Source organism: Psychrobacter sp. SC65A.3 (assembly GCF_025642195.1).
Taxonomy (GTDB): Bacteria; Pseudomonadota; Gammaproteobacteria; order Pseudomonadales; family Moraxellaceae; genus Psychrobacter; species Psychrobacter cryohalolentis.
This window is the reverse complement of sequence record NZ_CP106752.1, coordinates 2,998,914-3,046,103: the sequence shown is the minus strand read 5'-3', so window position 1 is coordinate 3,046,103 and position 47,190 is coordinate 2,998,914. Positions and strand designations below refer to the sequence as shown.

General features: G+C 42.4%; 38 protein-coding genes and 1 tRNA gene (1 of these 39 cut by a window edge). 15 read left to right on the top strand and 24 right to left on the bottom strand.

From position 1 onward, the window contains the following. Positions 1-168 precede the first annotated feature (168 nt). From OEG80_RS12910 to OEG80_RS12890, 5 genes are all read left to right on the top strand, one after another. Positions 169-1,488 (top strand): MFS transporter, encoded by a 1,320-nt coding sequence (locus OEG80_RS12910; RefSeq protein ID WP_442792438.1) that lies wholly within the window; start codon positions 169-171, stop codon positions 1,486-1,488. Between the two features lie 90 nt (positions 1,489-1,578). After that, the gene (locus OEG80_RS12905; RefSeq protein ID WP_263241181.1) at positions 1,579-2,391 is read left to right on the top strand and encodes an arylesterase; all 813 of its coding nucleotides are present in this window, start codon (positions 1,579-1,581) and stop codon (positions 2,389-2,391) included. Next, positions 2,388-3,077 carry an ABC transporter ATP-binding protein gene (locus OEG80_RS12900; RefSeq protein ID WP_263241179.1) on the top strand — a complete coding sequence of 230 codons (690 nt, stop codon included), beginning with the start codon at positions 2,388-2,390 and terminating at the stop codon, positions 3,075-3,077. Before OEG80_RS12905 ends, OEG80_RS12900 begins: the two co-directional genes overlap by 4 nt. Further along, positions 3,077-5,740, top strand: a complete 2,664-nt coding sequence (locus OEG80_RS12895) for an ABC transporter permease (protein ID WP_263241178.1) — start codon at positions 3,077-3,079, stop codon at positions 5,738-5,740. Before OEG80_RS12900 ends, OEG80_RS12895 begins: the two co-directional genes overlap by 1 nt. A gap of 126 nt (positions 5,741-5,866) precedes the next feature. Then, on the top strand, positions 5,867-7,216 hold the full coding sequence (locus OEG80_RS12890; RefSeq protein WP_263241176.1) for a valine--pyruvate transaminase: 1,350 nt from the start codon (positions 5,867-5,869) through the stop codon (positions 7,214-7,216). 39 nt (positions 7,217-7,255) lie between these two features. Here the strand turns inward: OEG80_RS12890 and OEG80_RS12885 are convergent, their stop codons facing one another. The 4 genes from OEG80_RS12885 to OEG80_RS12870 all read right to left on the bottom strand — a co-directional run bounded on the left by OEG80_RS12885 (position 7,256) and on the right by OEG80_RS12870 (position 9,480). After that, positions 7,256-7,648, bottom strand: a complete 393-nt coding sequence (locus OEG80_RS12885; RefSeq protein ID WP_011514739.1) for a hypothetical protein — start codon at positions 7,646-7,648, stop codon at positions 7,256-7,258. A gap of 174 nt (positions 7,649-7,822) precedes the next feature. Further along, positions 7,823-8,467: an imidazole glycerol phosphate synthase subunit HisH gene (gene hisH, locus OEG80_RS12880; RefSeq protein WP_201551607.1), complete on the bottom strand. Its 645-nt coding sequence runs from the start codon at positions 8,465-8,467 to the stop codon at positions 7,823-7,825. Next, entirely contained in the window at positions 8,468-9,142 is a 675-nt protein-coding gene (gene hisB, locus OEG80_RS12875) for an imidazoleglycerol-phosphate dehydratase HisB (protein ID WP_263241173.1), read from the bottom strand. It lies immediately after the preceding gene. A gap of 197 nt (positions 9,143-9,339) precedes the next feature. Then, positions 9,340-9,480: a hypothetical protein gene (locus OEG80_RS12870; protein WP_263241172.1), complete on the bottom strand. Its 141-nt coding sequence runs from the start codon at positions 9,478-9,480 to the stop codon at positions 9,340-9,342. On the opposite strand from OEG80_RS12870, the gene OEG80_RS12865 reads away from it, so the two are divergent. From OEG80_RS12865 to OEG80_RS12850, 4 genes are all read left to right on the top strand, one after another. After that, positions 9,479-9,901 (top strand): hypothetical protein, encoded by a 423-nt coding sequence (locus OEG80_RS12865; protein ID WP_263241171.1) that lies wholly within the window; start codon positions 9,479-9,481, stop codon positions 9,899-9,901. The two genes, OEG80_RS12870 and OEG80_RS12865, sit on opposite strands and share 2 nt — an antisense overlap. Positions 9,902-10,023: 122 nt before the next feature. Beyond that, positions 10,024-10,099, top strand: a tRNA-Phe gene (locus OEG80_RS12860). Between the two features lie 179 nt (positions 10,100-10,278). Further along, positions 10,279-10,779, top strand: a complete 501-nt coding sequence (locus OEG80_RS12855; protein WP_263241170.1) for a DUF4385 domain-containing protein — start codon at positions 10,279-10,281, stop codon at positions 10,777-10,779. 96 nt (positions 10,780-10,875) lie between these two features. Then, positions 10,876-11,553: a phosphoglycolate phosphatase gene (locus OEG80_RS12850; protein WP_263241169.1), complete on the top strand. Its 678-nt coding sequence runs from the start codon at positions 10,876-10,878 to the stop codon at positions 11,551-11,553. 27 nt (positions 11,554-11,580) lie between these two features. On the opposite strand, the gene OEG80_RS12845 is transcribed toward OEG80_RS12850, so the two are convergent. Further along, a complete protein-coding gene (locus tag OEG80_RS12845; protein ID WP_263241167.1) occupies positions 11,581-13,131 on the bottom strand; it encodes a YifB family Mg chelatase-like AAA ATPase in 1,551 nt (516 codons plus the stop codon). A gap of 346 nt (positions 13,132-13,477) precedes the next feature. Between OEG80_RS12845 and OEG80_RS12840 the strand changes: the two genes are divergently transcribed. Next, complete coding sequence (locus OEG80_RS12840; RefSeq protein ID WP_263241165.1) at positions 13,478-15,937, top strand: penicillin acylase family protein; 2,460 nt, start codon at positions 13,478-13,480, stop codon at positions 15,935-15,937. Between the two features lie 354 nt (positions 15,938-16,291). After that, on the top strand, positions 16,292-17,755 hold the full coding sequence (gene hemN / locus OEG80_RS12835; protein ID WP_442792470.1) for an oxygen-independent coproporphyrinogen III oxidase: 1,464 nt from the start codon (positions 16,292-16,294) through the stop codon (positions 17,753-17,755). A gap of 97 nt (positions 17,756-17,852) precedes the next feature. On the opposite strand, the gene OEG80_RS12830 is transcribed toward hemN, so the two are convergent. The 4 genes from OEG80_RS12830 to OEG80_RS12815 form a co-directional block, all read right to left on the bottom strand. Beyond that, the gene (locus tag OEG80_RS12830) at positions 17,853-19,238 is read right to left on the bottom strand and encodes an esterase-like activity of phytase family protein (RefSeq protein WP_263241162.1); all 1,386 of its coding nucleotides are present in this window, start codon (positions 19,236-19,238) and stop codon (positions 17,853-17,855) included. 155 nt (positions 19,239-19,393) lie between these two features. After that, on the bottom strand, positions 19,394-20,254 hold the full coding sequence (locus OEG80_RS12825; protein WP_011514749.1) for an SPFH domain-containing protein: 861 nt from the start codon (positions 20,252-20,254) through the stop codon (positions 19,394-19,396). Between the two features lie 15 nt (positions 20,255-20,269). Further along, on the bottom strand, positions 20,270-20,767 hold the full coding sequence (locus tag OEG80_RS12820; protein ID WP_263241161.1) for an NfeD family protein: 498 nt from the start codon (positions 20,765-20,767) through the stop codon (positions 20,270-20,272). 259 nt (positions 20,768-21,026) lie between these two features. After that, positions 21,027-21,566: a porin family protein gene (locus OEG80_RS12815; RefSeq protein WP_011514751.1), complete on the bottom strand. Its 540-nt coding sequence runs from the start codon at positions 21,564-21,566 to the stop codon at positions 21,027-21,029. A gap of 320 nt (positions 21,567-21,886) precedes the next feature. On the opposite strand from OEG80_RS12815, the gene OEG80_RS12810 reads away from it, so the two are divergent. Together OEG80_RS12810 and OEG80_RS12805 are read left to right on the top strand one after the other, a co-directional pair. Further along, complete coding sequence (locus OEG80_RS12810; RefSeq protein WP_263241160.1) at positions 21,887-23,119, top strand: 8-amino-7-oxononanoate synthase; 1,233 nt, start codon at positions 21,887-21,889, stop codon at positions 23,117-23,119. 66 nt (positions 23,120-23,185) lie between these two features. Beyond that, positions 23,186-24,019 (top strand): methyltransferase domain-containing protein, encoded by an 834-nt coding sequence (locus OEG80_RS12805; RefSeq protein WP_263241159.1) that lies wholly within the window; start codon positions 23,186-23,188, stop codon positions 24,017-24,019. 85 nt (positions 24,020-24,104) lie between these two features. Here the strand turns inward: OEG80_RS12805 and dnaK are convergent, their stop codons facing one another. After that, positions 24,105-26,048, bottom strand: a complete 1,944-nt coding sequence (gene dnaK / locus OEG80_RS12800) for a molecular chaperone DnaK (protein ID WP_011514754.1) — start codon at positions 26,046-26,048, stop codon at positions 24,105-24,107. Between the two features lie 294 nt (positions 26,049-26,342). Further along, complete coding sequence (gene grpE / locus OEG80_RS12795; protein ID WP_011514755.1) at positions 26,343-26,957, bottom strand: nucleotide exchange factor GrpE; 615 nt, start codon at positions 26,955-26,957, stop codon at positions 26,343-26,345. A gap of 602 nt (positions 26,958-27,559) precedes the next feature. Between grpE and OEG80_RS12790 the strand changes: the two genes are divergently transcribed. Next, positions 27,560-29,011: an alpha/beta hydrolase gene (locus tag OEG80_RS12790; RefSeq protein ID WP_263241157.1), complete on the top strand. Its 1,452-nt coding sequence runs from the start codon at positions 27,560-27,562 to the stop codon at positions 29,009-29,011. A 32-nt stretch (positions 29,012-29,043) separates the two neighbouring features. On the opposite strand, the gene OEG80_RS12785 is transcribed toward OEG80_RS12790, so the two are convergent. The 9 genes from OEG80_RS12785 to fmt form a co-directional block, all read right to left on the bottom strand. Further along, positions 29,044-30,192: a metallophosphoesterase gene (locus OEG80_RS12785; RefSeq protein WP_263241156.1), complete on the bottom strand. Its 1,149-nt coding sequence runs from the start codon at positions 30,190-30,192 to the stop codon at positions 29,044-29,046. Positions 30,193-30,272: 80 nt separating this feature from the next. Further along, complete coding sequence (locus OEG80_RS12780; RefSeq protein ID WP_263241155.1) at positions 30,273-31,226, bottom strand: metallophosphoesterase; 954 nt, start codon at positions 31,224-31,226, stop codon at positions 30,273-30,275. A 335-nt stretch (positions 31,227-31,561) separates the two neighbouring features. Further along, positions 31,562-32,524: a TIGR01777 family oxidoreductase gene (locus tag OEG80_RS12775; protein ID WP_263241153.1), complete on the bottom strand. Its 963-nt coding sequence runs from the start codon at positions 32,522-32,524 to the stop codon at positions 31,562-31,564. A gap of 143 nt (positions 32,525-32,667) precedes the next feature. Beyond that, the gene (locus OEG80_RS12770; protein WP_263241151.1) at positions 32,668-33,312 is read right to left on the bottom strand and encodes an L-threonylcarbamoyladenylate synthase; all 645 of its coding nucleotides are present in this window, start codon (positions 33,310-33,312) and stop codon (positions 32,668-32,670) included. An 80-nt stretch (positions 33,313-33,392) separates the two neighbouring features. Beyond that, entirely contained in the window at positions 33,393-34,616 is a 1,224-nt protein-coding gene (dprA, locus tag OEG80_RS12765; protein ID WP_263241150.1) for a DNA-processing protein DprA, read from the bottom strand. Between the two features lie 54 nt (positions 34,617-34,670). Next, positions 34,671-35,768 carry a LysM peptidoglycan-binding domain-containing protein gene (locus tag OEG80_RS12760; protein ID WP_226939318.1) on the bottom strand — a complete coding sequence of 366 codons (1,098 nt, stop codon included), beginning with the start codon at positions 35,766-35,768 and terminating at the stop codon, positions 34,671-34,673. A 336-nt stretch (positions 35,769-36,104) separates the two neighbouring features. Further along, on the bottom strand, positions 36,105-37,526 hold the full coding sequence (gene thrC, locus OEG80_RS12755) for a threonine synthase (protein WP_263241149.1): 1,422 nt from the start codon (positions 37,524-37,526) through the stop codon (positions 36,105-36,107). Positions 37,527-37,567: 41 nt separating this feature from the next. Next, positions 37,568-39,142 carry a transcription antitermination factor NusB gene (locus OEG80_RS12750; RefSeq protein WP_263241148.1) on the bottom strand — a complete coding sequence of 525 codons (1,575 nt, stop codon included), beginning with the start codon at positions 39,140-39,142 and terminating at the stop codon, positions 37,568-37,570. Between the two features lie 70 nt (positions 39,143-39,212). Then, the gene (gene fmt / locus OEG80_RS12745) at positions 39,213-40,304 is read right to left on the bottom strand and encodes a methionyl-tRNA formyltransferase (RefSeq protein ID WP_263241146.1); all 1,092 of its coding nucleotides are present in this window, start codon (positions 40,302-40,304) and stop codon (positions 39,213-39,215) included. A gap of 279 nt (positions 40,305-40,583) precedes the next feature. Here fmt and OEG80_RS12740 point away from each other — a divergent pair, with 279 nt between their 5' ends. Continuing rightward, positions 40,584-43,505 carry a response regulator gene (locus OEG80_RS12740; protein ID WP_263241144.1) on the top strand — a complete coding sequence of 974 codons (2,922 nt, stop codon included), beginning with the start codon at positions 40,584-40,586 and terminating at the stop codon, positions 43,503-43,505. 137 nt (positions 43,506-43,642) lie between these two features. Here the strand turns inward: OEG80_RS12740 and OEG80_RS12735 are convergent, their stop codons facing one another. From OEG80_RS12735 to mnmE, 4 genes are all read right to left on the bottom strand, one after another. Next, positions 43,643-44,314, bottom strand: coding sequence for a riboflavin synthase (locus OEG80_RS12735; protein WP_263241143.1), 672 nt, complete (start codon positions 44,312-44,314; stop codon positions 43,643-43,645). A 370-nt stretch (positions 44,315-44,684) separates the two neighbouring features. Further along, complete coding sequence (gene ribD, locus OEG80_RS12730) at positions 44,685-45,740, bottom strand: bifunctional diaminohydroxyphosphoribosylaminopyrimidine deaminase/5-amino-6-(5-phosphoribosylamino)uracil reductase RibD (RefSeq protein ID WP_263241142.1); 1,056 nt, start codon at positions 45,738-45,740, stop codon at positions 44,685-44,687. 99 nt (positions 45,741-45,839) lie between these two features. Then, positions 45,840-46,298: a transcriptional regulator NrdR gene (gene nrdR / locus OEG80_RS12725; RefSeq protein ID WP_020444555.1), complete on the bottom strand. Its 459-nt coding sequence runs from the start codon at positions 46,296-46,298 to the stop codon at positions 45,840-45,842. A 93-nt stretch (positions 46,299-46,391) separates the two neighbouring features. Next, a protein-coding gene (gene mnmE / locus OEG80_RS12720; RefSeq protein WP_263242525.1) for a tRNA uridine-5-carboxymethylaminomethyl(34) synthesis GTPase MnmE crosses the window boundary here: on the bottom strand, positions 46,392-47,190 show its 3' portion. 638 nt of this gene lie beyond the right edge of the window; the window shows 799 of its 1,437 coding nt (coding positions 639-1,437); the start codon falls outside the window, past its right edge — the gene reads right to left on this strand; its stop codon occupies positions 46,392-46,394.

The window sequence follows — 47,190 nt, the reverse complement described above, 5'->3', positions numbered from 1 at the left end:
CCACATCATTACTTATAGATATTCATATTGCCTTACCCGTTAAGGTAGCAAGTTCATATGAATTGCTTTCTGCCAATATTTCGACATTCTATTTTTTAGTCTCACTCATCTTCTTTGTGAGATTTTTTCGGTGTTATTTTGCAAGCGACGACTCTTCGGCGCTGTTTAATGACGTGTCCTTTTTCTTATTCTAATAATAGTCGTGCTGCCATGTCTACCTCTCCTAATGTGCAAAATGATTTGCCTTTACAGTCTCAGACGGATAATCCTTCACCGTTTCAGCTGCCCTCTTCGCGCTTTACGTTTTGGCTGGTACTATGTGCCATGATTCTATTGGCGACCAATATGCGCTCGCCGATTGTGGCACTAGGTTCTATAGCACCGGTGGTTCAAGGAGCGCTCAATATCTCCGAAACCCAAATTGGCTGGCTTGGCGCGGTGCCGATGCTGACTTTTGCACTTGGGGCTTTTATTTCGCCAGCGATTGGTAAGCGGTTTGGGCTTGAAAACACTTTAATTGCGATGATTAGCCTCCTAACAATAGGTATGATTATTCGCAGCCTTATTCCCACTTGGATTGGTTTTTTAGGGGGCACATTACTGCTGACGTTGGCAATTGGTTTTGCCAATACCCTTGCTGCGCCTGTTATCAAACAACGTACACCCAATCATATTCCTTTAGTTACTGGATTATTCAGTCTCACTATGACCGTATCGGCAGGGATTGTCGCGGGCGTGGTCTTGCCATTATCTGAGCAAGTAGGCTGGCAATGGGCGCTTGGTGGTTGGTCAATTTTGGGCGTCTTTGCCTTAATAATATGGGTGCTGCTACGACTGCGTTTGGGTTCTTCAAACCATCAGCCCGTAGTACCGCTTGCTGAAGGCGTTCAAGCCCCATCGCCCATCTCTATGTGGCGCACACCCTTTGCTTGGCAAATTGCCATATTCATGGGTTTACAATCGCTGATTTTTTATACAGCTGCCAGTTTTTTACCGTCGATTTGGCTCAGTAAAGGCTTGTCAGCAGTAAGTGCGGGACAAATGAACTCGGTATTCCAGTTTATGGCGCCTGTGGCAATTTTAAGCTTAACGTGGCTGGTCAATCGTGGACGACCTATTCAGGCACTGGCGGTACTTGCAGCGGTTTTAAATGTGATTGGTATCTTAGGTGTCAGCTATTTATCTGCTGATTTGGCGTGGTTGTGGTCGGCGCTGATGGGCATTGGTTGTTCAGCGATTTTTACCTTAAGTATGATGCTGTTTTCGATGCGTACTTATACCGCCAATCAATCAAGTGAGCTGTCGGGTATGGCGCAAGCGGTCGGTTATTTGATTGCATTTTTTGGTCCATTGGGGACTGGTTGGTTACATGAAGCAACGGATAGCTGGGATTTACCCTTACTTATTATGCTGATATTGATGGTGGTCAACGTAGGATTTGCGTGGCTGGTCAGCCGTCCGGTGATGGTCGATGGGAAGAAGATTTAGTTTTTATCATTAATCGATTAACTTTTGCACCATATTGCTGTTTATCTGATTCTGCTAGACTGGCTCTATTGCCTATAGGACAGCAGAATTATGATAAACCGACCTTTCCGCTTACCGCAGCGCTTGCTCACGGTTGTAGCATTGACGATAGCAATCGCAATCAGTGGTTGCCAAAAAACGCCTGATGCTAATGAAGCTCAGACAGATACTGGCACTCAAAACAGCAATAAAAATACCAGTCAAACCTCCGATACCCAACTGTCTCAAACCACATCTACAACTAACCTTGCTGAACAACAAGCGCCTTTGACCATATTGGCATTAGGTGACTCGTTAACAGAAGGGCTTGGGGTGGATAATAATGCCAACTACCCCGCCCAGCTACAAACACGCTTGCAGGAACTGGGTTATAAAGACATTAAAGTAATTAATTCAGGATTGAGTGGCGAGACCAGTACGGGCTTGGTCAATCGATTAGATTGGGTATTACAGACCAAACCTGATGTTACTATTTTGACCATTGGTGCCAATGATGCTATTCGTGGTATTGATGTCGCGACGGTTGAAGCCAATATTCGTACTGCCGTAAAGCGCTTACAGGACAATGATAGCGTGGTCATCCTAGGTGGTATGCAGATCTATGATAACCTTGGCTCTGATTATGTAAAATCTTTTGCAGCGATATATCCAAGAGTGGCGAAAGACCTGAACGTGACGCTTATTCCGTTCTTTTTAGACGGTGTTGGCGGCGACCCTAAGCTTAATCAAGCCGATGCCATTCATCCGACCAAAGAAGGTTATACGCTGATCGTTAATAACAATATCTTGCCGATATTACAGCCTGAGCTTAAAAAAATAAATCCGTCGAATGTGACCAATATGCCTACTGAGACAGCACAATGACATCAGCATTACCTACCTCGCAAGCAGCGCTGCTCACTGCCACTAAGCTAAATAAAACCGTACACGTTGGTGACCAGTCTTTATCTATTATTAAAGACGTCAACATTCATGTTAATGCTGGCGAGTTTGTGGTGATCATGGGTAAATCTGGCTCTGGCAAATCCACCTTGTTGGGTTTATTAGCGGCATTAGATTATCCTAATAGCGGCGACGTTGAGTTGGCAGGTCAAACCTTAAGCCGATTAAATGAAGATGCCTTGGCGGTTATTCGTCAGCGCGATATGGGTTTTGTCTTTCAGTCTTTTCATCTGCTACCAACGTTAACCGTTGCTGAAAATATCGCTTTTCCATTGGACATCGCCCGTCGTCCAGATGCGGCGCGTGTCGATGAGTTGATTGAGGCGGTTGATTTGGGTCATAGGCGTCATAGCTTGCCAAACCAATTATCCGGTGGCGAGCAGCAGCGTACAGCAGTTGCACGCGCATTGGTATCACACCCAAAGATTGTATTTGCTGATGAGCCTACCGGTAACTTAGATGAACAAAATGCCAATCAAGTGATGCAGCTATTACTGGATTTGCGTCAGAAAACTGGCTCAGCGTTGGTGGTGGTCACCCATGATTCAGCACTAGCTGACATGGCAGATCGCGTTATCACCATGCATGATGGGCGGATTGTATCGTAATGGATAATAAGAATATAGAAGACACCTCATCGACTGATAATACCGATAGCATGGCTAAAGAGTCAGACGCTAATGGCGGTATCGTACGCCAGCTATTGACGACTACCCTTGGTTTACAAAAACTAGGCTTACAAGGATTGGGCGCGCAAGCACTCAGCCGCAGCTGGTGGCAGCGCTGGATATATCCAGTATTATTTTTACTGACTTTGACGCTGTCACTTGCGACCTACCTCACACTTGACTCTATCCAGCAGTCAGTTGACACCTATATCAATGACAATCAGCGTGCTTTGGTCGGTGGCGATTTAATCTTAAACAGTAAGCAAGATTGGCCAAGCGAAGTATTAACGCAGATTGATACCATTGCCGACACACAAACGGTTTTTGACTATCAGTTTAGTGCGATGGTCGTCACTGATGAGCAGACTTTGCTTGCCAGCATAAAAGCAGTTTCCCAATCCTACCCATTATATGGTGACGTCGAGCTGGCATCAGGACAGCCCTTATGGCAGCAGCTCGCAGCCAATAATGTAGTGGTTGCCCCCGAAGTACTCAAAAGCTTAAACGCTGATATTGGTGACCAAATCACTATTGGTGATGCGCAATTTACCATTAGTGATGTGCTGACAAAAGAGCCTGATCGTCCGCTGAGCGCCTTTGGCTTTGGTGGGCGTATCTTGATGCCACAGCAGGCGTTAGATGCGACCAATCTATTGGGACAGCGTAGCCGTATCAATTACCGTATTGAGCTGGCAGGTAATGCAGAGTTGATGGCGACCCAGCGTGATAAACTGACGCAAATACTGACCAACTATCCTGATATCGAGCTTTCTGATGCAGAATCTGCGGATACCTCGGTGTCGCGTATCTCTGATAATGTATTGATGTTTTTGAAGCTTTTGGTCATTGCCGTATTGTTATTGTCCGCAGTGGCTATGTATGGCGTCATCACAGCATTTGTGACCAAGCAGCAGTCGAGCAATGCGATACGTTTGGCACTGGGTGAGCCGCTTAGCTCCCTTAAACGCAGCTACTATCAACTCCTTATTATTACCGCCATCATCGCTTGTATCGCAGCGATTTTAGTCAGCTTTGGCTTACTCAAAGTCGGCCAGCCTTATCTTGTGGCTATCTTACCAGCTGACGTCAGCTTGGCTATTAACCCTATCAGCGCCATTAAAACCACCGTCATAGCCTTGGTGCTCACGCTACTCATCGCCCAACGCGGCTTGAGCACATTGAATACCACCAAACCTGCTACCTTGCTCAATCAAGGTGCAAGCTCAGCTGTGCAACATCTGCCTTGGTATAAACGCTTGCCGTTACTTTGGTATGGGTTAATGCTGGCTGGTCTATATGTGTTTTTTGTTTATGAAGTAGGCGGATGGTTATTTGGCGCGCAGTTATTAATCGGTTTAATTGGCTTTGTGAGCATATTTTGGCTATTGGCACGCGGTTGGCTGTGGTTACTAGCACGTATTGCAAGTAACGCTAAAATCGGCTGGATGCAGCGTATTGCTATTCATAACCTTGCGCGTAAAGGTAACCAATCAGCGCTGTTCTTTGTCACATTATCACTATCGGTCGCTGTGCTGACTCTCATTACAACACTTAATCACAGTATCAACGCCCAGTTTATTAACGCTTATCCTGAAGATGCGCCCAATCTGTTTTTGTTAGACATTCAGAGCGATCAGCATGCTGAGATTGATAGCATTATTGGCGCACCAGTGAGCTACTACCCAGTCATCCGTGCTCGAGTAGTGACTGCCAATAATATACCGGTGCAGGATATCGAGCCTGCTGATGGCTTTGATGACCCTGCACGTGTCTTTAATCTCAGCTATGCAGATACAGTAATGGACACTGAATTCATTACGGATGCTGTAGCAGACAATCAGCTGTATGCACCCATTAACACTGAAAATAAAGACACAGCGTCAACCGTTGCGCCCTTATCTATTTTGGATACTGCTGCCAGCTTGCTGAATGTCGGTATGGGTGATGAAGTGCGTTTTAATATCCAAGGGATTGAAATCGTCGGGCAGATTACCAGTATCCGCTCACGTTATGAGCAAGGTCCCAGTCCTTATTTCTACTTCTTGTTTGAGCCAGCTGTTCTCTCTGCTGCCCCGCAGATTCAATTTGCCACCGCTCATGTAAACGCTGATGATATTCCAGACTTGCAAGGAAAAATGGTACGACAATTCCCTGCAGTGACGACGATAGACGGGACAGCTATCGCTCAGCAAATCCAAGAGTTGGTGGTGCAAATGAGCCGTTTGGTCTACGTCTTTACGCTACTCGCCTTACTGACTGGTGTTATGGTACTGATTAGCTCGTTATTATCTACTTCACAAGACCGTCTGCAAGAAAGCGCCTCATTTAGGCTGCTAGGGATGCAAAAACGCGACTTGTATATGCTAAACATACTAGAGCTTGGAGTGTTGGGTATTAGTGCGGCGACCTTTGCCGTTGTCATCTCAAGCGTTGGCGCATGGGCTGCCCTCACCCAATGGTTTAATCTACGCTTTAGCGTGCCGTGGGCAAGCCTGAGTATCGGTAGTATGGCGTTAGTCTTATTGCTTTTTGCCATCGCCATTATTTATGTAAGATTGGTGATTGGACGCGGAATTATGGCTAGGGTAAGGGCGATGATTTAATATCATCTTATTGTGCGATTCCAACTCGTTTAGAACTGACGATTTGCTATACTAACGCCCATATTATCAGTAGGGGTATGCATTTCTATACCCCATTAATAACCCTCTATAATACGCGGTAACCTTATGAAATTCTCAAAATTCGGTCAAAAATTTACCCAGCCCACTGGTATCTCGCAATTGATGGATGATTTGGGCGATGCGCTAAAAAGCGATCAGCCAGTCAACATGCTGGGCGGTGGTAATCCTGCCAAAATTGATGCCGTTAATGAGTTGTTTTTGGAGACGTATAAAACGCTTGGCACTGACAACGATACAGGTGAGGCCAATAGTAGCGCGATTATTAGCATGGCAAATTACTCCAATCCGCAAGGTGATGCCGCCTTTATCGATGCATTAGTCGGCTTCTTTAACCGTCATTATGATTGGAACCTCACCTCAGAAAACATCGCCCTGACCAATGGCTCACAGAATGCATTTTTCTATCTGTTTAATTTATTTGGCGGCGCTTTCGTTGATGAAAACAGCCAAGATAAAGAAAGCCAGTCTGTAGATAAATCGATTCTTCTGCCATTGACCCCTGAGTATATCGGCTATAGCGACGTGCATGTCGAAGGACAGCATTTCGCAGCGGTATTGCCACATATTGATGAAGTGACTCATGATGGTGAGGAAGGCTTCTTTAAATATCGTGTCGATTTTGACGCGTTAGAGAACTTGCCAGCGCTGATCGAGGGCCGTATCGGCGCGATTTGTTGCTCGCGCCCGACCAACCCGACTGGCAACGTGCTGACCGATGACGAAATGGCGCATTTGGCCGAGATTGCCAAACGTTATGACATACCGCTGATTATCGATAACGCCTACGGTATGCCCTTCCCTAATATCATCTATTCAGACGCGCATTTGACATGGGATGACAATACGATTCTGTGCTTTAGCCTGTCTAAAATTGGCCTGCCCGGTATGCGTACGGGTATTATCGTTGCCGATGCGAAAGTGATTGAGGCTGTCAGCGCAATGAATGCAGTAGTGAATCTAGCTCCGACACGCTTTGGTGCAGCGATTGCCACGCCATTAGTGGAAAATGACCGTATCAAGCAGTTAGCCGATAATGAGATTAAACCGTTTTATCAAAAGCAGGCCACCCTTGCTGTGAAGCTATTAAAAGAAGCATTGGGCGATTACCCATTGATGATTCATAAGCCTGAAGGCGCGATTTTCTTATGGTTGTGGTTTAAAGACTTGCCGATTAGTACCCTTGAGCTGTACGAGCGCCTCAAAGAAAAAGGCACACTTATTGTACCAAGTGAGTACTTCTTCCCCGGTGTCGATGTCAGCGATTATCAGCATGCGCACGAGTGCATTCGTATGAGTATCGCGGCTGATGAGCAAACACTTACTGACGGTATTCGAGTAATTGGTGAAGTGGTACGCGAGCTGTATGATGAAGCTAAAAATAACAAAGCATCATAACTTCAATGATAAAAATAGTTAAATAGTAAAAAAACGGACTTATGAATAGTCCGTTTTTTTCTGTCTTTTGATCATAGGTTTGACTGTACTGATTGACTGAAAAATCTTCGTCCACATGGTAAGTCCATAAAGCACATACGACAGCATACAAGTATTGATAATATCATGGATACTTGCCATCAGCTCTGCGCTTTCTATCCCTGCGAGACCTAGCTCAGTAATGGTCTGACGGTTATCCAAATACTCGCCTAATAAAGCAATACAGGTCACCATAATTAAAGCGATAAACGCTCTGATACTGTATTTTTTGAAAATTGGACGCAGCAAAATAACGCTTAATAGATAAACACTGATGCCCACATAGATATGTAGAGCATCTTTTTCTAATCCTGTGGCACTCACGACGCCGTTTTTAAAGAGATAAAAGTCCACTATTTATTCCACATATAAGAGAGTAGGAAGTCATTAAGCTTAAAATAAGAATAAAAAAGAGTTTGCGACCATGCAAACTCTTTTGCGCGAGAGCAAAGCAGTACTGTGCTCCTTCCTCGCTCAGATTGTGCCTTTGCCAACCTGACTGCGCAACCAAATATGTCATACTTATTTTTAAATATCCCAGTCTACAAAATTCTTTAATAACTGCAAACCTGCGGTATGGCTTTTTTCTGGATGGAACTGGGTAGCAAATAAATTATCTTGCAAGATACTGGCACAAAACGGCTGACCATAATCACAAATAGCAGCCACTTGCGAGCTATCTGCAGGCTCACAGTAATAGCTATGTACAAAATAAAAGTGCGCCTTGTCTTCGATACCACTCCATAATGGATGAGTAAAATCCATACCACTAATAGTATTCCAGCCCATATGCGGTACTTTTATTTGTACCCCTTTTTCATCTTTCCATGCCGGATCAAAAGCGGGTACTGTGCCATCTAAGATACTCAGACAGGGCGTGCCACCATTTTCAGCAGACTGCTCAAACAACGCCTGCATGCCAACACAGATAGCCATAACAGGCTTATTAAATATCGCCTGACGTATGACCTCGTCAATACCTGCCGCATGCATGCCAGCGATACAATCACGCATAGCACCGACGCCCGGGAAGAAAATCTTATCTGCTGCCGCCACGACTTTTGGGTCATTGGTGATAGAAACTTCTGCCCCGACCGCTGACAATGCTTTGCTGGCTGAGTGCAAATTACCCATACCATAATCTAATAGTGCAATTTTTGTGGCACGACTCATCTAAAACGCCTCTTTGGTCGATGGCAAGGTATTTAGCGCACGTTCATCGTATTCACACGCCATACGCAGGGCACGAGCAAAGGCTTTAAAGGTAGATTCGATTTGATGATGGCTATTTTTGCCTTTTAGATTGTCTAAATGCACGGTCATCCACGAATGATTCACAAAACCGTAGAAAAATTCGCTAAATAAATCGACATCAAAAGTACCCACATGCGAGCGCGTAAAGGGAATATCCATATGTAAACCTGGACGACCGGATAAATCAACCACTGCTCGCGTCAATGCTTCGTCTAGTGGCGCATAAAAATGCCCATAACGACGGATGCCTTTTTTATCACCTAATGCTTTGTTAAATGCTTGACCAAGCGTAATGCCTGTATCTTCAACACTGTGGTGATCATCAATAAAGGTATCGCCCGTACATTTGATGTCTAAGTCAAACAAACCATGACGCTTGATTTGGTCAATCATATGATCCAAAAACGGGACGCCAGTGTCCACAGTGCCTTGCCCTATACCATCAAGATTGACCGTACAGGTCACTTGGGTCTCAGCAGTAATACGCTCAACAGTCACGATACGTTCAGGGCGACCATGTAAATTTAGTTTTTGCGTAGGATCTTGCTCAGCTGTATTGGGTATCTTGGCTGTCGTCATTAAATTGGCGGTCATGGCTACTCTCTATAAATGAAAAGCTGTCAATAAAATAGGGCGAAAAACGCCCAATATATTCTTACTAGTGTCTAAAATAGATAATAAAACAATCAGGCTAAAAATAAGTTCAAAGCTTATTCAAAAAGCCTGTTCAACAAGCCAAAATATGAGGCTTGATGCACACAGAACCTTGTCTATCTTCATCATAGCAAACCCTACCATTTACTGCCATGACCAAGCAGTAAACCATGCACAAAATTCTCGTATTCTGCTAAAATAATAGCTTCAGTTTTATCAATCGTCACCTTTGCTGATTCTATTATGCCTTGCTGTATTAAATTATAGGAATTAAACATGCCTTTAGAAGCCATTGCCATCAATAGTTTGGATGCGCCACTCATCAAAAAGCCTACTCGTGAAAACGAATTAGCCGAGCGCTTAGAGGCGCTCTATGACACCGATGATAGCCAGCCTGATGGTGCTGACGTATTGGCTATTATTGAGCAAGGTTTTAAACGTGGTCAAACGCTGTATGTCGGTATGTTTAATGACAAGCCTATCGCCGCAGTTGGCTGCTTTGATGATGGGCAAACCGATGCCAAACGCTTGCAGTATCTCACCGTACATCTGCAAAATCGCGGTCGTGCTATCGATGCTAAGTTTATCAAACTGGTCTATGATGCTGAAGTCAAAAAAGGCGTGCGTGCATTTGTTCCGGTTGATGCCGAGATTCATCGTATTATGACTGAATACGAGCTACTACGCGTCAAGGATTAATTTTAGCCTAAATAGGCTTATTTCGATGACTCGTTCATTATTTTTGCCCTTTTATTACATATAATGCAAAAACCTCTTGACAGTAAGCGCTATATTTAGTTTAATAGCGCCTCAACGAAGACGGCTCGATAGCTCAGTCGGTAGAGCAACGGATTGAAAATCCGTGTGTCGGCAGTTCGAACCTGCCTCGAGCCACCATTCGTTTAAAGTATTCTAAAAAGCCTCAAACATCACTGTTTGAGGCTTTTTTTATGCCTGCAATCATGACTCACTTCTATTAATACTCACTTTCACCGATCTATAACATATCTATGCTACATTTAAATCGTGTAGTCTCTTTATACTAAGGCATCTATGGATAGCCGATAGGTAAGATAATGAGAGAATTTGATTATGACTTGGATTATAAAAATTTAGATTTGCGCGCGCAGCCTGAGCTATACCGTATCGGTCGTGGCGAGCAAGGCGTATTATTGGTAGAGCCTTATAAGTCTGAGATACTGCCGCACTGGCGTTTTGCCACCCCTGAGATTGCGCTTGAGAGTAGCGATACTATTTATCAGATGTTTTTAGATTATCTGGCAGCCAATGATTTTGTCGGCGCTGATATGGCACGCAAATTTATTCAAATGGGTTTTACCCGTGCCCGCCGCTATGCCAATCATAAAGGTGGCAAAAAATATAAAGGGGCTGTCCCTGATGATAAAAAAGGTCAAAGCGGCGCGCATGGTCGCGAAGAGTTACCACGACAAATTGAAGACCCTATCAAAGCAGAGTCGGCACGTATCTTTAAAGAAAAATGGGATTTATGCCGTGAAAATAAAGATTATTTAGCGATGAAAGCTGAACACCGTGAGCGCTATAAAGATATTGAATAGGATAGCAACATTAAGGCTTACTGTTTTCTTATGCTATGGTAATCACCACCGAACAAGTATGAATAAAAAATGCAGCACTTTTAACAGGTAGAAATAATGGATAAGCAACTTTTAATTTTTGATTTTGATGGTACCCTTATTGATAGCGTGCCAGATTTGGCAGATGCGACCAATGCGATGCTGAATACCCTTGGCAAAACGCCCTATCCTCTCAATAGCATTCGTAACTGGGTCGGTAATGGCTCAAGAATGCTTGTTGAGCGCGCTTTGGTAGGTAAGATAGAGGTGTTAGAGGGTGAATTAGCCAAAGAAGCCGTCGACCATGCTGAGCAAGTGTTTTTTGATGCTTATAAAAATATCAGTGGCAGCAAAACTGTCGCTTACCCCGATGTTGATAGTGGGCTCAGAAAGCTACAAGCAGCAGGATATAAGCTGGCATTGGTCACCAATAAGCCGATTCGTTTTGTGCCAAAAATACTGCAAGCCTTTGGCTGGCAAGACATCTTTAACGAAGTGCTTGGCGGTGATAGCTTGTCTAGCAAAAAACCAGACCCCGCGCCGTTATTACATGTCTGTGAGACGTTGAATGTTACTCCAAAACAAGCGGTCATGATTGGTGATTCAAGAAATGATATCTTAGCGGGACAAAATGCCAATATGGACACGCTCGCATTGTCTTATGGTTATAACTATGGGCAAGATATTCGTGAGCTCAACCCTACCAAAGCCTTTGATGATTTTAGCGCTTTGGTGGACTATTTATTAAAGAGTTAGCCTGCAAATAATTAGACCCCAAAACTATCATTTACTACGATAACTGAGCGCTTCTGATACATGGGCGCTCGTGATATCCGCACTGTCCGCCAAATCAGCAATCGTTCGTGCGACGCGTAGTACCCGATGATAGCCACGAGCAGATAAATTAAGGCGCTGCTGAGCAAGCTGTAATAGCTGCTGCTCGCCTGCACCTAGCTGAATATATTTATCAATCTCACTAGGACTCAGCTCATTGTTGACCTTGTTCTGTCGTATTAATTGGCGATTATGTGCTGCCGATACTCGAGTACGTACTTGCTCAGAGGTTTCTCCCGCTTGAGCGTTTTGCAGATCCACAATCGGTAATGCCGGTACGGTGATATGCAAATCAATACGATCAAGTAGCGGACCTGATAGCTTATCTTGATAGCGCTTAATCTGCTCAGCTCTGCAACGACAACGCCCTGAGCCATCACCATCATAGCCACACGGGCACGGGTTCATCGCTGCCACCAGTTGAAAATTTGCTGGAAAGGTCATCTGTGAGTTGGCACGGCTAATAGTGATTTGTTTTGCCTCTAGTGGTTGGCGCAGTACCTCTAACACCGTACGATCAAACTCGGGTAATTCATCAAGGAATAATACGCCCTTATTGGCAAGGGTAATCTCACCCGGTTTGGGACGTGAACCGCCACCGACCAATGCCACTGCTGATATGGTGTGATGAACTTGTCTAAAAGGTCGTGTGCCATAATCATAATCACTATCGGCAACCGAATATGTACTGGCAACCTCTAGCGCATCTTCTGCACTCAAATCCGGCAAAATAGTTGGCAGGCGTGACGCCATCAAGGTTTTGCCTGAACCCGGTGGTCCTGTAAGTAACAATGAATGACCACCTGCTGCGGCAATCTCTAAGGCACGCCGTGCATGATGCTGTCCTTTTACGTCTGCCAAATCTACTTGATAGCCTATATGCTTCTGGATTTGATTCGGTTCTACTTCGGTTAAGCGTTCATCCAAAAAACTGCTGTCGGTAAGTGACTGCAAGTGATTGCATACAGCCTTTAAATTTGGCGCTGCCAATACGGTTATTCCTTCCACACGGCTAGCTTCTGCCCCATTGATGGTTGGGACAATGAGTTGCCGTGTTGACGACATCATCTTCTCATCACCTTTTAACAGTTGCATCGCCAATACCTCAGCTTTCATTGCTCGTGCAACCGCCAAACTACCGCTTATTTGCCGCAGCTCACCATTGAGCGCCAACTCCCCAATAAACTCAAACCCTGACAATACCGTTGGATCCAACTGATCACTGGCTGCCAAAATACCGATAGCAATCGGTAAATCAAGGCGAGCACCATCCTTTGGTAAATCGGCGGGTGCTAAATTAATCGTCAAACGTCTATTAGGAAACTGAAATCCAGAATTGAGTATCGCTGAGCGCACTCTATCCTTGCTCTCACGTACCGCCGCTTCAGGCAAACCCACAATAGTCAATGCTGGCAGTCCTTGCGACAGATGTACTTCAATGATGACCTCAGGTGCGTGCAGCCCGACGACCGAGCGGGTATAGACTTGAGCAAACGACATAAGCCTTTCCTATAGAGAGATTTATCGATCATAGAGGATTATTAATAAGTGCGCAAATGTTGCGTATTTATTTGCTTGGTTTATTCACTAGCGTAGACGTTTGAAATTGTTATATGATTGAGAAATGCTTTTTGTTTACTTTATTCATCAAATTTCTATAGGTTTTAAGTACATTTTGATGTTTTAACTGACATCACGATTAACCACTGAAAAGCCTGACGATTAATAAACCTAAACAATAAGAAAGCATGAGCAATAAAAGGAATTTATTGATCGTTTAAAGCATGTTGAATGATTTTCTGCTACAGCTTTAAATAATACCAATTAACCATGGATGGGTAAGCTTATGAGCATCAAAATGCTTAATCGGCGTGTGTACACACTTACGCTATTAACGGCGGCAGTCTCGTTGGGATTGTCTGGTTGTTCGGATAGTGACAATCTTAGTAGCAATGGAAATACTAATGACACCTATGCAGTGGATATCCAGCGCACTGAGTTTGGTATCCCGCATATCACCGCTAAAGACTATAAAGGCTTGGGCTACGGTGTAGGTTATGCCTTTGCCGAAGATAATTTTTGTTCGCTAGCGCGTGAAGTTGTCGTTGCTAGAGGTGAGAGCTTGCTTTATTTAGGGGCTCAAGGTAACGAAGGAAGCGACGTTTTTTACACCTGGTATAACACTCCCGCTAGGCGTGCTGAATTTTTAGCAGCGCAAGACCTTGAAACTATCGATGCAGTCACAGGCTATGCTGCAGGCTTTAGCCGTTATCTACGTGATACAGGTGTGGCTAACATTGATCCTGCTTGTGCCAATGCCGAATGGGTACGTGAAATCACGCTAGATGATTTGTTGACGGTTTATGGCAAAGCCAACTTACGTGGTGGACTCTCTAACTTCGTCAGACAAATCGTAGACACAGTTCCTCCAGTGTCAGGTATCGTCATGGGTAGCTCTAGAATGAGTAGCCCTGAACCTATAGCAGATCCGGTTGAAGAATTCGATATGACGACTATCAATGTATTAGATGGCGGTAGTAATGCCTATGCTTTTGGTAGTGAAGTAACAGGTACTGATAGTGGCGTGATGTATGGCAATCCGCATGAACCATGGGAAGGCGTACAGCGTTTTTATGAGTTTCATACCACAATACCAGGTGAGCTTGACGTGATGGGTTCGGCTCAGCAAGGGCAACCTTTTATCAATATCGGCTTTAATAAAAACGTGGCTTGGAGCCATACGGTATCGACTGCTAAGCGCTTTACGCTTTATCAGCTTAGTCTAGTCAAGGGTAATCCTTTTAAATACAACTATGTCAACAGCGCAGGCATGGTTGAACAACGTGACATTGAAACGGTTCCAGTCACTATTAAGATGCCAAACAATCAAACAATGACTCGAAACATATATGTTTCACAATATGGACCAATATTAAACGCTAAACTACTTAATCCTAGTTTACCAGCATGGGGTGATGCTAATAACGTCGTTTATACTATCCGTGACGCGGCTTCTGAAAATCCAAGAGCACTTAATCAGTGGCGTAGTATGAATATGGCCACTAGCGTTGAGGATCTCGTCGATAGAATGCAAAACATTCTAGGCCTAGGGTTTGTCAATACCATTGCTACTGATCGTAACGGTAAAGCGCTTTATGCTGATATTTCAACCGTACCTAATGTCACTAGAGAAAAACTAGCAGCCTGTAGTGCTAACGCTGGAGCTGCTCTTCCTCTGCTGATTGCCTCAGACTTACCTGCACTTAATGGTAGTACTGCTGCCTGTGAATGGGGTAATGATGCTGACTCTCCGCAAGCGGGGATTTTTGGTGGTTCAAACTTACCATTCATAATACGTGATGATTATGCCCTTAATTCTAACGACAGTTATTGGCTCAGTAATGCAACACAACCATTAACTGGATTCTCACCACTACTACAACGTAATTTAGTGTCTTTCGCTGGAGTATCAACTCCTGAAGCCACTCCATTGTCATTGCGGACTCGCATGGCGTTTACGCAAATCTTGGATCGATTAGATAATAAAGATGGTTTAGGTGGTACTACTTTTAACATAAAAAATATGGAAGAAGTTGTCTATGGTAATCGTAGTTATGCGGCTGAACTGGTACTCAATGATGTAATAGCTAATTGTAAGCAACTTCCTATATTACCTCTGACTGGCGGTAGTACTATCGATGCTACTCAAGCATGTAATGTCTTAGCTACTTGGGATCGTCGTAATAATCTTGATAGCAAAGGCGCTCATATCTTTAGAAAATTTTGGACCAACCTTCGTGTTAGTGGACTTACTAATGCAGGATTCAGAACTCCTTTTAACGAAGCCGATCCAGTGAATACACCACGTGATCTAATCATTAATGAGAACACGCGTAGAGCATTAGGTGACTCAATTGCTTACTTTAACAGTAAAAATATCGCGCTTGATGCCCCATTAGGCAGCTTGCAATTCGTTATTGATGCAAGCAAAAACGGTGAGAAAATTCCTATGCATGGTGGCTTTGGTCCTGAAGGCGTCTTCAACGTCGCAAGCTCAAGTCAAAACAGCGATGGCACTTATGGTCCAGTGACCAATGGTCCAACTTATATGCAATCAGTAACGTTTGATAGTAAAGGCCCTGTCGTTGAAGCGCTGTTAGCCTTCTCGCAAGCTGGTGATACGACTCGTCCTTTCCATCGTGATCAGACCCGTCGTTATTCTGCTAAAGACTGGATTCGTCTGCCTTTTAGCGCTGGTGAAATATCTAAGCAAGCCATTGGCAATAAGATTCAATTAAGAGAATAAAATTAGCGTAATATTTGATAGTAATAGAAAAGACTTTAGGACAATCCTAGAGTCTTTTTTTTATCACCTAACTATACAACTTTATAGCTATATGATTAGCGTCGCTGTATAACTAACCTCGCTGTCCATGCCACTATAAGCTGTGATTTGTTATACTAGTCATTACTTATTTCAATCGTTTTTTATTAGCTTTCGTAAGAAATACAGCTATTAGCAAAGCCATAAATGTCTTATTCAAAATAGCGATCGATACAGTCAAACGAGGAATCTCGCATGTCAGAACAACTTGATATCAATAGCACACCTGAACACGCCATCAATGCGAGCGAGCAGCCCACTACAGTGCGTCCTGTTATGCAACCGGACAATCCATATGCCAGTACTCGTGGCAGCATCACCAGCAAACAGCTGCCAGCATTCGATCAAGATATCATTAATAAGTATAATCGTTCGGGACCACGCTATACCTCTTATCCAACTGCTTTAGAGTTTTCATCGATACCAGAAGGGCTTGAGACAAAAATTCTGCAAGCGCGCGAAGTCCATGCGCCGTTATCGCTTTATTTCCATATCCCGTTTTGTCGCCATCTTTGCTATTACTGTGCTTGCAATAAAATCATCACCAAAAAGAATAGCGATACAGGCGATTATTTAGAGTATCTAATTACTGAAATTAAACACAAACGTAGCTTATTAACGCCACCAGAAGACGGTAAAAAACCACTGGTTAAACAGCTACATTTCGGTGGTGGTACACCAACGTTTTTACAAGACAATGAGTTGATACAACTGTGGCAATTTTTGCAGACTCAGTTTGAGTTTTTACCAGAAGATCAAGGTGATTACTCTATCGAAATTGACCCGCGCGAGCTCAGTAGCGAGACATTAAAAGTATTGCGTACTCTTGGTTTTAATCGCGTCAGCTTAGGCGTACAGGATTTAGACGAGACCGTACAAATTGCCGTTAATCGTGTGCATTCAGCAGAGCTTATTGAAAATGTATTAAATGAGGCGCGCGAATTAGGCTTTCATTCTATCAATGTCGATTTGATTTATGGCTTACCACATCAAACGCCTGAAACCTTTGATAAAACCATACGCCGTATTATCGAGATGTCACCAGATCGCTTGTCGGTATTTAATTATGCTCATTTGCCTGAACGCTTTAAGGCGCAGCGTCAAATCAAAGAGGACGATTTACCTACTCCATCTGATAAGCTCACAATGCTCGGTAATACCATCAATACCTTAACTGAAGCCGGTTATCAATATATTGGTATTGACCATTTTGCCAAACCTGATGATGAGCTGGCCATCGCCCAGCGTGAGGGCAAGTTGCATCGTAATTTTCAAGGCTATACCATCATGGGCGATTGTGATTTATTGGGCTTTGGCGTGTCTTCAATCAGTCAAATTGCCAATGCCAACAGCAGTTATATCCTACAAAATCACACCGATTTGCAGGTATATAAAGACACTATCGATGCAGCACGTAATAATCCTACCATCATGCCGGCGGTCAACGTGATTAAAACCTCTATCAAAGATCGCTTACGCGAATACGTGATTATGAATTTACTGTGTCATGATTATATGGACTTTAGAGACATCAATCAGAAATTTGGCATCGATGCTATTACCTACTTTATCAATGAGATTCAACAGCTTGGTGAAATGCAAGAAGACCGCTTGATTGATATGGATGCTGCTGGCATTCGCGTGTTACCAAGAGGTCGCTTATTGGGTCGTAATGTAGCCATGGTATTCGATGAATATCTGGATAAAAAACATAAAGACCGCTTCTCAAAAGTTATTTAAATCATTGGCCTCTAAAATATAAATAATAAAAAAGACCTCGATTGAGGTCTTTTTTTGGTTAGTGATAAATGTAATGTCTTATTATTAGAGACCGTCTTTATGCAGTAGGCATCACAAGATATAATCGATTGGCATCCTCTATGGTTTTTTCTTTATCTAGGTATTTTTGTTCAATCGTGCTTTTTGCATCCACTATCTCTGTATCTGTCATCGCAAAATCATCATCATTGAGCAAACCTAACGAGCCATCTTGGCGTAACCATAATCCTTCAAGCTTATCATGCGGATAATTTAGCGTAGCAAGCACATCGACGACCAAAGTTTTTTTAACAGGCTTGATAGCTAGCTTTTCGAGTAGTTGCCAGCTTACTTCGTTTTCTGCTATCAATTGCTCGAGCGTTTGACCGTCAATAGTCAAACCGAAAGTATGATCTTGTTGGATGATATGTGGATTATCAGCACTGATAATGGTTTCAATATCTGTTGCCTGAGAGATATTTATTTTATAAATGAGTTTTTTTGCCGATTTATCTTGTAATGAAAACTTGCGGTCATGTTCAACGAGATAAAATTCATGTTCATTGATAGCGACTATCCCTGACGCTACATGTTGCGCGGCGTCAAGACGATATAAATATTGCTCTATTTTCCCTGAAACTAAGTTAATAGTGACGATACGAACCAAACTAGAGCCACGACCCGATTTGTCAGGATTGTCCATAGAAGACTCCATGATACCTACAAGCGTAGTCTGATCTGGCGTAATGGTTAATGCTTCCATACCACGATTGGCGCGGCGCTTGGTAAACTCTGCTGGTAATAACACCTGCTTACCGTTAATAATCACATTATTGCGTTCGTCATGCGCAAAAGGATTGATACGGGCAATTTCCACCCCATCCACGTCATAGTGGACGAGATGTGGACCATATTCATCGCTGACCCAAAAACTGCCATCTTTGAGCGCGGCAAGTCCTTCGGGATCTAAGCCATTGATATCGCTTTTAACAGGATTGGTCACTTCATCAAACGGTAAATCTGGATTCACCGTCATCGGTTGACCATTAATATCATAAGGTACTTCATTGGTGCCGCCAAAGGCTTTTGGATTCGGTAGTCCAGAGATAGGATTGCCATTGCTATCTTTAAGCACAATGTCTTTTATCTTGATGATTTTGCCATCAGCTTGTAAATCAAACAAGCCAATAGACGGCGTATAATCGGGCACTAAAAACTGCTTACCTTGACCAGCAATACCATCAAAGTCGGCATTGGGACCTCGATCGGTAAGTACATAGAATTGATTGGCATTGCTTGGATGTGCCGCCGCATCTGAACCATAGCCACCACCGCGTATTTCTAAATTTTTCTCAGGATAGGCAGCATTAGTATGCGTTGCGTCAAGCACGCTATAAGGTAATGGACTGCCTTGCGGAAAATCCACAATTGAGATTACTTCTATATTTAGCTTCTGCTCAGTCATTATCATTTTCCTTATCTCAATATTCTTAGTATTCAAAAACGGTATTTCATAAAAAATGATAGATAAGTTAAAGGCAAAAAAATAACCAGTGCTTAGCATACTCACTGGCTATTTTTATACGTTGTGCTTATAGCATGTGGTCAAAGCACAGCTGCTTAAACCTTAAGCTTATCACCGACCATGCCTTTTACGGTACTTAGAATGTCAGCGGGTAATACCACCATTTTTGAGTTATCAGACTCAGCCAGCTGACGAATCGCTTTAATATACTGCTCGCCAAGTAAGTAGACAATCGGCATCTCTTCAGTACCCATTGCCGCAGTGATTAGACGGATAGACTCCTCTGAGCCTTTCGCCAGTACCACCTGCGCCTCAGCGTCACGGCGTGAGGCTTCTAAACGCCCATCTGCTTCTAAGATAGCCGCTTGCTTTTGACCATCAGCACGGGTTACTGTCGCTCGGCGTAGACGCTCTGCCGCTGCCTGCTCTTCCATTGAAGCCTGCATGGTTTGCGATGGATTAATATCTTGAATCTCTACTGTCTTTAACGTGATACCCCAATCTGCAATATCTTCTGAGATGGCATGCTTGAGCTTCATTTTTATTTCATCACGGCTAGATAAGGCACTATCAAGATCCATCTCACCAATGATTGAACGTAAAGACGTTTGTACCAGATTACGGATACCATACTCATAATCTTCGATGCCATAGACCGCTTTATCAGGGCGAATAATATTAATGTAAGCAACAGCATTAGCGATAATAACGACGTTATCGCGGGTAATCACTTCTTGTGACGGAATATCAAGGACGATGTCTTTGGTCGTGACTTTGTAAGAAACATCATCGACATAAGGGATAATAAGGTTTAGACCTGGCTCTAACGTTTGGCTATATTTCCCTAAGCGCTGTACCACCCATTTATACCCTTGTGGTACGATTCGCACACCTTTAAACACGGTAAAGACTACCAGTGCAACCAAAACCACCATAACAATGCTAAAGCTTTCCATAATTTATCCTTATTATTATACGTGCATATTTTGGTTCACAGCTGCCTTCGATGTCATGCTACTCACAATCAGCTCGTTACCAACGATATCTGTGACCACTACTCGATCACCGACTGCCACTTGCTCGCCTCGAGTACGGCACATCCATTCAGTAGCACCCACAATAGGCACATTAAAACGCACCATGCCCGCTCTATCTGGCTGCGGCTGCGCAATAATCATACCTGTTTCACCAATGATCACACTGCCGCCAAGTCCTGCTTTTGTACGATCAACCGATAAAGGTTTGATAAACTTAAACCATGCCAGCAAAAAGATAGCGGAGAGGAGTAACCAGATAATGATTTGTACGGATACCGAAACAGGCAGAAGCCATGCAAGCGCAGCCACTATGATAGCAGCAGCAGCAAACCAAAGACTGGCAAAGGTTGGCACAAACATCTCGACAATCAGCAGCGAAAAGCCTAATACCAGCCAATGCCAAGGCTCAATCATCCAAAGAATCTCCATCATTGCTTTATTCCCTATCTTTGTTATCCTAGCTTTCAATGTAGCACATTTCCTCCTCCAAGGACGTTTTAAAAGCGCTATAAAAACAATGTCTTAATCCTATCAACTTTCTTAGTATTAAAGCACATCCATATTTGCCTTAAACTAAGACTAGTTATATTGTGCTTAAAAAAAGCAAAAAAAAACGACCGCCGAAGCGATCGTTTTTTATTTTGGGCGTTCTTATTAATACTTTAATATAAAGAGATTAAGTATCAAGAAATTAGAACTTTAGCTGTGCACCAACAGTCATAAGATCTGCGTCACTACCTAGCTTGTCATATTCAGCTTCAACACTGAAGTTAGGGTTTACTGAGTAGCCAAGACCTACACCACCCGCTAAGCTAGTATCTTTGTTTGAACCATTGTAAAAACCTGCTGGAGAAGTACCAGTCGCTTCTATTTCAGTTCTTGCAACACCTAGCTTACCTTTAGCATATAGACCGGTATTTGGGAAAGCATAACGGTAGGTACCATAAGCGCCGTAAGTTTTTGCGTCGATGTCACCGCCTCTGTAATCTGCGTCATCTGAGCCTACAAATTCAGCTTCCATACCAAAGTTAGGATCGAAATTGTAGCCTGCATATACGCCATATGCGGTTGGATCATCAGCGCCATCAACGTCTAAATCAAATTGACCGACTTTAGCACCAACGTATGGTTGACCAGTGTAGCCGTTGCCATAAGAAACGGCAGCTTGTGCACCCATGCTTAGTAATGAACCGGCTGCTAATGCAATTAGAGTTTTCTGTAGAGTTTTCATGTGTATCTCCTTAAAATCACTGTGGACAAACAAGTTATTTATTTATGTGGACTTTTTAGTCATATCGCCTTGTTTGCTAACGATGTATACATAGTAACAAACCATGTCAGAAACTCTGTCAGTGTTTAATGGTAAGAAAGTTAAGTTTTGCAAGTGTTTATCAGTGTTCAAGTTACAAAGGCCGATATATGAAATCTTTTGTTACAACCACTCAGTTTGTGCAATAATCCCTACTTATTCTTGAGACGATTTACTCAGAAACTCATTTTAATAAGTAAAAACGATCAAATAAAAGTGATTAAATAAAAAAAGGGACATCAATGACTGCTCTTATTATCAATCGTCTGCAAGAGTCGCTTAATGCGCTAAAAGCAGCGAATCAATACCGTCAGATACCTAACTTACAACACCATGAACAATATGTGATTAGCGAAGGCAAGCGATTACTCAATATCGCTAGCAACGATTATCTTGGCTTGGGCAGTAATAAGCAACTCCAGAGCGATTTCCTTAATCAACTCAATCAATTTCCAGTCGATAGTATGCCTAGGATGAGTGCCACCTCCTCTAGGCTCTTGACAGGTAACGATGAACATCTGCAAGCATTGGAGTCTGAACTACAAGAATGGTATCAAAACGCCGTAGACAAGAAAAACCTATCCTCATCAAAATCGGTACTGGTATTCAACAGCGGCTACCATGCCAATATAGGTATTTTGCCTGCACTGACGACATTGCCAATCAAAACGCTCATTTTGGCAGATAAACTGGTGCACGCTAGTATTATCGACGGCATACGCCTAAGCCAAAGTAAGCTGGTTAGCTATCGTCGTTACCGTCACAACGACTATGAGCATTTAGCCAAATTTATTGAGCAAGCAGATTCAAGTGTTGAGCGCATTATTATTGTCACCGAAAGCATCTTTAGTATGGATGGTGACCGCGCTGACTTGGCGCAATTGGTACAACTAAAAGCAAAAGATGCTCGTATTGAGCTGTATATCGATGAAGCCCATGCTATCGGTATCTTAGGTGATTCAGGTTTAGGATTGGCAGAAGAAACCCAAACACTGGCTGATATTGATTATCTGGTGGGGACTTTTGGTAAAGCGTTTGCCTCTATTGGCGCTTATATCATGTGTGATGATGTCGTCAAACACTGGCTAATTAATCAGATGCGCCCCCTCATTTTTAGCACCGCATTGCCACCCATTAACCACGCATGGACACGTTTTATTTTAGCAAAAATGCCAAGCTTAACGGAGCAGCGCCTTCATTTGGCACGGTTATCCGTCACGCTTAGTGAGGCTATTCCCGAACGATATCGCGTGTCGTTAATTCATCAAGATGCAGGCTATGCCTCTCCTATCGTGCCTTATATACTAGGCGATAATGCGCTCACTGTCGAAAAAGCAAAGCAGCTACAAGTAGCAGGATTTTATGCCTTACCTGTCAGACCGCCTACCGTTCCTGCCAATACTGCTCGTATTCGCTTAGTGATGAATGCAGCGCTTAGCCATGAGGAGTGTCAGCGGCTGATAGCGCATTTATAATACGATTATTTTTTAGTAACTACTTTCTTTTAGCGTTAAGCGAATTATTTGGATGCAACAAACAACATGAAACCTCCTGCTATACCTGACATTCTCAGCACAAGAAAACAAACCATCGCGCGTCATTTTGCCACTGCTAACGATTATGACCAGCATGCCCATATTCAAGCGCAAATCTGTCAGCATCTCCTTGCCCTTATCGCTCGTACTAAGCAAGATAGCGTATTTGAAATCGGTGCAGGCACAGGCCAGATGACACGGTTGTTGGCAGAGAACGTTCAAAGTCAGCACTGGTTTATCAATGAGCTGTGTTCTGAAAGGGCAGCGATATTGCAATCGATAGTACCAACAGCCAACATAATAATTGGCGATGCTGAAACCATTGAATTATCCAAAGGCTCTAACTCAATAAACCCTAGTTTGATAGAGCACAGCCTAATAGTCAGTGCAAATGCGGTACAGTGGTTTGATAACCCATTGAGTTTTGTAAAACAATCTGCCCAATGTTTGCGAGCAAGAGGGCAATTAGTCTTTAATACTTTTACGCTAGATAACTTTTTGCAAATTAAGCAACTAACGGGTCAAGGGCTGCATTATCCAACTATCAATGAGTGGCAATCAGCATTAGAAATCGCAGGTTTTGAGAATATCAAACTATTAACTCAGCGCTTTGATGTACCTTTTGCCAATCCCTACGCTGTTCTTAAACATATGAAGCTGACAGGGGTATCGACCAATCAAGCGCAGTCAAGCAGTGGTCAGCCATTTACATGGACCAAGTCCCGTCTAAAACAATTTGAGCAAGATTATTGGCAACAGTTTTCTGAATTAAATAAAGACGGTCAACCTTATGTGAATTTGACTTATGATGTGCTGATGATAAGCGCTTTTAAAGTGTGACATGTGAATTGCAATCTTATTAATGAAATAAAAAAACGCACCCCGAAGGATGCGTTTTTTATTTAACTACTTATTAGCAGTATAATTATTTTTTGTCGTCTTCTACTTCAGTGAACTCAGCATCGACCACATCGTCGTCTGCTTGGTTGCTCTCGCCAGCATTATCCGCACCTTGTTGGAACTGGTTTGGATCCATACCTTCGGCGCTAGCGCCTGCATCAGCATAAATCTTCTGGCTAACTGGTAAGAAGGCATTGTCTAATGCTTCAAGCTTGGCTTTGATTTCTTCATGGTCATCTTCTTTCGCCGCTGCTTCAAGCTCAGAGATAGCCGCTTCTACTGATGACTTTTCATCGTCAGATACTTTATCAGCCGCATCTTTTAGCGCTTTTTGTACCGCATGGATACGACCATCTGCTTCGTTACGCACTTGCGCAAGATTTGCGAATTTCTCATCTTCAGCAGCATTGGCTTCAGCATCACGAATCATTTGTTCAACTTCTTCGTCCGATAAACCAGAATCCGCTTTGATTTGGATACTTTGTGCTTTACCAGTACCTTTATCCGTCGCTGAGATATTCATGATACCGTCAGCGTTGATGTCAAAGCTTACTTCGATTTGTGGCAAACCACGTGGTGCTGGTGGAATGTCGGTTAAGTCAAAACGACCAAGCTGTTTATTTTGGTTCGCAATTTTACGCTCGCCTTGATAAACCTGAATGCTAACCGCTGGCTGGTTGTCTTCAGCCGTTGAGAATACCTGTGATTTCTTAGTCGGAATCATGGTATTTTTCTCAATGATTGGCGTCAAGATGCCACCCATGGTTTCGATACCTAGCGTCAATGGTGTCACATCAAGTAGCAATACGTCGGTTTTTTCACCAGACAATACCGCACCTTGAATAGCTGCACCGGCTGCTACTGCTTCATCAGGGTTCACGTCTTTACGTGGCTCTTGACCGAAGAATTCTTGTACTTTTTGCTGTACCAATGGCATACGAGTCTGACCACCAACCAAGATGACATCATCAATATCGCCGATTTTTATACCTGCATCTTCAAGGGCAATCTTACAAGGACCCATGGTACGTTGTACCAACTCTTCAGTTAAGCTCTCAAGTTTTGAGCGACTGATAGTCACAACCAAATGCTTAGGACCACTGCTATCAGCAGTGATATACGGCAAGTTTACTTCAGTACTTTGGGCACTTGATAGCTCAATTTTTGCTTTTTCTGCCGCTTCTTTGAGACGCTGCATCGCAAGAGAGTCACCTTTTAGGTTGACGTCTTGGTCTTTTTTGAATTCAGCGACTAAGAAGTCAATCAATGCTGAGTCAAAATCTTCGCCACCAAGGAAAGTGTCACCATTGGTCGCTAGTACCTCAAACTGCTGCTCGCCATCAACGTCAGCGATTTCGATGATTGATACGTCAAAGGTACCACCACCTAAGTCATAAACGGCAACAGTGCTATCGCCTTGCTTTTTGTCCATGCCATAAGCAAGAGCCGCTGCTGTTGGTTCGTTGATGATACGTTTTACATCAAGACCCGCAATTTTACCAGCATCTTTAGTTGCTTGGCGCTGTGAATCATTAAAGTAAGCAGGTACAGTAACGACTGCTTCCGTAACGGCTTCACCAAGATAATCTTCGGCTGTTTTTTTCATTTTTTTCAAGATTTCCGCAGAAACCTGTGGTGGTGCTAGTTTTTTGCCGTTGATTTCAACCCATGCATCACCGTTATCGGCTTTGGCGATTTTGTAAGGCACCATACCAATGTCTTTTTGCACGACTTTGTCATCAAAACGACGACCAATCAAACGCTTGATAGCAAAAAGCGTGTTATTTGGGTTGGTGACTGCTTGACGCTTGGCTGACTGACCGACAAGGATCTCGTCATCTTTATAAGCGACAATCGATGGGGTGGTACGCGTACCTTCAGCATTTTCGATGATTTTAACTTTATCACCTTCCATTACTGCGACACATGAGTTGGTTGTACCTAAATCAATACCAATGACTTTACCCATAATGAATTGCTCCTAATTTATTTTTAAATAAAATTTTATTTCATCAGACCGTCGATCACTAGATCGTAGTCGGTCACTTGTTGCTTTATATCGGTTTGCTTATGTATTTTTTCAAGTCGATAGCCATGCAAATAATGCCTTTTGTGTGATTTTTTGTGAAAACCCTCACTAATAATAAGGTTTAGCACAGTTAAAGACTGAATATCTTTTGCCTATATACTCTATAAGCATCTAGGACTACATTGGCGACGTTATATGCTTAGCATACTACCGCTTTAGCGCCTGTCCTACTTACTACTGACCGACACGTACCATCGCCGGACGTAATAAACGTCCATTTAAACTATAGCCTTTTTGCAAGACTGTACCAACAGTATCGGCTGGCGCATCAGCGTCGATACCGACCGCTTCATGAAAATCAGCATTGAATTTTTCGCCTTGTGGCTCGACCACTTCGACGCCATTTTTGTTCAGCACATCTAGCAATGCTTTATGTGTCAGTCTCACACCTTCAGTAACTGGATCGTCTGCATTGACGTTTTCAATCGCACGCTCCAAGTTGTCCACCACTTCCAAAAGCTCTTTGGCAAATTTCTGTAGTGCAAAACGTTTGCTCTTATCCGCTTCTTGCTCCATACGCTTTTGCGCATTGTAAGTTTCGGCATTGGCACGAGCGGTACTTTCTTTAGCTTGTTTAACTTCGCCTTCTAGCTCAGCGATACGGGCTTTAAAAGTATCAAGATCAATATCATTTTCGATGACACTTTCTTCACCAGCATTATTTTGTGGGTCAAATTCTTTTAAAGTCTCTTCTAAGATGCTCTCATCGTGTACCACATTGTCATGTGAAACATTGTCATGTGAAACATTTTGATCGATCGATTCGTGGTTGTTATTTTGCTCACTCATGATAACTCCTTGATAGTGTCATAATTTAATAGCGTCATAATTTAATAGTGTCATTATTTAATAGTGTCGTAATAATGATGCAATGTAGCACACAAAAAATTGGCGCAGCGCTCGCCACTTTGTGGTTATTACTAATGCATTTACTCATAATTCATAGGCTTATACTGCCTACTTAACCTTTATTACTGGTTCTTTATATAACTATATGTAATCACCTTTCAATAGCTGCTTGATAAAGGTTGTGGAGGCAAATTTCAAGCCCAATGCAAGGAATTTTTCTCACCAATAAAAAACCCTATGCAAATAAAGAAAAAACAGTCGGATATCTATCAATTTCGCATACACATTGCTGATCTTTATTAACCATAAATATGTAGTTACGCCAACAAAAGGTACAAAAAGTCGTCATTTATTCCTAATCCTTTACGCTTTGTACCCAAACTATTACCAAAGAATACCCAACTTAATTTTCGATTATTTTATGATTGCTATAATCAAAATTGACTGCATAACAGTCATTACACATTTGCCAAATGTCAGCAAAATACTAACAGTGAATACTTACCATTAATAAGTATTCACCATGATTTTTAAGAGGTGTTATGTCTAACTCAACAGTACTATCAGTCAACACCTTACTCAATAAAGCGGTGAAGACCCTAAATCTTATGTCATTTGGACAAGATAAGAACCCCAAAAGCACTGATATCAATTTATCAGATGAAATAATAGATATAGAAGAGAGTGCTTTGCAAGATAGTCGCGAGGATAAAGGCTTATCTATTAAAGAAAAGATACTTGAGCACCATCTGATGACCAACTATCAACCGCATCTACTGCACTATGCCATAAAAAGCTTTGGCTGCTTACCTACGCCGATTCTTGAGAGTTTGATAAAGTGTTTAGATGGACCTACTTCAAAGCAATATTTGCATGTTGATGCCCATCTGCGCTTAATACTTGCGGTCAATAGCAAGCTAAAAACGCCTTTGCAGCTGATAGAGATGTCTGAGCTGCGTAAACGCTTTGCAACAGATGCGGTCGCTATGCAAGCACCAAAAGTATGGCAGCAAGCTTCTGACAACTTGCTTAGCAATTTGAAACAGTTTCATAAAAAAGGCGATAGCGCTATCAGTTGGCAAGATAGAACGATTACCAATGCCGACGACGGTGATATGACCATTCGCTGCTATCAAAATGAGACCTCTGACAATGGTTTTGGCTTTAAAAAAGAGCAAACCAGTAATCCTGATGAGACCGTGCTATTGTTTTTTCATGGTGGTGGATTTTGTATTGGTGACCTTAATACCCATCATGAATTTTGTCATGCCATTTGTGAGCAAACGGGCTGGCCGGTCATTAGTGTTGATTATCGCTTAGCACCTGAACACCCTGCCCCTGCTGCCGTAAGAGACTGTATCAGTGCCTATGCTTGGTTAGCTGAACATTGTGAAGAATTTGGTGCTTTACCATCACGCATTGTATTAGCAGGTGATAGCGCAGGTGGTGGATTATCTACTTTGATGGCTCAGCAAATCATCACGCCAAATAAAGAGGCTTGGTTGGATCTAGGTGATGAAGGTCAAAAGACCTTTGATATATTACAAGGTTTACCACATCCTATGGCACAGATGCCCTTATATCCTGTGACCGATATTGAGACCGATTATCCAAGCTGGGAGTTATATGGTGAAGGTCTATTACTCGACCATGCTGATGTTGCCATTTTTGATGCCGCTTGTTTAGAAAATAGTCCGTTACCGCGCCAGCATATCCTGACCTCACCGATGCTTGGGGACAATCGACAGGTTTGTCCAAGTTATGTCGTTGCAGCAGAATTAGATGTCTTACGTGATGAAGCGTTTGCTTATGCCAATCAGCTAAAGAGTTTTGGTATAGCCGTACAAACCCATACGGTACTTGGCGCACCGCATGGATTTATTCACTTTATGAGCGTTCATCAAAGATTAGGGCAAGAAACTCAGCATATCATCACAGGGTTTGCTAATTTTGTGCGTGAAATCATAAAAACAAGGGCGCTATTGAGCGCTTAATTAGAGTTTTAATATTTGAGTGCTTATTGATCTTAAATTTGAGTACCTATATCGGTACCTATAAGATTGATTATCCAAATCTCTGATCGGGAGCCTAGTCGAAACGGTATCCCCCAAAATCCATAGCCTGAGGACACCACAAAATGTCCATTGCCAATGGCTTCATAGCCATAACCCAAACGGTTAATCGCGCTGACGATAAAATTAGCAGGGAATATTTGACCGTTATGGGTATGTCCTGATACTTGCAAATCTATTGGTAGCTGACTGTGTTCGATGATAGCGCTAGGTCTGTGATCTAAAAGAACCACGGGCTCAGCGCTATTGACTTGTGCGAGCAGCTCAGTCGTTGCGACACGCTGACGCTTGTGATTATCAAAGCGTCCCATTAGCCAGACCACTTCTCCTTGATGGTTAAAGTGTGTTGCTTCATCATTTAATAACTGCACACCCGCCGCGCGTAAAGAGTTACTGATGGGCTGCTCATGACCATATAAATCATGATTACCCAACGTCGCATAGACACCATATGGCAAACTGGCGACAAGTTTTGCCAAGCTATCTTTCATATTATAAGTGTTAAATGCCTGGGTATTGTCATCCATGATATCGCCTGGCATCAATAAGATATCTGCTTGATACTTGTTTAGCATGATATGCAGCCGCTCAATGGCTTTATTACCAAATAGCCGACCTAAATGTAAATCACTAGCGACCGCGATACGCAATGGATTGTTTAAAGGTTTATGAATATGAATCGACAGCTCACGCACAACGGGTATATATGCGCTATATAAAGCATATGCAAACAGCCCTATAAAAAACAGCAGCGCAAAAACGCGTAATCCAGCAGCAATTATCTCTGAATGGTCAAGCGTACTATCAAGCAAGGGGGTTAAAAGCCAAGACCCGCCATACAATATACCAGTCGCTACCGCAGTCAGCATCATGAAATGCATCACTAACATCCAACCACTCATCCAGCGATAGCTATTAGAAAATAGCTTGGTAACGCTTAGTAATAATAAAACATGAGTGATTAAAAACACCCCTATCCATACCGCAATCGATGTAGTTGTCGAATCTATCCAAGGCTGCAGCCACCACTGCAAGCTGAGCGCTGCACCCGTGCTAAAAAGCTCTAGCAGCACAATAATGGTGAGAATAAAGGCGTAACGCATGAGCAAATCCTTGAGCGGGGTTTAAGCACTGTGTGTTTATTCTGAGCTAAATTCATTTAATCACAATATATTGAAGCGCATTAGGTCGGTTGTAAAGTAATCAACCAAATCTCAGAGCGCGTTCCTAACCTAAATGGCACTGCTCCAATACCATAGCCTGAAGTGACCAAAAACTGGCTACCATTTACTGATTTAAAGCCATAAACCAAAGGCGTAAACCATTTTAGTAAAACGGTTAAAGGAAATATTTGACCGCCATGGGTATGCCCTGATAAATGTAAATCAACTGGCAAGTCCTTTATTTCTGCTAAAGCCTCAGGACTATGCTCCAAAAACAGCACTGGTTTATCAGTTTGAATGTCACCCATCAAATCTGCTGCCGCAGGACGCTTAGGGTCTGTCGCATCTGAACGCCCAACCAGCAATACAGCATCATCCAACCATACACTTTTATTATCAATCACCTGTATGCCGGCACGCTCAATCGCTTCGGCAATCGCAATCTCATTACCAGAGTAATCATGATTACCTAAAGTTGCATAGACACCAAGTGGCGCTCTTAATTTTGATAAATGCTCATGCATATTGGTTTTATTATAAGCATCAGTAGAATCGTTCATGACGTCACCGGCGATAAGCACCACATCAGGATTTTGCCCATCTATTAGCGCAACCATTTTATCTATCTGCTGATTACCAAACCATCTACCCAAATGGGTATCAGAAACTAAAGCTATTCTCATCGGTTTGACTAAATTTTTTTCCATTTTTACCGTCAAATGATGAATGACTGGAGAGTAGGCATTAAACACTGCCAAGCTTATAATCCCCGTATAAACAGCGACTGCAAACGCGCGAATGGATACGTTATTGAGCTTCTGTTTAAAAACCTGAGTATAAATAATAGCAATGATAGCGGTAACCAAACCAACATACAACATAAAGCCTTGCAAAATACTGGCGGCCAGATAGACATGAAAGCGCTCTCGCCAAAACTCACTCAGCCCGTAGATAAGAAAAGTATTATTAATCACAAAAATACTGAGGACTAAACTTATACGACTAAAGCGAAATTTTGGTTTGATTAACCACCAAAACATCATACTCGTCATAAACGCAAGTAGTTGCGTACCTATTATAAAAAGCCACATAACAAAATTTAACCAGCCAAAGACGCACGTATAGTACGTCAATATTCTTACCTGTTGAAGACAGAGTTTTTGTTTATTGAAACCTGACACTATTTATGTGCTTATCCCTTTATCAAAACCAAAAAAGCGGATTGTTTCATGTGAAACAATCCGCTTTTTTAGTCTATGAAATAGCTATAACGCTTACTATAGATTTATTATGCCAGATTTGATGAGGACTATTTTACTGCTTGTTGTTCCAAGGCTTCTTTAAGCGTTTGATGTTTAAACTCAAACCCACTATCGAGCAATGCTTTCGGCAGCACCTTCTGTCCATCAATAAGCAGTGTCGACATTTCACCAAATATCAGCTTAAGTAAAAATTCCGGTAAAGTAAAAAAGGTCGGACGATGTAGCCAAGCGCCTAATGTTTTGGTAAAAGTATGATTGCTCACAGGATTTGGCGCGGTTAGATTATAAATTTTCATGTCGTTAATGCTTGCTGGATGGAGCGTATTCTCGTTAACCTGAAAAGCACTATCATTAAGCTGCTGCTCTATAATAAATGTTACTGCCGCTACCCAATCATCACGGCTGATCCAACTCATGATTTGTTGACCATTACCTAACTGCCCACCAACACCCATTTTAAAAGAGGTTAAGAGCTTGCTAAGCATACCGCCTGTAGGATGGATGACCACACCCGTACGCACAAGCGTCACTGGCACACCAAACTCAGTTGCTTGTAACGCCAGTTGCTCCCAGTCATTACATAACTGATGGGCAAAATCTGTCTGAAAACCACTGCTCTCAGTCAAGGGTTTATCGCCTTGATTGCCATACCAACCAATCGCGGAACCACTAACAAGCAATTTTGGCTTTACATGACTGCGGGCAACAAATGCCAGTATATCTTTTGTCGGCTTCATTCGACTGGCTAGCAATTGCTCTTTACGATCGTCACTCCAGCGCGCATCAGCAATACCTGCACCCGCTAGATTTAAAACCACATCAAAGTATGCATCTGAACTTGCAAGTTCATCATAGGTCAGCATTGTGATATCACTAGGATGTACTTGATTACTATCACGGGTCAACCAAGTAATCTGTAACGCTTTTCCCATCTCTTGGTAGCGCATCAAGAGCTCTTGGCTAAAAGCACTACCCAAAAATCCCGAACCACCACTGATTAGAATATTCATCACTTATTATCCTTATTATTGATTATATTCTCATCAGTGTGACAAAAAGCACACTATGAAAACAAGGGGACAAGTGTAGACGTTAGGGCTGAGTAATGAGAATCAGAGATAGTTATACGAAATTTTGGCTATTAAATATTAAACTATCGAATAACTTGTCCTGTCAATGCATCGCTTATTTGGCTTGGTAACTGATAGCCTAGTGTTTCCCCTTTAAGATAACCAACGCACTCATTTGAGTTTACATTGTCACCTAAGAAATAACTCTGTGCTTCGATGAGTGACAGAGCAGGTGGCTTTCCTGATGGGTTGCAGCTTGTTGAGACGACAAAACCGTAAGGATTGCTAACTGACACCATTTGCGCACACAGTCGCTTAACCAATGGATGATCAATCACACGTACGGCAACACTATCATGAGCACCAGTAATCCATGATGGAATAGTAATCGGCAGATTTTTTGGAATAGGTAGTAGCCAAGTATGCGCTTGTTTGGCAGCGGCGTTTATAGAATCAGCTTGCCAGCTATCAAGCACCCTTTGACGTTGGTCAATACTCAAACCTTCTAGCAGAGCCGTAATACGGCTGGGACTATCAGTGACCACAATCATCCCCTTCTCTATTGGGCGCTGCTTGATATCAAGTAGCCGCATGACTGCTTGCTTATTGAATGGGTCACAACCAATGCCCCACACACTTTCGGTTGGGTAAGCAAGTAGCTGCCCCTTTTTAAGCCAAGTAGCCGCTTGAATAGTAGAGTCAGTAATAAGGGGTGTAGATAAGGACATAAATAATGCCTTTAGAACAAAGAGAATGAAAAGAGATAGCGTGAATTTATTTTACAAAAAATGCAGTGCTGCAAGTATATTTAAATACGTAAATAGCGTCCACCTTGGACCGTCACTGCGCCCAATAGCTCTAGCTCCATCAACTGCCCAATCAATTGTGCGGGCACAAGATCAGTCACAAGGATAAGTGCATCCAAATCTTGACCATGCCAGTCCAACTTTTCAAACAAGGTGGTTAGATGCTCAGGTACAGTAATACTAGGCGCTGGCTTCACTTCCTGAGGTTTTATTGTTTTTTTAATGGTAGCAGACTGATTAAATACTGACTTATCAAGACTTTGTGCTTTTGAATTATGATCAAGTTGATGCTGCTGAGACTGGCTTGGCAATTGCACACTGATATCATCCAATACTTGCTGAGGATGATAAACCAAGGTCGCACCCTCACGTATTAGATGATGGCACCCTTCAGCATTACTATTATCTATATGACTTGGAATTGCAAAAACTTGCTTACCTTGCTCGGATGTGAGGCGCGCAGTAATTAGCGAACCACTTTTAATCGTTGCCTCAGTGACGATGGTCGCAAGGCTCAACCCTGCAACCAAGCGGTTGCGACGTGGAAAAGTATGCTTATGTGGTAGTGTATGCGGTAATAGTTCACTGATGATGCAACCACCTTGCTCAATAATTTGGCTAAACAGACGATCATGATGATTGGGATAATTAACATCAATACCCGTCCCCATAACGCCCACTGTGCGACCTTGGCACGCTACATCGGTCTGTGCCAATGCGCCAAGATGGGCACGTTTATCCACACCAATGGCAAGTCCACTGGTAATGACGTAGCCTGCTTGTGCAAGATACTGTGCCATATCAAAGGTAATTTTTTGCGCGTGTGCCGTTGGCTTGCGACTGCCAACAATAGCGATTTGTGCCCAACGCAACAATTCACTATTACCTCGATAAAATAACAGCGGCGGCGGATCGTAGATTTCTAACAATTGAGCAGGATAGTTGGGTTGGTCGGCAAATAATAGACCGTACTTTGCTTCTATCAATGCTTGTTGAATGGTATCGATGCTGGCGCGCGTTTTCTCTGGATGTTCATGACGAGTTAAATGGCTATGATGAATCCCTAGTTGACGCCACGACTCTACGCCAGCTTGCCATGCAAGCTGCGCACTATCATAGTTATGAATGAGTTTATGATAAGATGATAATGACGCATTTAACTCAAACCACAGCGCCAGTATTGCACGCTGCTCATCTGATAAAGTAAAAGTGGCTACCGTCATCATCGTATGACTCTTATAGGCTTATTTAATATCTGCTCGCTAAAACTTGAGGCAGTGTTATAAATAAGGAGGTGGCAACAGCTGATCACCAATGCTCAGTGGCAGCTCAGACTCAAGCACATAAGCATAACTGATATTGTCAAAACTATTGAACACCATCACCATACCGCTTGGCTCACTCGGCAAACGTACCGGTGTATCATTGTCCTTAATATCACGTATGACTGCGCCTTTTTGATAAACAGTCAACACATCACCCGGCTTCGCACCATGTATGCGACCCAAGTTAATTGCCACCACACTACCTTTGGCAGCTGAGCTGATAGAATCCATCACACGAACAATCATACCACCGCGATTAACGGTTGCAGGCGTCGGATAAAAGACTGGTGGGATAGCATTGTCTAATTCAACAAATACTCGATCGCCTTCACGAACTTCTTTACCGTAACTGTCGATAAGCTGCAAGCTCGTCACGCCATTGGTTGCCGTAGACGTAACCAATCCCGTTGCCACTTGTGTGACTTCTAAACCAATGACTTTTTGCGTTTTTGGCTCGATATACATCTCGCCTTCACGGTAGATACCATAACGTTGACCTACAAGCAGTGGCACGCCTTTGGCATAAACCTTGTCACCACTAGCCGTAATTAAATTGCCTTTTTTAGAGGCTAGAATATAAGGCGTGGTATTAAAATCTTGCGGATTAACAATCAGTGTCTTATCAAGCCAATGTTGAATGGCAGACCAAGGAATCGGCGGAATGCTATTGACAGCAGAAGTAACAGCGACTGTCGTAGTCACCACATTGCCTGTTAACTGTTTTTCAATCCCTGCACAACCCTCGCCCGTATCAACGCCGATCAGAGTTTTACCTTGTATGACGCATAAAATCAAAACGTCATTAGGATAAATAAGATGAGGGTTTTTGATTTGCTTATTGGTCGCCCAAATCTCTTTCCAGCGCCATGGACTATCCAGATAACGTCCTGAGATATCCCACAAAGTATCGCCTTTTTTGACAATATAGCGATTGGGCGCATCCGCTTTAATGGTCGGCGGCGGATTATTAGCGTGGGCGGTGCTCATCAGCATTGCACCACTAAAGGTTGTCACCAATAGCGCTTTTACGATATTTTTTAAGCTCATCTTCATGGTTATATCCACAATATGTAACGCTGGTAGCGCCATAATCAAGGCTACTTAAGTTGGCTTATTTTACCTTTATTTAAAAATAACAACAAAGAATTAAGGAAAAATAATGACTTATAGCACCTTATCATAACGTCTATAGAGCAGCTATTCAGTGTTAGTGACTGATATGAGTGACAGGTATGATTGCTAAAAAAGCGTCTGGTAAACCGATGACCTACCGACGCGATTTCTAATATTACAATTATATCCACCATAACACAATCATAAACACTTTTTTACAATAGCGTAACCTTAGACTGGATATTCATTTTAACAATTAACTAAAAATAAAATCGACTAGGCAGGGTTTGGCATGACCTGTTGACGGATTTGCTCAGCAACCAACTCAGCCTCATTATCAAGCACCACCACATGTTGCGGTAAGCTCTCTAAACCTTCGGTATGGGCTGGACGAGCAATATCTATTTGACCTATTGCTTCAACAATCGTATCGGCAAACTTAACCGGTAACGCTGTTTCAGCACAAACAATCACTTCACCTTCGCGCTGTAATTCTTTAGCAACTTTGATACCATCAGCGGTGTGCGGATCAACTAACTCTCCATGCTGCTCATAAAGCGCTTTAATGGTTTGTAAGCGGTCATTATGGGTCGACTTACCTGCTGCAAAGCCATAGCGAGTATTAACCGCCTCCATCAAATCAGGCAAATCAAAACCTTGACCAGATTTCACACCTTCAAATAATTCATGGACGCGCGCGCTATCTTTATCTAATAACAAATAAACAAAACGCTCAAAGTTGGAGGCTTTAGAGATATCCATTGAAGGACTTGAAGTAATATAGGTTTTGGCAGTCGGACGCGGCTGATATGCACCTTGGTTAAAGAAGTCGTTGAGTACATCGTTTTCGTTGGTTGCGACGATTAGACGATCAACTGGCAGCCCCATTTCACGTGCAATATGACCAGCACAAATATTACCAAAGTTGCCTGATGGCACGCTAAAACTAACCCTTTCGTCGTTACTTGAAGTCACGGCAAAGTAAGCTTTAAAATAATAAACGATTTGCGCTAGGATACGACCCCAGTTAATAGAGTTAACCGTACCTAAATTATAAGCCGCTTTAAATTCGGCATCTTGTTGTAACGCTTTAACGATGTCTTGGCAATCATCAAACATACCATCGATAGCAATATTGTGAATATTTTTATCAGTCAAGCTATACATCTGCGCGCGCTGAAATTCGCTCATTTTACCGTGCGGTGACAGCATAAAGACTTCGATATTTTCTTTACCGCGTAGTGCATATTCTGCCGCACTGCCCGTATCGCCACTGGTTGCACCAATAATAGTAATACGCGCGTCTTTTTTCTTAAGCACATACTCAAAGGCGTTGCCCAAAAACTGCATGGCAACATCTTTAAATGCCAGCGTCGGACCATTCGACAAGCCTAAAATATATAAATTGTCTTCAAGTTTGCGGACAGGAACAATCTCGTCAGAGCCAAACACCTCAGTGGTATAAGTGCGTTCAATAATATCCTGCAAATCAGCCGCAGGAATATCCGTGGCAAAGCGCTGCATAATCGCCATCGCAAGCTGTGGGTAGCTCAGCGCACGCCATTCAGTCAGCGTCATACTATCAATATTCGGATAGTGCTCAGGCAACATCAAACCACCGTCTGGTGCAAGACCCATTAATAACACATCACTAAAATCCATCGGCGCTGTCTGACCACGGGTACTGATATATTTCATTAGATTGTCCTGTCTACAATGAGATGATTAATTAAAACAGTTTATTCAGCAGTTTTGTGCAGCAAGGCATAATAAAAACCATCGCCGCTCTCGCTATCTATTGGCAAGCACTGACGACCAATCGCTTGTTCGATACCCCAATTACAATCGTCGCTAAATTCAATGGCTGCTACATTATTATAATGAGTCATGAAATCCTGCATCTGCTCGACGTTCTCTTTCTTTAGGATAGAGCAGGTGACGTATAAGAGGTAACCGCCAACCTTAAGTTGCGGCCAAAGGTTATGCAAGATATCGGCTTGCAAAAGTGCGGTTTGTTCGACGTCTTCTTCAGTACGCAAGATACTGATATCAGGATGGCGACGAATCACGCCAGTCGCCGTACAAGGTGAGTCTAATAATATAGCGTCAAACACGAGCTTGCTCTTTTTCTTACCAGCCCCTTGCCATGTGGTCGCATCAGCACAGACAATATTAAGCTCGATATTTTTCTCAGTTTGCTGCAAGTCGTGCTGACTTAAATTCAAGCGCTGTAAATTATCGTAAATACGCTCGATACGCGGCGCTTCATTATCTATCGCAGTTAGCTTCACTTTCGAAACTAGAGAAACAAATTCATCGTTTTGTTTCACGTGAAACAAAGGCGATTGCCCATCTGAGCTGATTAATTCTAACCAATGAGCAAGCTTGCCACCGGGCGCTGCACAGGCATCTAAAATGCGGATCTCGTTGTTGCTCGTATCCATATCGCCGTCTGCATCATCGTTTTTAACACTCAGCTTATTGAGTAGAGCGCTATGGATAAGCGGTGCTGCAAGCTGAGCATGCATATCTTGTACACTAGCCGCCCCGTGGGCAAATTGTGGTAAGGCATTAACTGCAGCGCTTTGATGTAGTCTAAGACCTTTGGTTAATATACTATTAGATTTAGCTGTATCCGAAGAGTTGTTGAGTTGTAAACCACTCGTTAGCTCAACCAAATCCGCTTCAACTTCAAATTCTACCAATGCTTGCTGATAGTCCTCTACCGAAGTAACTGCTGTATTCACTCGCAAAAACATTGGCGCAGGTTGACGTAGACCCTGCATCAAATCGTCATACTGCTCACTCCAATCTTGCTTAAGCTGATAGGCAAGCCAATTCGGTAAGCTGTGTTTTTTATCGCACTTCTTGCGGAACTTACTTGGGTTCTTAGCAACCTTACGCAAGATGGCATTGATTAAACCCGTCGCATGCGCAAACTCAATTTCTTTTGCTGCTTCAACCGTTTCATGAATTGCCGCATGGTCAGCCACTTGCAAATAGAGCAGCTGCGTCAAACCTACTTGAATCGTCGTACGCACCTCTTTTTCATCAATAGAGTTATCAGCCAGACTATCGAGTAGACGCTCAAGGGCGTACCATTGGCGCAACGTCGTTAGCAATAACGCATGAGCAAAACCTTTATCCCCATCATGCAGACTATTTAGTAACGGATCAAGGACGCTTGCAAGCGACTGACCATTTTGAATAGCCAGTAGAGTGCGAATGACACGGACGCGGACGCTACCATTCATGATAAGGTTACTTGACGGTTTAAGCTTGTTGTTTCTTGGCGCAGTGCTGGTTTGTCTCATTAAATTGAATTTCCTTGACGTCTAATAATTAGCGTCTTGTGCGATTTGGATTAGGTATATCTAAATGGAGTTATTTCGTTTCTTTACTAAACTGGTCGCCATTATTAAGCTGATTGCCATGGCAGATTTGTTCGGCGCTCACAGGTTTGCTGCCTGCAAACTGTAGCTGAGTAATAGCTAAAGTACTGGCTTGAGGTTTTTCGCTATTTACATCAGTATCAATATTATTATCTTTACCACAAGCGATTAAAATCGCCTTGCGCCCAACGCTAATAACTGTACCTGCTTGTTTATCGGTTGGTTGCGATGCATTCACAGGCAAGCTGGCTAAAATTTTGACACGCTGACCTGCCAAAAAGGTATAAGCACCAGGCCAAGGATTTAAGCCACGAATTTGTCGTTCAATCACAGTGGCAGACTGCGTCCAATCAATTTCACCTTCAGTTTTGACTAACTTTTCAGCATAATTGGCTTGACTGTCATCTTGTACTATAGCCTGAGCTTGATAGTGTGGTAAATCTTGTAGCACAGTAATAATGGCGGTCGCACCAAGCTCAGCCATTTTATCATGTAGGCTGGCAGCCGTATCATCAGACTCAATACTAGCACTGACTTTATAAAGCATGTCTCCAGTATCAAGCCCTTTATCCATCTGCATAATAGTAATGCCAGTCTCACTATCACCAGCCAATAATGCGCGGTGAATAGGCGCTGCACCACGCCAGCGTGGTAATAATGAGGCGTGGATGTTTAAGCAACCATAAGTCGGCGTATTCAAGACACCAATAGGAAGAATCAACCCATAAGCAGCAACAATCATTACATCGGGTTGATAATCTTGCAAGGTTTGCCTTGCTGTTACCCCTTCTATACTTGATTTTTTAAAGGTCTCTGGCTGCTCGACAGCGATACCATGTGCCAATGCTACTTGCTTGACCGCCGATGCCGCCAGCTTTTGTCCGCGGCCAGCTTTACGATCAGGCTGACTATAGACCGCTATAATACTGATATTCAATGCCTGTTGCTGCTTGATTAATGCCTCAAGACTCACAGCGGCAAACTCAGGCGTGCCAGCAAATACCACTCTTAACGGCTCTGTACACGTCGGTTTAAAGTTATCATTATTAAGAGATACATCAGGAGTACAAGCAAGTGTGGTCATAGTTTAGGCAATATTAATAAGTAATAAAGCTATTATAGGTGAGTTTGTGGCGTTGTGCCATGATTGTAATAGCCACAATCAAGCGCTACTAATGCGTCTGATTATCTTTATAATAGCAATAAGATTCAGTCTCATTTTTCACATTGTCATATACTAGCTAGCTATCAATATTGTTTATTGCTTTGTTGTAGGCTAATAATAAAGAATATAGCAGTAAAATCTAACGAAACCATTTTAAATTTACTGTGTATTATTATGCCGACTTAGGGTCATGCCTTTATGCCACAATTTCAGTCTCTGCAACGCCTGTTGGCTTTCTATACTTTGACATTACTTGCCATGTTGTCATTGTATTATTTCATCATGTTTCATGAGATGAAGAATGAGAGTAAGCAGCACAGTGTAGAGACGTTTCATACCCTGCAGTATCAGATTTCCGAGCTTAATAATCCTATAAACCCTGCCGTTAAAAAGATAGTAGAAAAGCCTTTTTTGGCAGGAATCAGTTATCAGCTGATTTTTATGATGCCCTCCGGCCAAACTTTCATTTACCATCAAACTGAAGCCGATGAACCTGAATTTACGGGGATTATGTTTCCCAGTATTGAGACTTCGCTATTATCAAATAAGAATACTCATAGCACCTATACGTTATCCAACGAAAAACTAGTCGGAACCATCGAGCTTAAAAGTGGTCATAAATTTTATACCATTTTGCGTCATAAGCCGCTCAATATTAACTGGGTATCTTATCGCTATTGGTTGCCTTTAATGACCGCCATCATGTTTTTTACTTTGGCACTACTATATACCTTAAAACGCCGCGCCAATTGGGTACAGTTACTGCTTTATACCGACAACTTAAGCAGTCATGCAAAAGAGGCGTATACACCACCACCGTTTGTCAGCAAAGAATCTACGCCTGAATTTTTGCAATTGGGTCATGCACTTAGTCGTATCAACTATCAATTGCATAACAATCATCGTCATATTACCACTCTAAAGCATCGCCTAGAGCGTTTGGTTGATCACGCCCCACTACCAATGCTGATGGTTATGAGACAAGGTCAAATTAGCTTCTTTAATCAACGTTTTGAGCAAGTATTCTCTACTGCCTTTCAAAATGACAGCAATTATAAATTAACAGATTTTGTTTTTACTGAAGATGAATCTACCCAGCTACTGCTGCAACAACTAGAAAATCTTCGTGTTACGCGTACGTTTATGGTATATGGGCTGGCTAATAAAAAAGCTTATCAGCTACATATTACCCCGTGGTTTGGTGAGCATGGTCAGGTTCACGGTTTTACCGTATTACTGAATAATGTAAATGATTTGATAAGCCAAAACGAACAGCTGCAGCAACAAAATATAGAAATACAGCGACAACTCGATGAATTTAATGCACTCAAATCAACGATGGGTCATGACTTACGGCTGCCATTAGAGGCTATGATTGATACTTTGGAACCGATTGATACTAGCGTTTTGACTGTCAAAGAGCACCAGATTGTCAATACTTTGATTGAAACCAGTCATGCTATGCTTATTATGCTCAACGAGATGCTGGATATAGGGGAGATAGAAGTTCGAAAAACTCGTTTGAATATTGAAACTGTCGACATTTATAAAATAGGGCAACATGTCAGTCATTTAGTCACAAAAGATGCGAGACAACATGGGCTTGAATTACTATACTTTTTCACTCCTGATTGCCCTCGCCTCATCGATACCGACCATAAACGTCTGCAGACAATCTTACGTAACTTACTGGATAACGCTATTAGATATACCAGTTCAGGTTACGTTGTACTGACGATTGAAGCTGTGAATACAGAACAACTATCAGCCAAAAATACCATTCTGGTTAATGATTTAGTGAACGGTACAACTAATAAATTAGTGCCTGATAATACCAACAGAAAAACAAACCCAGCGCATGACTGGGTTCGCTTTAGTATCCAAGATAGTGGCATTGGCTTAGAGACAACCCAGAGAGATAAACTTCATAGTTATTTTAATCAAACAGCTCAACTAGGAAACACGCAATTAGACCAGTCGAGTTACTCGCAAAAAGCCAGCCAAATTCATACTCAAGTCAGTCAAGCAGATGTAGGACTGACAACTGCTCATAGTTTTGCTAAATTATTGGGTGGTTTTATAGATTTACATAGCACACCTGATATTGGAAGTACCTTTGATCTTTATCTGCCTTGCCAAAATCCAAACTATCAACCCATCTACCACCTCAATCAGCAGTTAACGCGATTGCATCTTATTGCCATCATCAATCAGCCACTTGCTGCTGAACATCTAAAACGCCTATGTACCCATTTATCTATAACAGTTACTATTTTTACGTCTACTGATAGCGTGACCCTACAGCAGCTCAACGACGAACTGATGCAAAACCAGCGTACACTCGCTCCAATATTGCTCCTCGACTACGATTATTATGAAAGCATTACGCTTGCTTTATCTAATCAACTGAAAGATGAAAAAAGTATCCATGCCAATATGGTAGAGGAACAAATAAAAGAAGATTTAGCAAATACGTTATCTAGCAATATTGACAAACAGCATACATTAAATCACTTATTGGCTAATGTATCACTACCAAAGATATTACTAAGTATGAAGTCTGAGCGCCGCATCGCTTCTATGCTACTAGATAGATGTGATGGATTTTTAACCAAGCCGCTAGATGTGAATTTACTGCTCTCTGAGCTACTGCGCTTAACACTTCCTACCAGACAGATACTCATACAAGCAGCAGATATTAAGTATAACGACAGCGTTGTAGTGTCAGCAGATAATAGGTCTGATGAAATCATCTCACCTCTGATTTTAGTGGTAGAAGACAGTCCTACCAATCAAAAAATTGCCTGCAAAATGCTCGCCAAACTTGGTTATCGTAGCGTGGTGGCAGAAGACGGTCAGCAAGCATTAGATATACTGCAAGCGCAGCGTCAAGAGATTGATCTTATTCTGATGGATTGCCGGATGCCAGTGATGGATGGATTGCAAGCAACTCAGGCAATTAGAGCGCAAGGCGATGATATTCCTATCGTTGCACTTACAGCAAACAATACTGAAGAAGACCGCTCAGCGTGCTTAAAGGTAGGTATGGATGAGTTTTTAGCCAAACCTATTAATAAGGATAAACTACAAGACGTCTTAACAGCACTAATTAAACCCTAAAAAATACTACTAAAACTCATAAAGAATGTTAGTGATCACTTACACAAAACCATGCCAAAACAAGATAACTTCCATACTTCTCACTTACTGCTAAAATAAAATTTGCAGCAAGATAAGACTGTTGTTTTAAATATGACTTACTTCATAAAGCCATTATCTGCTAAAAAAGCTTCAGTAATATTGCTTTGCGGGCTAATATTTGCAGTGTCTTGCTGCGACTTATTTAATAAACGCTCCAAATACCTAGCCACAATATCTACCTCCACATTGACCTTATCTCCTACCAACCAATGCTGTGCAATATTGGTCACTTGAGCTGTATGCGGAATGATATTGAGTGAAACAATATTATCACGCACTAAGTTAGTCGTGAGGCTAATACCATCAATGGTAATAGATCCTTTCGTCGCTGTATAATGCGCCAGCTCTTTTGGTATCTCAATTTCGATATATATAGAACGTGCATCCTTTTGCAACTTACTAACGACCCCTACTCCATCGACATGACCTGCGACAATATGCCCACCAAAACGTGTAGTCGGTAGCATTGCCTTCTCTAAGTTGACAATATGCCCCGGTTTCAAATCTTCTAGCGCTGTTCGCGCTATAGTTTCACGTGAAACATCAACGGAGTAATGATTACTACCAAAATCTACAACCGTCAGACAAATACCGTTAGAAGCTATAGAATCTCCAAGCTTCACATCGCTAAAATCTAAGCCATCAGACTCTATAGTCAAGCGAATGTCGCCGCCTGTAGGTTGCATCGACTTAACCTTTCCCACACTTTCTATAATTCCGGTAAACATATCAACCTCTTCTCATTATTTCATTGTCGTTATACATAGCTTTTCTCAGTAATAAATGTGCTATATGACATATATTTCGGGATAAACTGTGGATAAGTAATGGATAACACTTACCTGTAAGCTTAAAAGCCTTAGTTATTAACAAGTTATCCACAATTAATATTGTTTTCACTCAATATTTTTATATCTAATCACTATAATACAAGTAATTGATTTTACTACAATTTATTTATAAAATTAACATTCGGCCAAAAAAAAGTTTCATGTGGAACAAAGTTATACACAGTTTCATGTGAAACTAATATTAGTAGTCATTATTTACTCCTAACAATTATATCTTGCATTAAGAGTGTGGATAGATAATTAAAAATTAAATGGGTAATAAGGTCAATTTCAGATCAGAACCAAGTTGTTCATGACATTGAATATCAAAACGCAACTGTTGAGCTAGCGATAAGGGGTTAATGTCAACCATCGCTCGCGCTTTTTGCCCTAACAGACATGGCGCTTGATACACAATCAACTCATCTACCAATTGCTGTTGTAAGAAGCTACCAGCAACACTGGCACCTGCTTCTATCAATACGTCATAACACTGATACTCAGTGACTAATACCTTTAATAACTCTCTTAAATTATCTTCACGCCAATACAGGGTATCTGGGCGACGACATAACTGATAGTCAGACTGTAGATCATGCTTTAAACGACATCGCCTATCAAGTATCACCACTTTAGGATGTGGAACCTCTTCAATTGCTATACCTAGTTGGTTAGAGCGTACATTTAACTGAGGGTTATCGACAATAACCGTTTCGCTACCAGTAATGATAGCCCCACTTTGCGCACGCAGTTTTTGCACGTCTTCTCGCGCAGCTGGACCTGTAATCCACTTTGATTCACCTGTCGCCATCGCCGTACGACCATCAAGGCTGGTCGCAATCTTAAGCCTGACATAAGGCATTTGGGTACGCATGGCTTTTAGAAAACCTTTATTTAACGCTTCTGCCTGCGCGGTAAGGATACCAACCGTCACCTCAATACCCGCTTGTTCTAACAATTTCACACCGCGACCTGCGACCTGTGGATTTGGATCTTGTCCAGCAACGACAACTCTTATAACGCCAGATTCTATCAGTGCTTTTGCACAAGGCGGCGTACGACCTGTATGACTACAAGGCTCTAAAGTGACATAAGCGGTAGCACCAACTGTTCTTATACCAGCATCTTTTAGAGCAAATACCTCAGCATGCGGCTGACCAGCTTTAGGATGGAAGCCTTGACCGACAACTTCCTCTGCTTGAACAATGACACACCCTACAGCAGGATTGGGTCGAGCGGTATACAAGCCAAGCTTTGCTTGCTCAATAGCAAGCATCATAAAATAGCGGTCTTTCGCATCTTGAGAATGGTCTAAATTTGACATAAAAAAGGGCTTAATAAATGATGAGATATTATTATAAATGGTTTCATGAAGTTGCATAAAATTATAGGCTTAAGAAAGCATCAAAACCTTAACTCAATGTTATTTATCATTAGGGCGTATATTGGCAATCTCTTGATGAAAAGCATCAATATCCTGAAAGTCACGGTAAACACTAGCAAAGCGCACATAAGCAACATCATCAAGCGTTTTAAGCTCACTCATAATGATTTCGCCAAGCACTTTACTGCTGACCTCACGTTCACCCATTTGCCGTACACGCTTTTCAATCCGGCTAATCATCCCTTCTTGCTCATCGATAGTGATAGGACGTTTTTGTAGTGGTAGTAAGATAGAGCGTCGTAGTTTATCATTATCATAAGGCTCAATCTTACCGCTGGACTTGATAATACGCGGCATCACCACTTCGACCACTTCAAAGGTAGTAAAGCGTTCTTGACAGCTATTACATGAACGACGGCGGCGCACTTGCGCCCCTTCAGCAGCAAGACGCGAGTCGATTACCTTTGTCTCTGACGCATTACAATAAGGGCAATGCATACGGCTTTCCTTGTCTTTATATGAAACACTATTAAACGAGTCATAATCCCATCTTTACAGCTACATCATTCAAATTTATAACCGTAAATCAGATTACTTACCAATGCAAAAACTGCCAAAAATCTTGCCCAACAAATCATCTGCACTAAATTCCCCGGTAATCTCGCCCAGACTATGCTGAGCTTGACGCAAACTTTCAGCAACTAACTCACCCGCTTTAAAAACGGTTAGCTGCTCATGAGCTTCTGCTAAATATTCAGCCGTTCTTCTTAACGCATCTAGATGACGCGTACGAGCTATCAAACTATTTTCGGGTGGATGAAACCCTACTTTAGCACACAGAGTTTCGACTAAATCATCAATTCCGGCACCTGTTTCACATGAAACATTAACTTGCTCATAACCGCGATTATGAATCTCTTGTTGCGGAATAGCAGTTATTTCTTTGCTGCTATTATTGTTTAATAAATCACTTTTATTAGCGATAATTAACAAGCGCTTGGCTTCTGGTAGCTCACCAAATAGCTGCTCAGCAAGCTGTAATGGGGTAATTTCTTCTTCAAGATCACGGGTTACATCATAAACCATCAGCAATATATCTGCCTGAGCAATCGCTATCCGCGCGCGCTCAATGCCGATACGCTCGACCGTGTCTTCTGTCTCGCGCAGGCCTGCCGTATCAGTCAAGTGTAGCGTCAAACCATTGAGGACAACGGTTTCTTGTAGTGTATCACGCGTTGTACCCGCCACATCAGTGACGATAGCACGCTCTTGCCCAGCTAGGCGATTAAGCAAGCTTGATTTACCAGCATTAGGTCTACCTGCCAATACCACATGAATACCATCACGTAATAATTGTCCTTGCTTAGCAGTCGCCAAGACCTGCTGGATT

Excerpts from the sequence above, each read along its gene's own strand:
- OEG80_RS12910 (WP_442792438.1), top strand. The coding sequence starts at position 169 with ATGACGTGTCCTTTTTCTTATTCTAATAATAGTCGTGCTGCCATGTCT.
- OEG80_RS12905 (WP_263241181.1), top strand. The coding sequence starts at position 1,579 with ATGATAAACCGACCTTTCCGCTTACCGCAGCGCTTGCTCACGGTTGTA.
- OEG80_RS12900 (WP_263241179.1), top strand. The coding sequence starts at position 2,388 with ATGACATCAGCATTACCTACCTCGCAAGCAGCGCTGCTCACTGCCACT.
- OEG80_RS12895 (WP_263241178.1), top strand. The coding sequence starts at position 3,077 with ATGGATAATAAGAATATAGAAGACACCTCATCGACTGATAATACCGAT.
- OEG80_RS12890 (WP_263241176.1), top strand. The coding sequence starts at position 5,867 with ATGAAATTCTCAAAATTCGGTCAAAAATTTACCCAGCCCACTGGTATC.
- hisH (WP_201551607.1), bottom strand. The coding sequence starts at position 8,467 with ATGAGTCGTGCCACAAAAATTGCACTATTAGATTATGGTATGGGTAAT.
- hisB (WP_263241173.1), bottom strand. The coding sequence starts at position 9,142 with ATGACCGCCAATTTAATGACGACAGCCAAGATACCCAATACAGCTGAG.
- OEG80_RS12865 (WP_263241171.1), top strand. The coding sequence starts at position 9,479 with ATGCCTTTAGAAGCCATTGCCATCAATAGTTTGGATGCGCCACTCATC.
- OEG80_RS12870 (WP_263241172.1), bottom strand. The coding sequence starts at position 9,480 with ATGTTTAATTCCTATAATTTAATACAGCAAGGCATAATAGAATCAGCA.
- OEG80_RS12855 (WP_263241170.1), top strand. The coding sequence starts at position 10,279 with ATGAGAGAATTTGATTATGACTTGGATTATAAAAATTTAGATTTGCGC.
- OEG80_RS12850 (WP_263241169.1), top strand. The coding sequence starts at position 10,876 with ATGGATAAGCAACTTTTAATTTTTGATTTTGATGGTACCCTTATTGAT.
- OEG80_RS12845 (WP_263241167.1), bottom strand. The coding sequence starts at position 13,131 with ATGTCGTTTGCTCAAGTCTATACCCGCTCGGTCGTCGGGCTGCACGCA.
- OEG80_RS12840 (WP_263241165.1), top strand. The coding sequence starts at position 13,478 with ATGAGCATCAAAATGCTTAATCGGCGTGTGTACACACTTACGCTATTA.
- hemN (WP_442792470.1), top strand. The coding sequence starts at position 16,292 with ATGCAACCGGACAATCCATATGCCAGTACTCGTGGCAGCATCACCAGC.
- OEG80_RS12830 (WP_263241162.1), bottom strand. The coding sequence starts at position 19,238 with ATGACTGAGCAGAAGCTAAATATAGAAGTAATCTCAATTGTGGATTTT.
- OEG80_RS12825 (WP_011514749.1), bottom strand. The coding sequence starts at position 20,254 with ATGGAAAGCTTTAGCATTGTTATGGTGGTTTTGGTTGCACTGGTAGTC.
- OEG80_RS12820 (WP_263241161.1), bottom strand. The coding sequence starts at position 20,767 with ATGATGGAGATTCTTTGGATGATTGAGCCTTGGCATTGGCTGGTATTA.
- OEG80_RS12815 (WP_011514751.1), bottom strand. The coding sequence starts at position 21,566 with ATGAAAACTCTACAGAAAACTCTAATTGCATTAGCAGCCGGTTCATTA.
- OEG80_RS12810 (WP_263241160.1), top strand. The coding sequence starts at position 21,887 with ATGACTGCTCTTATTATCAATCGTCTGCAAGAGTCGCTTAATGCGCTA.
- OEG80_RS12805 (WP_263241159.1), top strand. The coding sequence starts at position 23,186 with ATGAAACCTCCTGCTATACCTGACATTCTCAGCACAAGAAAACAAACC.
- dnaK (WP_011514754.1), bottom strand. The coding sequence starts at position 26,048 with ATGGGTAAAGTCATTGGTATTGATTTAGGTACAACCAACTCATGTGTC.
- grpE (WP_011514755.1), bottom strand. The coding sequence starts at position 26,957 with ATGAGTGAGCAAAATAACAACCACGAATCGATCGATCAAAATGTTTCA.
- OEG80_RS12790 (WP_263241157.1), top strand. The coding sequence starts at position 27,560 with ATGTCTAACTCAACAGTACTATCAGTCAACACCTTACTCAATAAAGCG.
- OEG80_RS12785 (WP_263241156.1), bottom strand. The coding sequence starts at position 30,192 with ATGCGTTACGCCTTTATTCTCACCATTATTGTGCTGCTAGAGCTTTTT.
- OEG80_RS12775 (WP_263241153.1), bottom strand. The coding sequence starts at position 32,524 with ATGAATATTCTAATCAGTGGTGGTTCGGGATTTTTGGGTAGTGCTTTT.
- OEG80_RS12770 (WP_263241151.1), bottom strand. The coding sequence starts at position 33,312 with ATGTCCTTATCTACACCCCTTATTACTGACTCTACTATTCAAGCGGCT.
- dprA (WP_263241150.1), bottom strand. The coding sequence starts at position 34,616 with ATGATGACGGTAGCCACTTTTACTTTATCAGATGAGCAGCGTGCAATA.
- OEG80_RS12760 (WP_226939318.1), bottom strand. The coding sequence starts at position 35,768 with ATGAAGATGAGCTTAAAAAATATCGTAAAAGCGCTATTGGTGACAACC.
- thrC (WP_263241149.1), bottom strand. The coding sequence starts at position 37,526 with ATGAAATATATCAGTACCCGTGGTCAGACAGCGCCGATGGATTTTAGT.
- OEG80_RS12750 (WP_263241148.1), bottom strand. The coding sequence starts at position 39,142 with ATGAGACAAACCAGCACTGCGCCAAGAAACAACAAGCTTAAACCGTCA.
- fmt (WP_263241146.1), bottom strand. The coding sequence starts at position 40,304 with ATGACCACACTTGCTTGTACTCCTGATGTATCTCTTAATAATGATAAC.
- OEG80_RS12740 (WP_263241144.1), top strand. The coding sequence starts at position 40,584 with ATGCCACAATTTCAGTCTCTGCAACGCCTGTTGGCTTTCTATACTTTG.
- OEG80_RS12735 (WP_263241143.1), bottom strand. The coding sequence starts at position 44,314 with ATGTTTACCGGAATTATAGAAAGTGTGGGAAAGGTTAAGTCGATGCAA.
- ribD (WP_263241142.1), bottom strand. The coding sequence starts at position 45,740 with ATGTCAAATTTAGACCATTCTCAAGATGCGAAAGACCGCTATTTTATG.
- nrdR (WP_020444555.1), bottom strand. The coding sequence starts at position 46,298 with ATGCATTGCCCTTATTGTAATGCGTCAGAGACAAAGGTAATCGACTCG.